This window comes from Pseudarthrobacter sp. NPDC055928 (assembly GCF_042270935.1).
In the GTDB taxonomy this organism is placed as follows: Bacteria; Actinomycetota; Actinomycetes; order Actinomycetales; family Micrococcaceae; genus Arthrobacter.
The window spans coordinates 111,398-168,513 of record NZ_JBHJZH010000003.1 but is presented as its reverse complement, the minus strand read 5'-3'; the positions used below and the strand labels follow the sequence as shown (position 1 = coordinate 168,513).

The following is a 57,116-nucleotide window of genomic DNA, read 5'->3' as shown; positions in this document are numbered from 1 at the left end:
CTGACCAGTTCGTCATGGCGCAGCGCATCAAGGAGATCATCCTCGACGCCGCAGACGCCGTGGGCGCCGGCCGCACCCTCCAGACCGAGGCCGGGGAAATCAACCTCGACGGCGACTGGGCCTGGGTCTCTGTCTACCCCGGGCTGTCCGACGCCGTTGGCCAGGAAGTCACCCCGGACACTTCGCTTGAGGTGCTGCGCGACATTGCGCAAAAGCATGAGGTGAAGGTAGACCCGAAGTGGGACGCCGAGAAGCTGGCCGTGGAGCTGTTTGGTGAAATCGTGGAGCCCACGCTCCTCAACCCGACCTTTGTGTACGACTACCCGCCGTCCGCGCAGCCGCTGGCCCGTCCGCACCGTGAGGACGGCCGCCTGATCGAGGCTTGGGACCTCATCATCGGCGGCATGGAACGCGGCACGGCCTTCTCTGAACTGATCGACCCCGTCATCCAGCGCGAGCGGCTCACCGAACAGTCCCGGCACGCTGCTGCGGGCGACGTCGAGGCCATGCAGTTGGACGAGGACTTCCTCAGGGCGCTCGAATACGGTGCGCCTCCCATGGGCGGCATCGGGCTGGGCATCGACCGACTGGTCATGCTGTTCACTGGTGCCGGTATCCGAGAAACCATTCTTTTCCCGCTCCTGAAGCCCGAGGGTCACTGACCGTGGAATACGTCGCCGTGCTTCTGCCCTCGCTTGTGGTGGGCTTGCTTTTCTGGTTTGCCATGAAGTCGATTTTCAATGCCGACAAAGCCGAGCGGCAGGCCGAGGCTAAAGCCCAGGCGGAGGCGGAAAGCCGTGCGTCGGGGCCATTGGACGCGCCTGATACCGACGCGAATAAATAAAACGACAGAACTTTCTGGGAATATCCCCAGGAACCATTTCACGCTTTGACGCGTTGCCATAATGAGGGTCATACTTTTATCAGGAACATCCTGCTTTTCTGAAAACCCGAACCTTTCCAAGAGGAAGACTATTAATGGCACAGAAAGTAAACATCATCCTCGTAGATGATCTGGATGGGGGATCCGCGGACGAGAATGTCCGTTTTGGCCTCGATGGGGTCAGCTACGAAATTGATCTGTCCTCGGCCAACGCGGCCGAGCTCCGTTCGTCCCTGGAGCGGTTTATTGCCGCAGGGCGCAAGACATCCGCCGGCCGTGCCACCCGCACGAAGGCAGTTTCTGGCGCCCGAAGCAATGACTCCGCCCAAATCCGGCAGTGGGCACGGGACAACGGCTACACGGTTAACAGCCGGGGTCGAATTCAGGCTGAAATCCAAGAAGCCTACCAAAAGGCAAATTCCTAGGACCTTGCCTCCTGGCGGCGTAATAGGCCCTGTCTTCACCCTTGGGTGGAGGCAGGGTTTTTTGTGCCAAATGACTATTAGCAAGCCCGCTTCAGCCGAGTGGAAACAGTTGGATGGAAAAGACGCCGACTTCACTTCAGGTCAATCGCGAAGGGCATTTCCGGCGAACGATCCGGCGCGCCCCAGCGGACCTCCGGAAGTGGCAGTGGGCCGGACGGCCGGGCGCTGTCATGTCCTGGCGGAAGCACCTGCGGGATATTCCCGCGCCGGCCCCGGTTTCCCCTGTGGCGAACACGCTCCACAAGTCTGGGTCGGCCACGTAGCATCAAAGTACGTCGTAGCTAGGAGTGTGGCGAAATGTTTGAGCGATTTACGGACCGTGCCCGTCGCGTAGTTGTGCTTGCCCAAGAAGAGGCACGCATGCTGAACCACAATTACATTGGTACCGAACACATCCTCTTGGGTCTGATCCATGAAGGTGAGGGCGTTGCCGCCAAGGCTCTTGAGTCCTTGAGCATTTCGCTCGACGGCGTGCGCGAGCAGGTGCAGGAGATTATCGGGCAGGGCCAGCAGGCCCCATCCGGCCACATCCCCTTCACCCCCCGCGCCAAGAAGGTGCTGGAACTCTCCCTGCGGGAGGCTTTGCAGCTGGGCCACAATTACATCGGCACGGAGCACATCCTGCTGGGACTCATCCGTGAGGGTGAGGGCGTGGCAGCCCAGGTGCTGGTGAAGCTCGGCGCAGACCTCAACCGGGTCCGCCAGCAGGTCATCCAGCTCCTCTCCGGCTACCAGGGCAAGGAAACCACCGGCGCCGGCGTTGGCGCGGGCCAGCCCGAAGGCACGCCGGCCGGTTCGGTGGTCCTGGACCAGTTCGGCCGCAACCTGACCCAGGCTGCCCGCGAGAACAAGCTGGACCCGGTCATCGGACGTGAATCCGAAATGGAACGCGTGATGCAGGTCCTTTCGCGCCGTACCAAGAACAACCCCGTTCTCATCGGCGAGCCCGGTGTTGGCAAGACCGCCGTCGTCGAAGGCCTTGCCCAGGCGATCGTCCGCGGCGACGTCCCGGAGACCATCAAGGACAAGCAGCTGTACACCCTGGACCTCGGGTCCCTGGTGGCAGGCTCCCGGTACCGCGGCGACTTCGAAGAGCGCCTGAAGAAGGTGCTCAAGGAAATCCGCACCCGCGGCGACATCATCCTTTTCATCGATGAGATCCACACCCTCGTGGGTGCCGGTGCCGCCGAAGGTGCCATCGATGCTGCGTCCATCCTCAAGCCCATGCTGGCCCGCGGTGAACTGCAGACCATTGGCGCCACCACGCTGGACGAGTACCGCAAGCACATCGAGAAGGACGCCGCCCTGGAGCGCCGCTTCCAGCCGATCCAGGTCAAGGAGCCCTCAGTTGCGCACGCAATCGAGATCCTCAAGGGCCTGCGTGACCGCTACGAGGCGCACCACCGCGTGACCATCACCGACGGCGCCCTGGCCTCCGCTGCCAGCCTCGCTGAACGCTACATCTCGGACCGCTTCCTGCCGGACAAGGCCATTGACCTGATCGACGAGGCCGGCGCCCGGCTGCGCATCCGGCGGATGACTGCCCCGCCGGAGCTGAAGGCCATGGACGAGCGGATTGCCAAGCTCAAGATGGAGAAGGAGTCCGCGATCGACGCGCAGGACTTCGAAGGTGCTGCTGCGCTCCGCGACAAGGAGCAGAAGCTTATTACGGAGCGCTCTGAGAAGGAACGCCACTGGAAGTCCGGCGGTATGGATGACATTTCCGAGGTGGATGAGGATCTCATTGCCGAGGTGTTGGCCAACTCCACGGGCATTCCGGTCTTCAAGCTGACCGAGGAAGAGTCCTCGCGCCTGCTGAAGATGGAAGAGGAACTGCACAAGCGCGTTGTGGGCCAGAACGAGGCCATCCGGTCCCTGTCCCAGGCGATCCGCCGCACACGTGCAGGCCTGAAGGACCCCAAGCGTCCGGGCGGCTCCTTCATCTTCGCCGGCCCTACGGGCGTCGGCAAGACCGAACTGGCCAAGGCTCTCGCCGAGTTCCTGTTCGGTGAAGAGGACGCCCTTATCACGCTGGACATGTCCGAGTACTCCGAGAAGCACACGGTTTCGCGCCTTTTCGGTGCACCTCCGGGCTACGTGGGCTACGAGGAAGGTGGCCAGCTGACCGAGAAGGTTCGCCGCCGTCCATTCTCCGTGGTCCTGTTCGACGAAGTGGAAAAGGCCCACGCGGACCTCTTCAACTCCCTCCTGCAAATCTTGGAAGACGGCCGCCTGACCGACTCCCAGGGCCGTGTAGTGGACTTCAAGAACACCGTGATCATCATGACCACAAACCTCGGAACGCGGGATATTTCGAAGAGCGTTGCCACCGGCTTCCAGTCGGGCACGGACACGCAGACCGGTTACAACCGGATGCGGGCCCGCGTCACGGAGGAGCTCAAGCAGCACTTCCGTCCCGAGTTCCTGAACCGTGTTGACGACGTCGTGGTCTTCCCGCAGCTGACCCAGGACGAGATCATCGAGATCGTGGACATGTTCGTGGCACGCTTGGAGAAGCGCCTCAAGGACAAGGACATGGGCATCGAGCTCACGCCGGCCGCCAAGGTGCTCCTCGCCACCCGTGGTTACGATCCAGCCATGGGTGCCCGGCCGCTGCGCCGTACCATCCAGCGCGAGATCGAGGACCAGCTCTCCGAGAAGATCCTGTTCGGCGAAATTCACGCCGGCGACATCGTGGTAGTGGATGTGGACGGCGAAGGAGACGACGCCAAGTTCACCTTCGCTGGCAACGCCAAGCCGCGCATCCCGGAAATCGCTCCAAGCGCCTAGCAACAAGCCAAGGCCCCGCCCGCTCCCTAAAAGGAGCAGGCGGGGCCTTTCGCTTTCCCTCTCCATCTACTCAGGGGGCCGCTGGCTTGAGTGAGCGACATCGAGCTGCGGCGTCGTGTGTCGACCATTGGGGTTTGTGATGCGGGGCACAGTCGGGTTGAATCGGGGCATGGAAACTGAAAACCCGGCGATCCCGGGCGAGCAACCTGAAACCCCATTCCACGACCTCGACCATTACCTGGCCATTCCGCGCGTCAGCGGTTTGTCCCTGAGCCCGGACGGCCGGAGGCTGGTCACCACCGTTTCCACGCTCAACGGCAAGGGCACCGAATTCGCTACGGCCCTGTGGGAGCTGGATCCCTCCGGGGAGAGGCATGCCCGGCGCATCACCCGCAGCGCCAAGGGCGAGGCCGGGGCCGCCTTCGCGGCCAACGGCGACGTCTACTTCACCTCCGCGCGCCCGGACCCGGACAGCCCCGACGCAGATCCCGTCAACGCACTGTGGCTTTTGCCGGCCGACGGCGGGGAAGCCCGCGTGGTTCTCTCGCGCCCCGGCGGGGTTGGTTCTGTCATGGCCGCACAGAACGCGGACGCCACCTTTGTCACGGCAGAGATCCTGGCCGGGTCAACGGACGAGGAGAACGACGCCGACCGGCGCAAATCCCGCAAGGACAACAAGGTCGCGGCCATCCTTCACAGCGAATACCCGGTCCGATACTGGGACGCCGACCTGGGGCCGGGGCAGCCGCGGATTTTCGCCGTGGAACCGGGCGAGGACAAGGAACCTGGCAGGCCGTCCACCGTTGATGCGACGGCGCCGCTGCAGCTCCGAAACCTGACCCCGGGCGCCGGTCCGCGGCTCCGCGAGGCCGAGACTGTGGTCAGTCCGGATGGCCGGACCATCTACACGAGCTACACCCGGCCGCTGGCCAAGGCGGACAGCCGCTCGGTCCTGGTCGCCGTGGACGTGGCCACCGCAAGCCAGAAGGTACTCCTGGACCAGGCGGGCATGAGCTACTTCCCCGGCCCGGTCAGCCCCGACGGGAACACACTGGTGGTGGTCAGCGAAAGCGACACCACCCCGCACGAGGCCCCACAGGTCAAGTTGCATCTGCTGGACGTTTCAGGCAACGCCCACGAGTCAAACGGCCACAACGCCGGCCTGACCCCGCTGGTCCCCGACTGGGACCGCTGGGCAAAACCGGCAGCGTGGCTCCCCGACGGTTCCGCCCTCCTGGTCACCGCGGACGACGACGGCGCGTCGCCGGTTTTCCGGATTAGCGTTCCGGCGTCTGCCGCGGAAGTGAGCGTCACCCGGGTGACGCAGGATGCGGCGGCGTACACCGACGTCGTGGTTTCTCCCGGCGGGCGCACCGCTTATGCCTTGCGAAGCTCCTATGAGTTCCCACCGGAGGCCGTACGGATCAACCTGGAAACGGGGGAGACTGCCAGGCTGCCAGCCCCGGCAGAACGGCCAAAGCGCGCCGGCCGGCTGGAGCGGCTGGCTGCCACAGCATGGGACGGTACGCGAGTGCCGGCGTACCTGGCGCTGCCCGACGGCGCGTCGGCTGAGTCGCCTGCGCCCATGCTGCTGTGGATTCACGGCGGGCCGCTGGGGTCCTGGAACGCCTGGACGTGGCGGTGGAACCCCTGGCTGCTCACAGCGAAGGGGTACGCGGTTCTGCTGCCCGATCCGGCCTTATCCACGGGCTATGGGCAGGCGCACATTCAGCGGGGCTGGGGCGAGTGGGGCAAGGCGCCGTTCACGGACCTGATGGCTGTCACCGACACTGCCGTGCAGCGCCCGGACATCGATGAAAGCCGCACCGCGGCCATGGGCGGGTCCTTCGGCGGCTACATGGCCAACTGGGTGGCAGGCCAGACGGATCGGTTCAAGGCGATCGTCACGCACGCGAGCCTGTGGGCCCTGGACCAGTTCGGCCCCACCACGGATGCCTCGCAATACTGGCTCAAGGAAATGACCGCGGAGATGGCGCTGGAGAATTCGCCGCACCTCCATGTCGAAAAAATCAGCACCCCCATGCTGGTGATCCATGGCGACAAGGACTACCGTGTGCCCATCGGCGAGGGCCTGCGGCTCTGGTATGAACTCCTCTCCAAGTCCAGGCTGGCCGCAGACGAGGACGGCCAGACCCCGCACCGTTTCCTCTACTTCCCGGACGAGAACCACTGGATCCTGCAGCCGCAGCATGCCAAGGTCTGGTACGGCGTCGTGGAGAGCTTCCTCGCCAAGAACGTGCTGGGCAAGGACGTTCCGGTGCCTGCGGAGCTTGGTCTCTAGCCTCCGGTTCTGGTTACCTCCGGCTCTGGTTACCTCCGGCTCGGAAGCTGGGACATTTCCCGCTTGCTGCTCCTTCGTCGCTCTGACGCAAGCTACAGAAATGTCCCAGCCTCCTTCACCTCGTGCCGAACGTCACGGCGCTGTCCCGCGGACCGTACACGCGCCTCGTAGGATTGAGCCTGTGACTGACTCCTTTTATATCCGTCCTGCCCGCACCGGCGATGTGGCCGCCATCAAGAGGCTGGTGGCGCCGCTGGCGGAGCAGCGGATCCTCATGGCCAAGGAGACGGTGGCCTACTACGAGAGCCTGCAGGAGTTCCGGATCGCAGAATCGGACGACGGCGACGTCATCGGCTGCGGCGCTCTGCACGTGATGTGGGAAGACCTGGCCGAGGTGCGCACTCTTGCCGCGTCCGATGCCTGGCGCGGCAAGGGTGTGGGCCACGTGTTGGTGGAGAGCCTCCTGGAGGAGGCCCGCGCGCTCGGTGTTGTCCGCGTTTTCTGCCTCACCTTCGAGGTGGACTTCTTCAAGCGCCACGGTTTCGAAGTGATGGAGGACCAGTCCGCGGTGGACCCTGTGGTCTACTCCGAACTACTCCGCTCCCATGACGAAGGTGTGGCCGAGTTCCTTGATCTGGCGCGGGTAAAGCCCAACACTTTGGGCAACACGCGGATGATCAAGTTCCTCTGACACTCGGCTGGCCAGGGCCGGAAATTATGGATGATTTTTGAAGTCTTTTCGTTGATCGATTCGATGGATAAACTAGGTGAACTTGCTGGGGAGCAAACCCCGACTATCGAAAGCACCTCATGCACATCCTCTCCTCCCACACGGAAAAAACCGAGCTTCAGCTTCTGGTCCGCGGGCTCGTATATGCCCCGGGCGACGCCCACTATGACGCGGAAGTCGCAGCCTTTAACCTCGCCACCCGCCACACTCCGGACTTGGTGCTGAGTGCGGTCAACGCCGACGACGTCGTTGCCGCAGTCAGGTGGGCCGCCGCCCGCGACATGTCCATCTCGGTCCAGTCCACTGGCCACGGCGCCGCGAATGCCATCACCGGCGGCCTGCTGATCAGCACCCGGCTCATGCTGGAACTATCCATAGATCCCGAAGAGCAGACCGCCCGGGTGGGCGCCGGCGTGCGCTGGCGGGACGTCCTCAGGGCTGCGGCCCCCTATGGGCTGATGGGCCTGCACGGCTCCACCACCGACGTCGGCGTTGTTGGCTATACCCTCGGTGGCGGCATTCCGCTGCTGGGACGGAAGTACGGCTTCGCGTCGGACCACGTGCTTGCGTTCGACCTTGTCACCCCCGACGGCGTGCTGCGCAGGGTGGACGCCCACAGCGATCCGCGGCTGTTCGGGCTGCTTCGTGGCGGCAAGGGCAACTTCGGCATCGTCACGGCGATGGAGTTTTCGCTGTTCCCGGCCGGCGAGCTGTTCGCAGGCGGCATCTTCTACGAGGGTAGCCACGCCCGTGAAGTGCTCGCGGCCTTCCGTCACTGGAGCGGGTCGCTGCCGGCGGAGGCCTCCGCGTCGCTGGCCTTCCTGCGGCTGCCGGACATGGAGGAAGTACCGGGCTTCCTGCGTGGCAAGTTTGTGATGCACCTGCGGTTTGCCTGGCAGGGCACTGCGGAGGAAGGAGCGCGGCTGCTCGCTCCGATGCGCGTGGCCGCTCCCGTCCTGGTAGACGGCGTCGGTCCCCTTCCCTACTTACGGGTGGATGAGATCCACGCCGATCCGGAGCATCCGGTGCCCGTCCACGAAGGTGGAATGCTACTTAGGGAACTCAGCGACGGTCTGGCGGAAGCATTGCTTCAGCTGGCCGGGCCGGACAGCACCGCTCCGCTCCTGCTGGCGGAGATCCGGCTGATGGGCGGCGCGCTGGCCGTTCCACTCAACGGAGCCGATCCCGACGGCGACTGCGTGGGCGGGCGCGATGCCGCACTCTCGTTCTTCGCGGTGGGGATCATGGCACCGCAGATTGCCCACCTGGTTCCGGCCGCCATCACCGCCGCACGTTTGGCGCTTGAGCCGTTCGGAACGGGAGGCACCGCCGTCAACCTCCACGGACACCTCGCTGCGCCCGAGTTGGCGGCCAGCGCTTGGCCGGAGGCTGCCCGGGTCCGGCTTCGCGAAGCGAAGGCGGAGCTGGATCCGAAGAACCTCTTCCGTCATGGCCACGCCATCCTGCCCGCGGCAAGGGTAGTCCACACCGCGGTGGCCTGACTCGTTGAGCCGCCAGCCCCGCCGTCCGTTCGGATGGCGGGGCTGCGTCATACCAGGACTTTTCCTTGCTTTAGTCGAATTGATGGATAAACTATGGATGGCCTGTGTTTGGGGGCACGTGCGCAAAGGGACAGTCATTGGGGGCTGTCCCTTTCGTCGTTTCCGGCCACGCGCGGCCAACGCGGGCAACCCGGGGGCAAGGCTAGCGGCAGAGGCTGACGGGCAGAGGCTAGCAGGCAGACGCTGGCCGCAAGGGCGGGAACTACCGGAGTGCGGGTGGCGGTAGTAGGGTCAAAGTGACATCCTCCAGGAAGACTGACCGCCCGGGAGCCCCGTGAAAAAACTCATCAACGATCCCCGCGCTTTTGTGGACGAGTCAGTGGACGGCTTCGGCATGGCCCATGCGGACCTTGTCACCGTCAGTGCAGAGCCCCGGTTCATTATCCGCAAGGACGCGCCGGTGGCCGGCAAAGTGGGGCTGGTGTCCGGCGGCGGAAGCGGCCACGAACCGCTTCACGCCGGCTTTGTGGGGCGGGGAATGCTCGACGCCGCCGTGCCTGGGGCGGTGTTCACCTCTCCGACGCCGGACCAGATCCTTCCGGCGACCCAGGCAGCGGACTCAGGTGCCGGCGTCGTCCATATCGTGAAGAACTACACCGGTGACTTGCTGAACTTCGAAATGGCCGCCGAATTGGCCGAGGCCGAAGGGGTGCAGGTCCGAACGGTCCTGGTCAATGATGACGTTGCCGTGGAGGACTCGCTGTATACGGCTGGGCGGCGGGGTGTGGGCGGAACGGTGCTCGTGGAGAAAATCGCCGGTGCCGCTGCTGAGCGGGGCGACAACCTGGACGCCGTGGCCGCCATCGGTGACCGCGTAAACAGCAACGTCCGCACTATGGGCGTAGCTCTGGCTGCATGCACGGTGCCGCATGCAGGCTCACCCAGTTTCGATCTCGGTGAGAACCAGATCGAGATCGGCATCGGGATCCACGGCGAACCCGGCCGGCACAAAATCCCCTTGGAAAGCGCGGACGCCATTACTGACAGGCTGCTGGAACCGGTGCTCAGCGACCTCGGCATCGCCGCTGGCGACAAAGTGCTCTTGTTCGTCAACGGAATGGGCGGGACGCCGCTGAGCGAGCTCTACATTGTGTTCCGGCGCGCCGCCCGGGTGATCGCGAACAAAGGCGCCACCGTGGAACGCTCGCTGGTGGGGAACTACGTCACCGCCCTGGACATGCAGGGCTGCTCCATTTCCGTCCTACGGCTCGACGATGAGTTGACCGGACTGTGGGACGCCCCGGTCCACACGGCCGCCTTGCGCTGGGGAGTGTAGCAATGGTTCTCGATGCGAATTGGGCCGTGAAGTGGCTGACACTCTGCGCCCAGGCCATGGCGGAACACCGGGCGTGGCTCATTGAACTGGACCGTGCTATCGGGGATTCGGACCACGGCGAAAACATGGACCGCGGCTTCCAGGCCGTGCTGGACAAACTCGCCGAGGTCCCCCCGGCAACGCCTGGGGCAGCACTGAAGTTGACGGCCATGACGTTGATGTCCAAGGTGGGAGGCGCCGCCGGTCCCCTGTATGGAACCGCCTTCCTCCGGGCCGCGGCATCCCTGGGCGATTCGCTGGAGGTGGAACCCGCCGCCTTCGCAGGGGCCCTGGTAGCGGCCAGGGACGGGATTGTGGCCAGGGGCAAGGCCGAGCCGGGCGACAAGACCATGGTTGATGCGTGGACGCCGGCTGCTGAAGCTGCCCTTCTCGCGGCAGCAGGCGGTGCCGGCACGGTCCTCGAGGTACTGGTGGCTGCCGCCGAGGCTGCTGAAGCGGGTGCCGTCGCCACGGATCCCATGGTTGCCCGCAAGGGACGCGCCAGTTACCTGGGGGAGCGGAGCGCCGGCCACCGTGACCCCGGGGCCGCCTCCAGTGCCCTGATCCTGCGCGCGGCAGTCGGGGCCGCGGCGTGAGCGTCGCCCTGGTTGTGGTCTCCCATAGTGAAAAAATAGCCGACGGCGCCGCGGAACTTGCCGCGCAGATGGCACCTGATGTTTCGATAGTGTCCGCCGGGGGCACCCCGGACGGCCGGATCGGCACCAGCCTGGATAGGGTCATGGCCGCCTTGGAGCAAGCTTCAGGCGGGGATGGTGTGGTGGTCCTGACCGATCTGGGATCGGCCGTCATGACAGCAGAATCCGCGCTGGAGTTTGCGGGGCACCCGGACGGTGTACTGCTGGCCGATGCCCCTTTGGTGGAAGGGCTGGTGGCCGCAGCCGTGGCAGCGCAGGGCGGGGCGGACGTACACGCCGTCAAGCGTGCGGCGGAAGGAGTGTACGGCTCCGCGCAGGGGGTGCCGCCGTCGTCCTCCTTCAGTGCTGTCGAAGAGGGCTCAGTGACAGGGGCAGGGCCGGAGTTTACTGGCGACTTTGAGCTCATCAACCAGGCGGGCATGCATGCGCGCCCGGCGGCCAAGATCGCCGGGGGGCTCTCGTCCCTGGATGCGCGCGTGACCGTCAATGGCCTGGACGGGACCTCGATGACTGCTCTGATGACGCTTGCCGCCGGCAAGGGTTCGGTGCTGCATGTGGAAGCCTGGGGCGTTGACGCCGAGCGGGCAGTCAACTACGTAGGCGGACTGGTCCAGGCTGGATTCGGGGAACCATAGGAGTCCCTGCCGTCCTGTTTGGGCTGTCCCCGGTGTGTTCGCTCCGTCCTGTCATAGCCTGCGAATATGCTCGATGCCATGGAACGGCTCGACTTGGATGACAATTGCCCGCTGGTGGTGCTGGACGGACAGACATCCATCGAGGAGCTCTTCGCGGAACTCGGCTTTGAGTGGCGGGCATCGGCGGACCTGGCCGGCCCGGACGCTGACGGCTCCACGGGCGGCTTGCTGGGCCAGGCCACCCTGTTCTGACGGGCGCTAAGGTGCCACTTCGCGTTCACGTGCCGTTAACGGTGGTGCCCTAGATTGTCCCTTCAGGCACTCTCTGCTCGAAGGGATCCATCATGGCCAATATTGCTGAAATTCTTGGCAGGCTAACCCCTGAAGAACTGGACGGGCTGCGCGGGCTTGGGCCCCAGGGCCATCTGACCAGGCCGCTCGTGGAAGCCCTTGACCGGGCCGCCGGTGGTGCCGGTGCCGGCCGCGGCTACTACGTTCCCACCGGCAGCGTGAGCGAAACCGGCGGTCCCCATCTTGTCCTGCGAAGCGACGTGTCGGCATGGCTGTTCGGGACAGCTCCGCAGGTTCCGCACGCGGGGGCAGCCGACCCCGCCCAGCCTTAAGCGGACCTACCTGGCGTCAGGGTGCCTGCCGCAGCCCCTTGGCGTCGAGCACTACTGATGCCGTTATGAACCGTCCGCACTGCTCGCCGTAGGGGAATTCGCCGCGGGGACGGAAGTCCAGTGTCCGCACGGGCAGCGCCGAGCCGTCCGGGGAGGTTCCGGTGGCCGTCACGGCCATGGGCGATTCGGTCAGGGAGTCCAGGAACAGCATGCCGATCATGGTCCCGTCGGGGGAAGCCGTTGCAGAGCAGACGCCGTCCGGACTGCAGCCTTGATCAATGGAAACGCTGCCCTGGTGCAGCTCGAGGGTATTCTCGGTGCACACACCGTCCTGGCACGCCTTCAGCCGCAGGGTGCCCATCTGGGGCACGTAGGGGGCAGCAACGGTAACCGACACAACAGACGCCTGTGCGATCGCCGGACACGGTGTTTCGTAAGGGAAGTAGTAGCAGCCAGAGGTGAGCGCCGTCGTCGTTATCAGTGCCAGAAGTACCCCGGACTTGCTCATACTTCAGGGTAGGACCGGCGGGCGGGTGCCCGCACGGCTACCAGGAAAGTGACGCAAACATCGTTATGGCCAGCACGCCGAAGGTCACCAGAATGAGACCTGTTGCCATTCGACCCTTGGCAATAACGAAGACCGGCAGGGTGGATTCGGCCGGGTTGGCCGGGTTGTAGGCCACCGGAATCGTGGTGCCGATGATCGCCTGGTCGCGGCTGTAGATGTCGGACTGCCCCAGCCACCGCTGGCCGCGTGTGTCCGCGAATTCGTAGGACGGGGCGAACCGGTCCCGGCCGTTGCTGGCCGGGCCGTCTGCGCCGTGGAGGTTGCCCGTGACGGTGGCGGACGTGTGCACCCACCCCGTCATGGAGCGTCGCCGGCGCAACGATGCTGAGAGGGACATGCCCGCCAGGATCAGGCCGAGCACCAGGAAGAGTCCCGGCAGGACAACAAAAAGCAGCTTCAGGAAATCCATGGGTCAGCCCACCGGAAAGATGCCGATAAACCAGAACGAGCCCAGGGCGAAGAGTGCGAAGAACGGCATCAGGCAGCCCATCACCTTTTTTGATTCGTACGCCACCTGGAACGACTGGTTGGGATTTGCCGGGTTGTACGCCACTTCGAGCAGCGATCCGGGCACCTGCTGGTTTACGTACGAAACCTCGGATTCGCCCGCATACAGCGTCCCGTTGGGGTCAGCGAACTGGTAGGTGGGGTAGAAGCGCCTGTTCCGCGTTGAGCCGCCTCCGCCATGTGTCCACCCCGCGACGTTACCGGTCACCGTTGCCTGCGCCTTGGGCCAGCTGGTGATCAGGTTCTCGTGGCGCTTGGCCTTGCGCAGCGTGTGGACAAAGGCAAAAACAACGGCCACCACAAACAGCGCCCAAATAATGTAAAGCACGATCTTCATGGACTTCCCCCGGTTCCGGTCACCAAGAAGTATGCCACCCCTGAAGGGACGGGCTGTTGTCAGTCGCTGGAATGGCTCAGGCAGGCAGCCGGTAGCCGCCCTGGTGCAGCTCGGCGAGGCCGTCGCCGAGGAGCCCCGCCAGCGCGCGTTCCAGCTGTTCCGGGGCCGAGTTGAGCCTGTGCAGCGCGGCCAGCGGCACGCCGATTCCGTCGGGCGCGAAACCGAGGTCCGCCGGTTCCTGCTGAAACATCTCTGGCGGGACGGGCCGGTCAGCGACGCGCAGCACGGCCATCACGGCTCCCCGGACCTGGCGGTCGGTGCCGTGCCACGCCTGGCCTTTCGGAACGTACGACGGCGGCGGCTCGCCTGCCGCCAGCCACGCACACGAGTCCCGCACGGGACACACGGCGCATTTCGGCGCACGAGCCGTGCACACCAGCGCCCCGAGTTCCATCACCGCAGCATTCCAGCGCACGGACGTGTCGGCGTCGTCCGGCAGCAGTTCCGCCGCGAGCCGCATCTCCGCGGACGTCAGGGATGGGGAGGGAAGCGCGACGCCGGACATAAGCCGGGCATGGACGCGGCGGATGTTGGTGTCCACCACGGTTTCCCGGCGGCCGAATGCGAACGCCGCCACCGCGGCAGCTGTGTAACTGCCCACGCCGGGGAGGTCCAGGAGCTCGGCGTAGGTGCCCGGGACCTGGCCGCCGTGATCGCGTCCGATGGCAACGGCCGCCGCGTGCAGTCGAAGGGCCCGGCGGGGATAACCCAGCCTGCCCCAGTGCCGGACTGCTTCCCCTGCCGGTTCGGAGGCCAGGTCTCCGGGGGTGGGCCAGCGTTCGAGCCATTCCCGCCACACCGGCAGCACGCGGACCACCGGCGTCTGCTGCAGCATGATTTCGCTGACCAGCACGCCCCACGGCGAGCAGGCAGGTTCCCGCCACGGGAGGTCGCGGGCAGTCTCGGCGAACCAGTTGTTGATCCCGCTGTGCAGGTGGACGAGGCTGGAGCCGCGGGCGGACGGCTGCTTCAAGTTTGCAGGCGAAGTTGCAGTCGAAGGTGCTGGGGCGAGGGTTGTGGCGTCGATCCCAACACTGTAGTGGATCCCCGGTTTGGGATGCCAAGCGGGGCGCCGAAACGGCCGGAAACCCAGCCCGGAACCAATCCGTGACCATAGCGTTGGCGGGGTGCGCGGCGTGGTGGGGCGGCGGAGCCCGGCCGGTTCTCTAGCCTAGAAGGATGGGTAGGCAAGGCACTTCAACATCACGCAGCAAGGCTTCCGCATCCGGTTCCCGCACCGGACGGAAGCCGAGCCCCGCCGTGTACCGGCGGCGTCGACTGTTCGTGGGAGCCGCCCTGCTGATGGTAGCTGCCATGGTGTTTGGAGGCTTCGCGGCGGCTGGGGCATTCAGCGGCAGTTCCAGCCAGGTTTCCTCCACTGGCGATCCCACCGCCGGCCCCACTGAGGCTGTGCCGTCGGTCAACCCCACGAGCACGCCTACCGCAACTCCCGGCTGCAACCAGAACCTGGTGACCGTTTCGGCGTCCACCGACAAGGCAGCCTACGGCCCGGACGAGAACCCGCTGCTCACCCTCAAGGTGACAAATGGCGGCACGATGCCCTGCGAAGTGAATATCGGCACGTCCCAGATGGAGTTCCTGGTGACAAGCGGTGCGGACAGAATCTTCTCGTCCCGGGACTGCCAGGCCAAGAGCGAGGACCTGGTGAAGACCATCGCGCCGGGTGCCAGCGAAACGGCGAACTTTCCGTGGGCACGGAACCGGACCTTGGAAGGCTGCCAACCCATCGAGGCCAAGCCGGGAGCCGGCGGGGCCTACTACATCTTCACGGCCAAACTCGGCTCCAGGGCAAGCCCGAAAGCAGTTTTTCAGCTCAGCTGACCGAGTCTTTCCTCTTCCGTTGCTCCGATAACGCCCTTTTCGTGGCTCGGAACGGCGCTTACGGAGCATTCGATGGGGCTTTAGAGGAAGCGGTCCAACAGGCTGGCTTCGGCCATCCGGCTCAGGCCTTCGCGAACGGTTCGGGCGCGCTGGTCGCCGATGCCGTCCACGGTCATCAGGTCATCGATCGTGGCTGCCATCAGGAATTGCAGGCCGCCGAAGTGGTCCACGAGGCGGTCGGCAACAGCCTTGGGGACAGCCTTGAGGCCGGAAAGCAGCCGGTAACCGCGCGGCTGAACTACGGCGTCCAGGTTGGCCTCGCCGCCGGCGAAACCGACGATTCCTGAGATCTTGCCGAGGTCGATCAGCTCGGTGGGCCCGAGGTTCACCAGGGCGCTGACAGCTTTTTCAATGTCGTCGGCTGATGCATCCGGGCTGGCGTAATCACGGATGATGACATCGCTGCCGGGACCGCGGCCTACCGTGAGCTCATCGAGCTGGAGGGACAGCAGCCGGCCGTCCTCGCCGAGCTCCAGGACGTACTGCGAGATTTCCTCGGAGATCCGGCGGACCATCTCCTGGCGCTGCAGGGTAACGGCGACATCGCGCACGGTCACCATGGCTTCGATTTCCAGGGCAGACAGCGAACTGGTGACCTGGTCCAACCGCGAACGGTAGCGTTCCAGGGTGGCGAGGGCCTGGTTGGCGCGGGCCAGGACTTTCTCGGATCCCTCCAGCACGTGGCGAAGGCCGTTCACGTACAGTGCGATGATCTGCATGGATTGGCTGACGGAGATGACGGGGACACCGGTCTGGATGGCCACACGTTCCGCGGTGCGGTGCCGGGTGCCCGATTCCTGCGTTTCAATGCTTGAATCCGGGACCAGCTGGACGGCGGCGCGCAGGATGTTCCCGGCGTCCTTGTCGCAGATGATGGCACCGTCCATTTTTGCCAGTTCGCGCAGGCGGGTGGGGGAGAAGTCGATGCCGATGTCGAACCCGCCGGAGCAGATGGAGTCGATGGTCCGGTCCGAGCCTAAAACAATGAGTGCGCCGGTGCGTCCGCGGAGGATGCGTTCGAGTCCATCACGCAGTGGCGTGCCTGGAGCCACTCTGCCCAGAGTCGCCTTGAGCGATTCTTCGGGGCTCCGAGCCATAGTGTTCCCTTCAAAGGTGCGGGCTGCCGCCCGCAGGTACGCCGGTTATGGACTCCGCCGGCGGAGCAAAAAGTACGCAGTTTCCCGCAAGCTCAATGATAGAGGTAAGAACGGGTAACAACCGCACGGGCAAGCCCTAAAGTGCCCCATTAGGGGGTGTCGGAAAATGCCCCAAAAGGCGTCCGACGGCGGCTGGCTGGGAGTGCACTTAGGGCCCGTTTGGGTGCATGGCGGATTCAGGGCCGCCGTTCACATCAGAATGATGCCACGAGGCTGGCGAGCGGTGGGGGAGCCTGCCCGGCTGGCAAAGCGTCGACGAGTAGTCCGGCGTAGCGGAGCTTGTTACCGCTGCGCCCTCCGAAGAACCGGCGCAACTGTGCCGATATCGGCCGATCCCGCTGTGCTGGCTGGCGTTGGAGGATCCGGAACGATGCGAGCTCGCCCTGGTCCGCGATGACGCCGAGCACGGCATCGACCCCAAGGCATCGGATGAGTTCGTCCTCCAGGTCGGCGTTGCAGACATGGAACCCAAGCTCGGCCAGCGAATCGGACCCGATACCCGCCCGGGCGAGCGCGCGGGCGACAATTCGCGACTCGCCCGCATCACACAGTCCGAGTAGCCGGTGGCCTGCACCAGCCGGGCCGTAACGGTCGAGGAAGTGGGCGATGCTGGTGGCGCCGCCCATGGGCACAACGGTTACACGCTCGGCCGACAGGTCATGGCCAGCGCGAACGGCCAGCGCCTCGACCGCCATCCGGTCACTCTCGCCCTCGACCAACACCGTCGTCGTCGCCTGCATAGATCCAGTATGGCAAACGCGAATAGCGATGCAGCCGCGCGCCATGCAGCACACATTCACGTCATCTCCAGCCCTCGCATACTATATGTATACATTTTTCACCAGCGGCCCAAAGGAGTTGCAGTGAATAAACCGGAACTGGAGTTCCACGAACCCTCGGTTGGCTGGCGGAAGGTCAACGGTGACGCCGAACGCGGAATTTGGGAGCAAATACTCGCCGCGGACCCACTCAGGGGAGATTCAACTTTGCTCCAACGCTATGATCCTGGCGCCGATACAACGGCCGGCGGCGTGATCGTCCATGACTACTGGGAAGAGGTCATGATTCTCTCGGGCGAACTCACTGATCTGACGCTCGGGAAAACCTTCACAGCCGGCATGTACGCATGCCGCCCACCGGGCATGGCCCACGGACCGTATGCAAGCGGCAGAGGCTGCAGGATGCTCGTTATTGTTCGTCCAGAGCCAGATCCCACTATGTGATTCAGTGTCCCCGCTGGCGCAGGAGATGCTCAAGGTCGCGGCTGACTTTGCGCAGCGATGCCGCCCGGAGGGCCCTTTCGTCGTCAACGTGCGGCGCCTGGCGACGGGACTTCCCGCCTGCGCCGCGTTTGCCGTTAACTGCCGGGCCGCCGGCCTGCATCCTCGCCGGCGGAGCAGCCGGACCGGCCAGCGGATCGAAGAACAGGCCGTTGCCGGGGAATGGTGAAACGGTCACGGCGGTTCAGCTCCGGCCGGCGGATGGCAGGGACGCGCTCCACGTTCTCATGCGGCCAAGCTAGCCTGACGGGATTTCGCCGTCTTGAACTGCTGGTTTCGGGGGCGTTAAGCGGCCACCTTCGGAGCCGGGCTGCTGCTGCGATAAACTTGGAACTTGGCGCTCAGCCATCCCCTTTCCCCGTCCAGCGAAGTCCCGTCAAGCGCCGAGGGCTATCCCCACCGCAGCGAAAGTAGCACCGTGTCCCAAGATGTCCTTAGCCCCGCCCGGGTCCACGAGATTCACAAACAGGCGGCCCGGCGTCGGACGTTTGCCGTCATTTCGCACCCTGACGCCGGAAAGTCAACGCTCACGGAAGCGCTTGCGCTGCATGCGAAGGTGATCGGCACCGCCGGTGCCTCCAGCGGCAAGGCCAACCGCAAGGAAACGGTCTCGGACTGGATGCAGATGGAAAAGGACCGCGGCATCTCCATCAGCTCCGCTGCGCTCCAGTTCTCCTACCGCGACACCGTCATCAACCTGCTCGACACACCCGGCCACGCGGACTTCTCCGAGGACACCTACCGCGTGCTGGCCGCCGTCGACTGCGCAGTGATGCTGGTGGATGCCGCCAAGGGCCTGGAAACGCAGACCATGAAGCTGTTCGAGGTCTGCAAGGCGCGTAACCTGCCCATCATCACCGTCATTAACAAATGGGACCGGCCAGGCCTTGACGCCCTGGCGCTGATGGACGAGATCACCGAGCGGACCGGCCTCCAGCCCATGCCGCTGACCTGGGCCGTGGGCATCTCCGGAGACTTCCGCGGCGTGTGGGACCTCCGCAACGACCGGTTCGCCCGCTTCCAGCGCAACAACGCAGGTGCCAACATCGCCCTGACGGAATACTTCACGCCGGAGGAAGCTGCCGAGAGCCAAGGAAGCAACTGGACGGACGCCGTGGACGAAGCCGGCCTGGTGATCGACTCCAACCTCGAGTTCGACGTCGACGCCTTCCACGCAGGCACCGCCACACCCATCCTGTTCAGCTCCGCCGCCCTGAACTTCGGCGTCAAGGAACTCCTGGATGCCCTGGTGGATTTCGCCCCGCCCGCGGCGCCCCGGCCGGACGTTGACGGCAGCCCGCGCGCTGTCGAGTCCCCGTTCTCCGGTTTTGTCTTCAAGGTCCAGGCCGGCATGAACAAGGCCCACCGCGACCACGTCGCTTTTATCCGTGTGTGCTCCGGCGTCTTTGAGCGCGGCATGGTGGTCACCCAGACCCGCACGGGGAAGTCGTTCGCCACAAAGTACGCCCAGCAGGTATTCGGCCGCGAACGCGAGGTCATCGACGAGGCTTACCCCGGCGACGTCGTGGGCCTGGTTAACGCATCCTCGCTGCGCGTCGGCGACAGCCTGTTCCTTGAGGACGCGGTGGAGTACCCGGCCATCCCGCTCTTCGCCCCGGAACACTTCCAGGTGGCCCGGTCGAAGGACCCCAGCAAGTTCAAGCAGTTCCGCCGCGGCATCGAGCAGCTTGAGCACGAGGGCGTTATCCAGCTGCTCCGCTCCGACCTCCGCGGCGACCAGGCGCCGGTGCTTGCCGCCGTCGGGCCCATGCAGTTCGAAGTGGTGGAGGACCGCATGGCGCACGACTTCAGTGCCCCCATGCGGCTGGAACGCCTGCCCTACTCCATAGCCAGAATTTCGACGGCGGATGCCATGCCGGCGCTGGCCAACGTGCCGGGCGCGGAGGTGCTTTTGCGGTCCGACGGCGAATACCTCGCCTTGTTCAACGACGTCTGGGCCCTGCGCCGGATCGAGAAGAACCACCCGGACCTGACGCTGATCCCGATCGGGACGCACAACCCCGCCAAGTAACTGTTCCCTCCAATCCGTCGACTGAACGGAGCCGAATACCCATCGGGACATCCGGGCTGCCCGGAACAACGGCAGCCGCTCCCGAACTAAGAAAGCCAGGTACCCAGATGTCTGCAGTCCAACCACGCGCGCTCATCACGGGCGCCGGCACCATCAACCCTTTGGGCTCCAACGTAGGGCAGACCTGGGAAGCGTTGCTTGCCGGCCGTTCCGGGATCGCCCCGCTGGATCAGGAGTGGGCCGGGCAGTTGCCCGTGCGGATCGCCGGCCAGGTCACCGCCGACCTGTCCGAGCACCTGACCACCCGCGAGCTCAAGCGGATGGACCGGTGCGGACAGCTTGCCCTGGTGGCCGCACGGGAAGCCTGGCAGCAGGCGGGAGCACCCGACGTCGACCCAGAGCGGTTCGCGGTAGTGATCGGCTCAGCCTATGGCGGCCTCGGTTCCACGATTGAGCAGGACAGGGCGCTGGCCAGCGGCGGCCCGCGCCGGGTATCGCCGCACACCCTGACCCGGCTGATGGTCAACGGCCCCGCCGCCTGGGTGTCCATCGACCTCGGTGCCCGCGGCGGAGCCCGCACACCTGTCAGTGCCTGCGCGTCCGGCGCCGAAGCCATTGTCCAGGGTGCCGAAATGATCCGTTCGGGAGCGGCCGACGTCGTCATTGCCGGGGGCGTGGACGCCTCGGTGAACGACCTCGTTATCACCGGGTTCTCGCAAATCCGCGCGCTCTCCACGCGCAACGGCGAACCCCAGCGGGCGTCGCGCCCGTTCGACGGCGGCCGTGACGGTTTTGTGCTTGCCGAGGGCGCGGGGATCGTGGTGCTGGAGAGCGAGGCCCACGCCCGGGCGCGTGGTGCCGCCGTCCTGGCAGAGGTCGCCGGCGGGGCGGTGACCTCTGACGCGAACGACATCGTGGCCGCCGACCCGGCGATGCAACGCAGGGTAATGCAGAAAGCCCTGGCCTCGGCCGGGATGGACGCCGCTGACATCGGCTTTGTCCATGCCCATGCCACCTCCACCCCTGTGGGAGACCGGCTGGAAGCGCAGGCGATCACGGCCATATTTGGTGCCGACGTGCCCGTGACCTCCACCAAGGGCCACACCGGCCACCTCCTGGGCGGGGCCGGGGCCTTGGCCGCCGTCGTAGTGGTCCAGGCCCTGCAGACCGGGCAACTTCCCGGAACGCTGAATGTAGAGGCACTGGATCCTGAAGTGGACCTCAATATCGTGACGAACAAGGCCCACACGCTGAAGCCAGGCTCCGCTCCGGCCGGGTTAGTGAACGCCTTCGGCTTCGGTGGACACAGTGTTGCGCTGGTAATCAAGGGGAACTGAACACCTCAGCCTCAGGGCCGGGGGCACTGGTCAGGCTGCACGGCAGGACAAACGTCGCCGTCGTTCCCGCGCCCGGGGCACTGGTGAGGCTCAGGGAACCGCCGTGGCCTTCGATGATGGTCTTGCTGATGGGGAGCCCCAGACCCGCCCCGGGGATGGCCGTTTCACGCGAACGCGAGGAACGGAAGAACTTGGTGAAAGCCTGCTCCTGGTCTTCGGCGCTCATGCCGATCCCTGGGTCCGTGATGGAGCAGATGATCTCCGGTCCGGCCCTGTAAGCGCGGGCGGTGATACGGCCGCCGTCGGGGGAGTATTTGATCGCGTTTGAGAGCAGGTTGCCCACCACCTGGCGGATGCGGGCGGTGTCCATTTTGGCTGTCAGTGGTTGCTCGGCGTCAAGCACCAACTCCAACCCCCTGTTGGCTGCCTGGGGGGCGGTGTACTCGACGACGTCGGCAAGGAGTTGGGCGAGATCGGCCTCCTGGAGGGAGAGGTCCACACTTTCAGACGCCACGGCAATCAGATCGTTCACAAGGCCCAGGAGGTGGGTCGCATTGCGGTAGACCACCTGAAGTTCCGCCTCAATCCCTTCGTGGCCGGGCTCATCCAGGACGAGTTCCAGGTAGCCGAGGATGGACGTGAGTGGCGTTCGCAGTTCATGGGAAACGGTGCCGACGAATTCGTCCTTGGCTGCCAAGGCGGTGATCAGGGCAGTCACGTCAAGGAGCGTAATGACGCCCCCGCCGCTGAGGCCGCCCTTGGCCCGGATGGCATGTGCGCTCACGGAATACGCGCGTTGTTCCTCTTCGTCGCCGGCCCACAGCAGTTCATCTGTGAACATTTCGCCCCGGGTAACCCGGGCGACCGGAAGCATCCCCGGCGCCACCGGGGTGGCCCGGTCGCCTTGCAGCACACGGGCCCGCGGATCAGACTCGGCCAGGCGGGCAAGTGCGGGATCAGCGCGGATAGCCCGGTTGGTCAGCACATTGTTTCCTTCTTGGTCAACCACCCAGACCCCCACTCCCACAGCGCCAAGGACGGCGTCCAGGAGCCGTTGTCGGTCCACGCTCTCAGCGAGTGTCTCCGCCAGGGCGAGGTCTTTCTTTAGCAAGGCTTTGCGCTGGCGATGGAGCGTCCCGGCGACGATATGCGCGGACACGGCGATTGCGGTCATCACGAGTGGCAGGAAAATGGTCCGGATCATTGATCCTTGCGTGGGCACTGAGCCCAGGACTGCGGCAGGGACGACAGTGCTTAGGGAGGCTCCCAAGACGGCCAGGACAACCCTTCCGCGTTGCCGGCCCACCGACAGCCAAATCACGGGGAAGACCAGCAGCAGGCTTAATACGCTAAAGCTGGGCCCTCCGGCTTCACGTGTAAAGCCGATCGCAAGGCAGTCCAGGACTGGAATGACCGTTGACGCACTGGCGGGCAGCCTGCCCCACGGAATTGCCACGCAGGCCGCGAAGATTGCCGCATGCGCCAGCAAGGCCAGCCTGAAGCGTTCGTCCATGAGAGTGGGCGGGCTGAAAAACCCGGCGGCAACAACAACGAGCACCACGGTGACAGTGAGTGGAAGCTGGCTCATCACCACCCGGCCCCGGACGCCAAGACCTCCGAAGATCTCGTCTATCCGCCCAGCGAGACGGCTGCCTTCCGCGGGTTCCTCGGGCGCGGGAATGCTTTTTTGTATTCGATTAGTCACTCCGACCCCCCAAGGCGCAGCGGTGAGACCTCCGGCTGCCTGAAGGTCGTTTCGTCAGCCTAGCGCCTTGCCCGCCCGGGGCGCAGTTATTACCGGTGCTTCTTATCCGATCAGCAGGCTCAGAGCCTCGGTCAGGTGCTCCACCTCCCGCACGGAGAAGCCAGCCGGCACTGGTCCCGGGCCGTTGTGGCTGGCCGGGACGACGGCGTGCGTGAAGCCCAGGCGGTGGGCCTCCTGGATGCGCTGGTTGATACCAGGGACGGGCCGGACCTCGCCCGCCAGGCCCACCTCGCCGAAGGCGATCAGCCGGATGGGCAGCGGTTTCCTGGCCTTGGCCGAGGCAACGGCCAAGGCTACGGCGAGGTCTGTGGCGGGTTCGCTGAGCTTCACGCCGCCCACAGTGGCTACGTAGGAGTCGTCCTTGTGCAGGAGGCACCCCGCGCGCTGCTGCAGCACGGCCAGGAGCATGGACACGCGCGAGCTGTCCAAGCCGCTGGTGGCCCGGCGGGGCTGCGAGTTGGGGCTTTCGGCAAGCAGCGACTGGACCTCGGCCAGCAACGGGCGCCTGCCCTCCATGGTCACCGTGATGCAGGTGCCGGACACGGGCTCCTTGGTGCGGCTGACAAAGAGTCCGCTGGGATCAGCCAGGCCCTGGATGCCGTCCTCGTTAAGGTCAAAGCAGCCGACGTCGTCGGTGGGACCGTACCGGTTCTTGACTGCCCGTAGCAGCCGGAGCCTTGAATGGCGCTCGCCTTCGAACTGGCACACCACGTCCACCAAGTGCTCCAGCAGCCGTGGTCCGGCGATGGAACCGTCCTTGGTCACGTGGCCCACGAGCAGCGTGGTCATGTTGCGCCGCTTGGCCGCGGCGATGATGGAGGCGGCGACCTCCCGCACTTGGGAAACTCCTCCGGCGCTGCCATCAACGTCCGCGCTGCTGAGGGTCTGCACCGAGTCCACAATCAGCAGCCGTGGCTCGATTTTCTCCACTTGGCCAAGTGCCTGCCCTAAGTCTGTCTCGGCGGACAGATAGAGGGAGTCCGCGACGGCGTCGATCCGCTCAGCGCGGAGCTTTACCTGGGCAGCGGATTCTTCACCGGTGACATAGAGGACGTCCTGGGCGGTTCGAGCAAATTTCGCGGCGACGTCCAGCAGCAGGGTTGACTTTCCCACGCCCGGCTCGCCAGCCAGCAGGATGACGGCGCCCGGGACCAGGCCGCCGCCCAGCACGCGGTCCAGTTCATCCACGCCGGTGGGCAGGAACGCTGCGGTGGTGGCGTCTACTTCCGCAATCCGGCGGGCGGGCTCGAGGACTGTTGTTGCCGCCGTCGTGCGCGCCACAGCCGCGCCCGTTTCCTCAACGGTGCCCCACGCCTGGCACTCGCCGCACCGGCCCACCCACTTGACCGTGGTCCAGCCGCATTCCGCGCACTTATAGGCAGGCGCTTTGGATGCCCGGGAAGTCTTTGTAGCCATGGGTTCCACCCTAACTGCGGGGGCAGACATCGCTGGGCAGCGGCACGTGACCGCTCCCGAAAATACGGGATCGAACACTCTCAGAGAGCGCTCTCTTGACAGTGATCCGCACCACCTTTAGAGTTATGGAACTTGCAAGAGAGCGCTCTCTCAGCCCCAAGGCAATTCCCCCACAAAGGAGTGACCGTGAAATTCTCACGACGAAATACCGCTGCCGCGATAGCGGGAGCAGCAGCCCTGGCCATGATCGCCACAGGCTGCGGAAGCAGTGCAGACCAGGCGGGCAGTTCGGAGAAGACTGTTGAACTGACGGTCACCACATTTGGAACCTTCGGCTACAACGACCTCTATGGCGAGTACGAGCAGGCGAATCCCGGAGTAAAGATCAAGGCCACGAACATTGACCGCGGGTCAAATGCCCGCACCGATGCCTTCACCAAACTGGCGGCAGGATCCGGGCTCAGCGACGTAGTGGCCATCGAGGAGGGCTGGCTGGGCTCCATCATGGAGGTCTCCGACCAATTCGTGGACCTCAACGAACACGGCGCCGCGGACATCAAGGCCAACTGGGTGGACTGGAAATACAAGCAGGGCACTGACCCCGAGGGCCGCGTTATTGGCTACGGCACTGACATCGGACCGCAGGGACTCTGCTACAACGGCAAGCTCTTTGAAGCAGCAGGCCTGCCCAGCGACCGCGAATCCGTGGCGAAGCTCTTCGGCGGACAGGACGCCACCTGGGAAAAGTACTTCGAACTCGGGAAGCAGTACAAGGAAGCCACCGGCAAGGCCTGGTATGACCAGTCCGGCTTCGTCTGGAACTCCATGGTGAACCAGATGGAGGAGGGCTACTACACCAAGGACGGCGAACTCAACATCGACGGCAACGCGGAAATGAAGGACAAATTCGAGATGCTGGCGGCCGGAACTGCGGCGGGACTCTCGGCCAACCAAACCCAGTGGGACTGGGGAAACGGGAAGGCCTTCGTTGACGGGTCCTTCGCCACCTTCGTCTGCCCCGGCTGGATGCTCGGTACCATCAAGGGCCAACTCGAATCCGCAGGCGGCGGCGCCGACAGCGGCTGGGATTTCGCAGATGTTTTCCCAGGTGGTGCCTCCAACTGGGGCGGTGCCTTCCTCTCCGTGCCCAAGACCTCGGAACACCCTGCAGAGGCCGCCAAGCTGGCCGCTTGGCTCACCGCCCCCGAGCAGCAGGTCAAGCAGTCCGCCGCCGCCAACAACTTCCCCAGCACGCTCAAGGCCCAGGAAAAGCTGGTCCAGGACGCCACACCCAACGTGCTCTTCAACAACGCCCCCACGGGCGCCATCCTGGCAAACCGGGCCAAGGGCGTCGTAGCCCAGTTCAAGGGCCCGGACGATTCGGTCATCCAGGAAAACGTGTTCGGTCCGGCGCTGAAGAGCCTCGACGCCGGAACCGCTGACGCGGACAAGGCCTGGACTGAAGCCCTGCGCCTCCTCAACGACCTGGTCGTCAACAACTAACCCGCTGTGGGGCCTCCCGGCTGGGAGGCCCCCCGATGAAGCGCGAGACCCCATGACAACCACCTTGAACCGATCCGCCAAGCCGGCCGCAGTCAAATCCAAACCCACCTTCAAACAGCGACTGAGTATCTTCGACGTCAAAGCCTCGCCCTACTTCTACGTTGCGCCGTTCTTTATCCTGTTCGCCCTCGTAGGACTCTTCCCGCTGGTCTACACGTTTTTTGTCAGCCTCTTCGACTGGCACCTGCTCAAAGGGCAGGGGCAGTTCGTGGGGCTGGAGAACTTCGCTGAGGTCCTGCAGGACCGCTTCTTCTGGAATTCCCTCGTCAACACGGTGAGCATCTTCCTGCTCTCCTCAGTCCCGCAACTGGCCGTGGCCCTTTTCCTGGCTGCGGTGCTGGACCAGAACCTCCGGGCCAAGACTTTTTGGCGCATGAGCATCCTGCTGCCCTACATCGTGACGCCAGTAGCGGTGGCCATGATCTTCACCAACATGTTCGGCGAGCAGTACGGCCTGATCAACAACATCCTGGGGAACTTCGGCCTTGACCCGGTGATGTGGAAAAACGAGACCATCCCCAGCCACATCGCCATCGCCACCATGGTCAACTGGCGCTGGACAGGCTACAACGCCCTGATCCTGCTGGCCGCGATGCAGGCCGTCCCGCGGGACCTGTACGAATCTGCCGCCCTCGATGGTGCAGGTGCCGTCCGCCGGTTCTTCAGCATCACACTGCCCAGCATCAGGCCCACCATGGTTTTCGTGGTCATTACGGCAACCATCGGAGGCCTCCAGATTTTCACGGAGCCCAGGTTGTTCGATCCGGCCACCGCCGGCGGGTCACAGCGCCAGTTCCAGACCACCGTCCTGTACCTGTGGGAGATGGCCTTCCAGCGCCAGAACTTTGGGAAAGCCTCAACCATCGCCTGGCTGCTCTTCCTGATCATCGTCCTGTTCGGCCTGGTCAACTACTTGATCTCACGCCGGATCGCCACAGCGGATGCCGCCCGGCCATCCCGAGCCGCCCGGAGGACAACCGCCGCCCGGAAGCGTGCTGAAAGGACTACCCAATGACCATCATGGACCACGCAAAACCCGGATCTGCGAGGCCCGCTTCCGGCAGCGCCTCTTCGCCCGGCTCCGCGCCGCCGAGGCCGGCCACCCTGCGCAAACGCATCTTCGGCACCGGCGAACGCCCCGGCTTCCTCAGCTACGGGCTGCTGCTGGCCTTCCTGCTCTCGTCCGCCTACCCGCTGTGGTGGTCCGTAGTGATCGGCAGCAGGTCCAACGAAGCCCTGGGAGAAGCCTGGCCGCCGCTGCTGCCCGGCGGGAACTTCTGGACAAACGTGGGCGAAGTCTTCGACACCGTTCCGTTCTGGCTGGCACTCGGAAACAGTGTCCTGATTTCCGGAATCATCACCATCTCTGTGGTCGGCTTTTCCACCCTCGCCGGCTACGCCTTCGCCAAGCTGCGGTTTCGGGGCCGGAACGGCCTCATGCTGATGGTCGTTGCCACCATGGCCATCCCCACGCAACTGGGCATCATCCCGCTCTTTATGGTCATGCGGACCCTTGGCTGGACCGGCGAGATCGGCGCCGTCGTTGTGCCCACCCTGGTTACTGCTTTTGGTGTCTTTTTCATGCGGCAATACCTGGTGGACGTCATCCCGGATGAGCTCATCGAATCGGCCCGCATGGACGGGGCCAACATGATCTCCACGTTTTGGCACGTGGCCATCCCGGCGGCCCGCCCGGCCATGGCCATCCTGGGCCTGTTCACCTTTATGACGGCCTGGACGGACTTCCTCTGGCCGCTCCTGGTGCTAGACGCCGGCAACCCCACGCTGCAGACCGCACTCAGCCAACTGCAATCTGCCCGTTACGTGGACTACTCCGTGGTCCTGGCAGGCGCGGTTCTGGCCACCCTGCCGCTGCTGGTGCTGTTTGTGCTGGCAGGAAAACAACTTATTTCAGGAATCATGCAAGGAGCAGTGAAGGGCTAATGCCACATTCGACGTACTCACGGCAGTGGCCGGAAGGATTCATCTGGGGATCCGCGACGGCGGCGGCTCAGATTGAGGGGGCCAGCCACCAAGGCGGCAAGGAGGACTCCGTGTGGGACCACTTTGCGCGGATCCCCGGTGCCATCGCCCAGGGCGACACCCTGGAACACGCCGTTGACCACTACCACCGGATGCCGCAGGACGTTCAGCTCATGAAGGAACTGGGGTTGGACTCCTACCGCTTTTCCACCAGTTGGGCGCGGGTGCGGCCAGGAGACAAGGCCGTCAACCAGGAGGGCCTGGATTTCTACTCCCGGCTGGTGGACGAACTGCTGGAGGCCGGGATCCTGCCATGGCTGACCCTGTACCACTGGGATCTGCCACAAGCCCTGGAGGAGACGGGTGGCTGGGCAAACAGGGACACGGCCTACCGGTTCGTCGACTACGCCAACGACGTCTACACGGCGCTCGGCGACCGCGTCCAGCACTGGACCACTTTCAACGAGCCCTTCTGCTCCTCGCTGCTGGGCTACGCTTCGGGGGTCCACGCCCCCGGGCGCCAGGAACCGCGCGCTGCAATATCGGCCGTGCACCACCAGCACCTTGCCCACGGCCTCGCCGTCAATGCCCTGCGGCAACGCGGCGCCCAGAACCTCGGGATCACGCTCAACCTAAGCAACTCCATTCCGCGGGACCCGCAGGACGCCATCGACTTGGACGCAGCCCGGCGCTTCGATTCGTTGCAGAACCGGATCTTCCTCGACCCCATCCTGCGCGGAAGCTACCCGGAAGACACCTTGAATGACCTCGCGCCGTTCGGCCTGCCGGACCTTATCCTTCCCGGGGACCTGGAAGCCATTAGTGCGCCGCTGGAGTTCCTCGGAGTCAACCATTACCACGATGACCTCATCAGCGGGCATGCTGATGAGGCGGGAAGCGACGGCCACTCCGGCGGGGCCGAACGCGTTGCTGCTTCGCCGTGGGTGGGGTCCGAGGACATCGCCTTTCCCAGCCGCGGCCTTCCGCGGACTGCGATGAACTGGGAAGTGAACCCGGATGGACTGCGGAAACTCCTGGTCCGCCTCGGTGAGGAATACCCCACCCTGCCGCCGCTGTACATCACCGAAAACGGTGCCGCCTACGAGGACACCGTAAGCCCGGACGGCGGCGTTCACGACGCGGAGCGAACCGGCTTCATCCTTGACCACATAGCCGCCGTAGGAGAGGCAATGGACCAGGGTGCCGACGTCCGCGGCTACTTCGTTTGGTCGCTGTTGGACAACTTCGAGTGGTCCTGGGGGTACGGCAAGCGCTTCGGGATAGTCCGTGTGGATTACGGAACCTTTGAGCGCACCGTCAAGGACAGCGGCCTGGCCTATGCCCGGTTGATCGCTGCCGCAAAACGGAACGTCGCACGGCTGCCCGCGTCATTGCCTGCCTAAACTGGAGTCCCGGGCGGAAGCCCGCTTAACCTCACGGAGCGAAGAAGTGAAGCAAGATCAACGCGGAAGCCGGCCGGCGCCCACCCTGGAAATGGTGGCTGCGCTGGCGGGCGTGTCCCGCGCTACGGTCTCGCGCGTGGTCAATGACGTGCCCAGCGTGGACGAGGACATTGCCGCGAAGGTCCGCCAAGCCATCCTCGCCGTGAACTACACGCCCAACCGCGCGGCCCGGTCCCTTGCCAGCCGGAAACCCAACTCAGTGACCCTGATCGTGCCGGAGTCCACGTCCAAGGTCTTCGCCGACCCGTTCTTCGCCTCCGTGGTCCAAGGCGTGGCGTTGTATCTCGCAGACACCGACTACACCCTCAACATGGTCATTGCCTCCGAAGCGAAGCCGGAAAAGACCCGGGCTTTCCTGCTCGGCGGCAATGTTGCGGGTGCGCTGGTGGTCTCCCACCATGCCGGGGACCGCTCCTGGGCACACGTCAGCGACCACATCCCCATGGTGTTCGCGGGCAGGCCGCTGGGCGAGGGCGGAAGCTACTACGTGGACGTGAACAATGAGGCAGCCGCCGAAGGTGCTACCCGCCTGCTGATCCAGGGCGGACGTACGCATATCGCTACGATCGCCGGACCGCAGGACATGCCGCCCGGCGTCGACCGGATCAACGGCTGGAGGAAGGCCCTGGAGGCGTCCGGCCTGGACGACTCCCTGGCGGAATATGGCGATTTCACCCTCGCTTCCGGCGCCAAGGCCATGCGCCGGCTCCTTGAACGCGGCAAACCCATCGACGGACTTTTCGTGGCCAACGACCAAATGGCCGCCGGGGCCTACACCGTCCTCCAGGAGCGCGGGATAAGGATTCCCGACGACGTTGCGGTAGTGGGGTTCGACGACGACTCGTTTGCCACATCCGTGAACCCCCAACTGACAACCGTGCATCACCCCATCATCGAAATGGGCAAGAAGATGGCCGAGATCCTGGTCGACCTGATCGAAGGAAAACCCACGGACCGGGTCACCCAGATCCCTACGTCCCTGGTGATTCGTGATTCGGCCTCTTAACTGGGGCGTGGTGGCCACCGGACGGATCGCCCACCGCGTCACCCGCGACCTCGCCCTCCTGGAAAACACTGTCCTGCATGCAGTGAGCTCGCGCAGCCCGGCCGCTGCGAAGGAGTTCGCCGGGCAGTACGGCTTCGCGGCTAGCTACCATGACGGGCCTGTCGGCAAAGGTTACGATCTGCTCTTCGGCGATCCTTTGGTGGATGTGGTCTACATCGCCACGCCGCACGCCCAACACTTTGAGGTTGCCAAAGCTGCGCTGGAAGCCGGAAAACACGTCCTGTGCGAGAAGCCCCTCACAGTCAATGCCAGGGAAGCCCGCGATCTGGCACAGCTGGCGGGGGAGCGGAAACTGTTCTTGATGGAGGCAGTGTGGACCCGGTTCCTTCCGGCGACCCTGCGGGCCCTGGAAGTGGTCCGAGGCAGGGAAATCGGCGCTGTCCGGTGGGTTCAGGCCGACCTGGGTTTCGCGGCCACCTATGACCCAAACAGCCGGCTTTTTGATCCGGCGGCCGGCGGCGGCGCCCTCCTGGACCTCACTGTCTATCCGCTGACGTGGGCCGTCAGCGTGCTCGGATTTCCCACGAAGGTCACCGCGGCGGGCTTGCTGAACCATGACGGGATAGACCTCCAGAACACGGTGACCCTTGAGTACCCGGACGGCGCCACTGCCCAGCTGGTTTCCTCGTTGCAGTCCAGCAGCCCCGGCACCGTCACCATCAGTGGCACGCAGGGCTGGCTACGCACCGGCTCACCCCTCTACCGCCCGCGCAGGGTCGAATACCAAGGCGCTGACGGCGTGGTCCACGTCGAGGAGTTCCCGGAGGAGGCCGAAGGCTTCATCCACGAGCTGAGGGAAGCTGCCCGGTGCATTCGAGCGGGTCTTCTGGAGAGTCCCCTGATGCCTTGGGACGAAAGCGTGCGGATCATGGGGCTTCTGGACAGTGTCAGGGACCAGTTGGGCGTGCACTACGCCAACGACCGCTAAAGCCCTGGCAGGACGTCCCGTGCTTCGCGTGAATCCATCCCCGTAGCCTCCAGCAGGTCCACCATCAGCGGCCGGAACAACATGACCACGGTCTCGCCCTCCAGCCGCTGCACTTCCAGAAGTTTCGGGTGCAGGCGCAGGGCGATCTCGCTCAGGTCCTGCCGGGCGGTGCGCAGGTGGGCGCGGCGGGCGCCGTCGTGCGTTTCCGCCAGGCCGAGCGACAGCTCATCAATAGCGGCAGCGGTGTCCTGCAGTACCCCGGCGATGTTGTCAGTAGCCTCATCCGAGAGTGCGGCGTGGTTGATGGCGCTGGTCAGCCGGCGCGCAAAAACGCGGCTGTTACGCAGGGCGAGGTCGATGAAGTCCAGTGACTGCTTCAGCCGGTCCAGCTCGTCGCGGTGGCGGCGGTAAGCGGGCGAAAGCGTGGCCACCTCCCCTGAAGCGCGCAGGGAATGGCGCATCGCGTCCACCAGCGGCTGGCAGTTCCGGCCGCGGATCAGCGCATGCCAGGCCTGGGTGGAGTCGCTGTTCGTCAGCGCGGTGGCGCATTCCCGCAGCACTTCCGCCAGTTCATGGAGCAGGTTCTGGACATCCTTGCGGGGCTCCCGGCGCGGATCCTTGGGCACGAGGATGGTCACCAGCAGCGCGAACAGACCGCCGATGATGGCGTCGATGCTGCGCGTGAACGGCCCGCCGGCCGGCGCCGGCAGCAGCACCACCAGCAGCGATTGCAGGCCCAGTTGCGTCGTGAAGATGTTGCCGCTGTCCAGGAAGCGTGCCAGCAGGATGGAGACAAGGAGTACGACGGCGGCAACCCAGATTTCGCCGCCCAGCCAGTGCAGGAGCAGATCACCCACCGCAATGCCGATGGTGCAGCCCAGCCCCACCTCCACCACCCTGCGCAGCCGTGGCTCCCGGGAGAAGCCCAACGCAATCAGCGAAGATGTCGCCGCGAACAGCGGACCAGAGTGCCCCAGCACGTACTCTGCGAACGCATAGGCCCCCACGGCACAGCCGGTCATCTGAATAGCGGGGAACAGTGAGTTGCGGCTACGGATCAGGCCGGTGCGGATGCGGCCGCGCAGGAATCGCCCGCTTGCTGAGAGTCCCGCAGAAATGGCCATGCGTTCAAGTCTATTCACCGGCGGTGCACTACGGCCGGACATGTGATCTGCGCAATGGTGACGCTGCACATGTAAGCCAATATCCCGCCGTCGTTAATTTCCCGTTCACTTTGGACAGCCCATCCCGTTACCTGCGGCCCATAACTTCAATGAAGGTACAGAACGTACGCATCGCGCTGCAGGGCGTCTCCGGCCCTGCCCGCAACTGAATAACCCTGGAAGGGGTACATCTAGTGAAGGCTCTCCGCTTCGGCCGCCACGCGGCTATCGCTGTTATTGCAGCCGGCGCACTCGCGCTCACCGCCTGCGGTTCAGACCAGGTCACGGGCGCAGCGCCCGCTGGCAGCCAGTCCGCCGGCCCCAAGGTCACCGGCACGCTCACCGGTATCGGCTCCTCGGCGCAAGGCGCAGCCATGGATGCCTGGAAGACCGCATTTGCTGCTGCCAACCAGGGCGCAACTGTGCAGTACTCCCCGGACGGTTCCGGCGCAGGCCGCAAGGCACTCCTGGACGGTTCGGCCCAGTTCGGCGGTTCGGACGCCTACCTGAAGGATGAGGAATACGCATCCTCCAAGACCATCTGCGGCCCGGACGGCGCGCTGAACATCCCGGTCTACATTTCTCCGATCGCCATTGCCTTCAACCTCCCGGGCATCACCGAACTCAAGCTCGACGCTGCCACGGTGGCCAAGATCTTCCGTGGCGAAATCGCCACTTGGAACGACCCCGCCATCGCGGCCCTGAACGAAGGCGTCAGCCTCCCGGACCTGAAGGTCACCCCGGTGAACCGCTCTGACGACTCCGGCACCACCACCAACTTCACGGACTACCTGGCAGCAGCTGCTCCCGAGGTCTGGACTGAAAAGGCCGCTGGCATCTGGCCGGCAACCCTGCAGGGCGAGAACGCCAAGGGCACCTCCGGCGTGGTCAAGACCGTTACCGACACCCCGGGCGCCGTGACCTACGCGGATGACTCTGCCGTCAGCGGCAAGCTCGGTGTTGCCCAGATCAAGGTTGGCGGGTCCTTCACTAAGATCTCCGCCGACGCCGCCGCCAAGGCAGTTGACGCTGGCAAGGCCGTCGAAGGCCGCTCGGCCAACGATCTGTCCATCAAGCTGGACCGCAAGACCAGCATCGAAGGCGCCTACCCGATCGTCCTGGTTTCCTTCCACGTTGTCTGCTCCACCTATGACAAGCAGGAAACCGTAGACCTGGTCAAGGCTTTCGAGAACTACGTTGTCTCTGAGGAGGGTCAGCAGGCTGCCGCCGATTCCGCCAAGTCCGCGCCGCTCTCTTCGGCCCTCGCCGAGAAGGCCACGAAGGCCATTGAAAGCATCAAGGTCAAGTCCTAGCACCTGCCCTGACTGAGTTCCCCGCCACGCCGAGAGGCGGGGCGGGGTACTCGGCTTTGTAACCCCATCGCTTCACGCTTCCCAAGCACCACCTCAACCGAAGGGTCGGGAATGACCGTCACCTCCCTGAAAAGCTCCCAGGGCGCAGGCCGCGCCGGGGACAAGATCTTTTCCGGAGCAACCCTGGCCGCAGGGTGCCTGATCCTTGCCGTCCTGTTCGGCGTTGCGCTGTTCCTTGTGGTGCAGGCAATCCCTGCGCTCACCGCACCGGCCGCCGAGATCCAGGGCGGAGAGGGATTCTTTTCCTACATCTGGCCCATCGTGATCGGCACCCTGATCGCCGCTGCCATCGCGCTGGTGATCGCCACTCCCATCTCCATCGGCGTGGCACTTTTCATCTCGCACTTCGCACCGCGCCGGCTGGCCTCCGGGCTGGGCTACGTCATCGACCTGCTGGCTGCCATCCCCTCCGTGGTCTACGGTGCCTGGGGCGCTGCCTTCCTGGCCAAGGAAATCTCACCGGCCTACAACTGGCTCGCGGACAACATGGGCTGGCTGCCCATCTTCCAGGGGCCGGCGTCCGCCACCGGCAAGACCATCCTCACCGCCGGCATCGTGCTGTCCGTCATGGTCCTGCCCATCATCACGTCCCTGAGCCGCGAGATCTTCCTGCAGACCCCCAAGCTCCACGAGGAAGCGGCATTGGCCCTGGGCGCGACGCGCTGGGAAATGATCAAGATGGCCGTGCTGCCCTTTGCCCGCCCCGGGATCATCAGTGCCATCATGCTGGGCCTGGGCCGCGCCCTCGGCGAAACCATGGCCGTTGCCCTGGTCCTTTCCTCCGGCGCCCTGACCGCGAGCCTGATCCAGTCCGGCAACCAGACCATCGCAGCCGAGATCGCCCTGAACTTCCCCGAAGCCAGCGGGCTCAAGGTCAGCACCCTCATCGCCGCAGGCCTGGTCCTGTTCGTGATCACCCTGGGCGTGAACATGATCGCCCGCTGGATCATCACCCGGCACAAAGAATTCTCGGGAGCCAACTAAATGACCTCCACCCTTACCCCGGTCCGTAAGCGCTCAGCGCTCACCAAAGGCCAGCTGCCGAAGTACGCACCCTACGTGGTGCTGGCCCTTGCCCTGGTGGCCGGTGCCGCCATCCTCGCCCTGATCGGCTTCAACGCCTTCGGCTGGGGCATCGTCTCAGCCATCCTGTTCGCCGCCGGCCTGGTGGGCTGGAGCGCTGCCGTCGAAGGATCCCGCAAGGCGAAGGACAAACTGGCCACGTGCCTGGTGGTGGGCTCGTTCCTGATCGCCCTGTTGCCCCTGATCTCCGTCATCTGGACCGTACTGGCCAACGGCATCCCCGGCATCATCACGCCCGGGTTCCTCGGCAGCTCCATGAACGGCGTCACCGGCGTCTATGACAACCGGGCCGTCGAAGAAGGCGCTCCAGTGCTGGGCGGCATCTACCACGCGCTGCTGGGCACCGTGCAGATCACCATTTTGGCCACCATCATCTCCGTGCCTGTTGGCCTGCTCACCGCCATCTACCTGGTGGAGTACGGCAACGACGGCCGGCTGGCCCGGGCCATCACTTTCTTCGTGGACGTGATGACCGGTATCCCGTCCATCGTTGCGGGCCTCTTCGCCGCGGCATTCTTCTTCGCCGTGGTGGGGCCGGGCACTAAGACCGGTGCCGTGGCCGCCGTCGCGCTTTCCGTCCTGATGATTCCCGTGGTGGTGCGATCCAGCGAGGAAATGCTGAAGATCGTGCCCAACGAGCTGCGCGAAGCGGCCTACGCCCTGGGCGTGCGCAAGTGGCGCACCATCCTCAAGGTGGTCATTCCGACGGCGATCTCCGGCATCGCGTCCGGCGTCACCCTTGCCATCGCCCGCGTCATCGGTGAGACGGCACCCATCCTGGTCACCGCCGGCTTCGCCACGAGCATCAATGGCAACGTGTTCGGCGGCTGGATGGCCTCGCTGCCCACGTTCATTTACACCCAGATCCTGAACCCCACCTCACCGGCCAACCCGGACCCGTCCTCGCAGCGGGCCTGGGGCGCGGCCCTGGTGCTGATCCTCCTGGTGATGCTGCTGAACCTCGGCGCCCGGCTCATCGCCAGGGTGTTCGCCCCCAAGACCGGCCGCTAGGCCGCATAAACTTATTCCGTACCCCAGCAAGTGAAGGAACACCATGTCTAAGCGCATCGACGTCAAGGACCTGAACGTCTACTACGGCAATTTTCTCGCCGTGGAAGACGTCAGCATCAACATCGAAGCCAAGTCCGTCACGGCGTTCATCGGCCCCTCGGGCTGCGGAAAGTCTACGTTCCTGCGGACCCTGAACCGCATGCACGAGGTCCTCCCGGGCGCCCGGGTGGAAGGCGAAGTCCTTCTCGATGGGGACAACCTCTACGGCCCCGGTGTCGACCCCGTGACCGTGCGCTCCCAGATCGGCATGGTGTTCCAGCGGCCCAACCCGTTCCCCACCATGTCCATCCGCGACAACGTGCTGGCCGGCGTGAAGCTGAACAACCAGAAGATCTCCAAGGGCGAGGCCGATGCCCTGGTGGAGCGCTCACTGCAGGGAGCCAACCTCTGGAACGAGGTCAAGGACCGGCTGGAGAAGCCGGGCTCCGGCCTCTCCGGCGGCCAGCAGCAGCGCCTGTGCATCGCCCGCGCCATTGCCGTGGAGCCGCAGGTGATCCTCATGGATGAGCCGTGCTCCGCCCTGGACCCGATCTCCACCCTGGCCATTGAGGACCTCATCAACGAGCTCAAGGACCAGTACACCGTGGTGATCGTGACCCACAACATGCAGCAGGCCGCACGCGTCTCGGACAAGACGGCGTTCTTCAACATTGCAGGGACGGGCAAGCCGGGCAAGCTGATCGAATTCGGCAACACCCACACGATCTTCAGCAACCCCACGGTGAAGGCCACGGAAGACTACGTCTCCGGCCGCTTCGGGTAGTCCCCAGCCGCTCCCCAGGTTCGCAAGGCCGCCCGGGGACCCCTGCGGCTGTGGGCCCACCATCGATTGCTCCACTGGCCGCCCTTTTGACGCCCCAAAAGGGCGGCCACGGAGCAATCGATGCCATATGCAGGAAGCCCCGGACCACAACTGGTCCGGGGCTTCTTTGCAATCGGGGCGGCGTCTAAGGGCCTAGGAGTCAGCCAGCGGTGACAGCGCCAGCGCCAGGATAAAGGCACCGGCCGCCGTCGCAGCCGGCGTCAGCACCCACAGCGCGAGGATCCGGATCACCAGTTTCCGGTTGGTGACGGAGAAGTGCTGGTTCTCGCCGGCGCCCAGCACACCAGCAGTCACGGTGTGCGTGGTGGACACAGGCCAGTGCAGCCCGATGGCCCCCACAAACAGGATCGCTGCACTGAAGATCTGCGCCACGGAACCCCGCAGCGGGTCAATCCGCGTGATTTTGTAGCCGATGGTGTGGGAGATGCGCCAGCCGCCGAAGAGTGTTCCCGCTGAGATCATCACGGCGGAAAGGAGTGCCACCCACACGGGGATGGTGCCGCCGTCGGCATAGCCGCTGGCCAGCAGGGCGAGCAGGAGGACTGCGCTGACGCGTTGCCCGTCCTGCAGGCCGTGGCCAAAGGCGACGGCGCCGGCCGCGATGGCTTGGCTGCGGCGGAAGCGGGTGTTGATGACGTTGGGCTGGGCGTAGCGTGCCGCCCAGGTGGCCGGGTAGACCAGGAGGAAGGCTCCACTGTAGGCAACCAGCGGGGAGAGCAGCAGTGGCAGGACCACTTGGAAAAGGAGCGACTGGTCCACGCCGCCCACCGCGCCGCCGCCCACTGCAAGGCTGGCAAGGCCGGCACCGGCGAGTCCGCCCACGAGCGCATGCGTGGAGGAGGACGGTATTCCACGCCACCACATCAGGATGCCCCAGCCGCAGGCGCTCGCCAGCCCGGCAACCAGGATGCTGAGCCCGTTGGCGCCGCCGGGGAGCGTGATCCAGTGCTGGCTCACGGCCACTGCCAGGCTTGCACTGAGCAAGGCGCCGAGGAAGTTGAAGAAGGCCGCCAGCAGGACGGCGACGCTGGGAGTGAGTGCCCGTGTGCGGACAGTGAGTGCCACGGAGTTGGAGACGTCGCGGAAGCCGTTGAGGAAAGCAAACGCCGCAGTCAGCAGCACCACCGCGGCGAAGATGGCTGCGGTCACCTCAGGATTCCTTGACGATGATGCTGCCCACCTGGGTGGCGATGCGCCGCATGTCCTTGGTGACTTCAACGAGCTGGTTGGCGATGTCCCGGTTGCGGGAATACTGAGCCCACTTCATGTCTGAAATCATGTCCGCCACCCAGACGCGGTGAGTGCGTTCGGCACGCTTGGCCAGCCGCAGTATTTCGATCCAGTAGTCCTCTAGGTCATCAAGGTTGTTCAGCCGGCGCATGGCGTCCACCGTCAGCTCGGCCTGGCGGCTGATGATTTCCAACTGGTCCGCAGCCCGCTTGGGGAGGCGCTCCAGCTTGTACAGGGCCACCAGTTCCGCGGCGGCGTCGAGCTTCTCGATGGCCTCGTTGAGGTAGCGGGACAGCGCGTACATGTCCTCCCGGGGGAGGGGGTTCACAAAGCTGGTGCGCATGTGGGTGAGCAGGGCGAAATGCAGTTCGGCGGACTTGGCCTCGTGGTTGTGCATGTCCTCCACGAGTTTGCCGTGCTCGGCTGCGGGGACGCCCAGGATCTCGGCGAGCGTGGCGGTGGCCAGTACGATCTGGCGTGCCATCTCTGAAAGGAGGTTCAGCCCGGCGGGCTCCTGGGGAAAAAGGCGCAGCTTCACGTGGGTACCGTCTCCGGGAAATGTACTGGGATGGGGAAGCCGGCTTTGTGACTTGACCGCAGCCCGCAACTGACCATTACTCTACCGGGCGGTTACGGGGCGCTGAAAAAATGGCATAAAAATGGTGCCGAACCGGATACGCCTCTCGGCGGTAGGCCGCTCTAGGCGGCTAAATGTTGAAGCCCGGGGGTTTCGCGGTTCGACACCAGTTTCAGTGAACTACGTTGGATCGCCCAAGTCAACATTGACAGATCCGGCCTTCTGGGGTCAGTCCAGCTCGCCCAGGCGCCAGGCGTTCGCCGCATGTTCGAGGTCCTCTGCTGTCTTCACCAATTGGTGGGAGTTGCGCGTGAGCTTGCTAGCGTGGGCCTCGTTGCCGTGCTCGGCGCCGTCGGCGATGGTCGCCTGGCCGAGCGCCACTACACGACAGAACGCGGCCGAGCGTTCCAGCGCGACGTCGAACTCGCCGTCGAACGCCCCTGAGAGGATGGCATCAGCCATGGTCCGCATTTCATCCGCACCAGGCGGCTCGGCGGCGCCGGCCACCACGTTGGACACCTGCGCGGTGTCCTTGCCGGCACGGAAGTAGACCGAAATCCTCTCCGGGTCCTGGACGGTGGCGGCGCGCAGGGCGTACAGCCGCCAGAGGGCGCCGGGCAGGGACCGGGCCGGGCTTTCGGCCCACATCTCCGCGATGGCTTCCAATCCTTGTTCGTCGGTCAGCTTGACCAGCCGTTCGGTGATCACGGGGTCGTCGCTGTCGCGTCCGTGGCGCACCAGAGCCTGCGCGGCGAGGTGTGCAGCCTCGGAGACGCGTGCCGGATCTGGCCCCCCGGCAAACGGCTCAAAGTCGATGGGGGCGAAAGGCTTGGGCTTGTGATGCCGGTTGGCTCCGCCGTAGTGACTGGGTCCTGTTTGCTCGCTCATGCCCCCACGCTACTCCTGTGCCCAAAGGGAATCGAGTGCGTCCCGGAAGGGATGCGGGCCCCGTCGGGGAGCTGGAAACCAGTGCCGGAAAAGCACGGCGGGTAACGGCAGTGTCGGCGTACGACGGCGGCGCTCACCTGCGTGCCGGATCAGCCCCCGGTCTGGGGTACAGTATTAACGTCCAGAAATGGACTGGGCTGATCGGCTCTTTTGACGGTCAGTTGGGGCCTTTAGCTCAGTTGGTAGAGCATCGGACTTTTAATCCGTGGGTCGTGGGTTCGAGCCCCACAGGGCCCACTCTTTCACCGAAGAGTGGCAAGTCCCCGGCATCCTGGAAACAGGCTGCCGGGGACTTTTTCTTTGCCGTGAATCCCGGCTTTCCTACCCTGTTGCCGTTCCCCTTTCAAGGACCGGATCTGCGGACAAGCTTAGGACGGGGCGGCAAGGCCGGACATCCAGTACTCGATCAGGCATCGACCGCTGGCGCATGGCAACGGGCACAATGGGTACATGTCAAAAAGCAGCAACGGGCGACTGCCGCGCCTTGAAGACGTGGCCGAGCTCGCGGGTGTCTCCCACCAGACGGTCTCACGCGTCATCAACAACCACCCGAACGTCAGCAAGGCCACCCGGGAAAAAGTGGAAGCTGCCATTGCGGAGCTGGGCTACCGCCGGAACACCGCGGCCCGCAGCCTGGTGACCCGGCGCTCGCAGACCATCGGCGTGCTGGGCAGCGAACTCTCCCAGTACGGGCCGGCCAACACGCTGCTGGGAGTGGAACAGGCCGCGCGGGATGCCGGGTACTTCGTCAGCATCGCCGCACTCCGCTCCGTCAGCCGCGACGCCATTTTCGACGCCTTGCGGCACTTCACGGACCAATCGGTTGACGGTATCGCAGTGCTGGTGCCGCACTCCGAAACCCTGCAGATCCTTGAGGAATTCAACCCCGGAGTGCCCGTGGTTGCCGTCGGATCCCTGGGCAACGACGCGGTGAGTGGCGCCATGGTGGACCAGAGACGCGGCGCCGAACTCGCCGTCGGGCATCTCATCGAGCTGGGGCACCGCAGGATTGGTCATGTGGCGGGTCCTGGGGACTGGATCGACGGCGCCCTCCGCGCCGAGGGCTGGCGGGCAGCCCTCGAGGAGGCCGGGCTCCCGCATGATCTGCTGGTCGAAGGAGACTGGAGCGCTGGCAGTGGTTACGAGATCGGCCGCCGGCTCGCAGCGAAGCGCACCGCCACGGCGCTCTTTGTGGGCAACGACCAGATGGCGCTGGGACTGCTTCGGGCGTTCAACGAGGCCGGGGTCCGCGTTCCCGACGACGTCTCCGTGGTTGGGTTCGACGACCAGCCGGAGTCGGGGTACTTCACTCCGCCGCTCACCACCGTGCGCCAGGACTTTGAGGAGCTCGGCAGGCGCTGCATGGACATCATGCTGAAGGAGATCGAGGCTGGTGCCGCCGTGAGTTCCACCGTTGTCACCCCCCAACTGGTCCTTCGGGCCAGCACGTCAGGACCCGCCGCGGCCCCGTAGTCCTGCTGCCGTAGTCGTTGAGCTATTTCGGACTCTTGACTTCAATGTTGTTAGCGCTCACAATTGACAGCAGGCCGCGAGGTGGCGGCAGCTCATTGGAGGAACTTTTTATGGACGTCACAGTAGACGGCACAGACAACTACGTCATTGGCGTGGACTACGGGACGCTCTCCGGACGCGCGGTGGTGGTCCGGGTCAGGGATGGCAAGGAACTCGGCAGCGGGGTTTTTGACTACCCGCACGCGGTAGTCACCGATGCGTTGCCGGCGGATGTGGCAGGTGCAGCCGCCGCACGGCTGCCTGGCGAATGGGCTCTCCAGGTTCCCAACGACTACCGCGACGTCCTCCGCAACGCAGTTCCAGCAGCGATCGCTGCCGCAGGGATCGACCCGGCGGCCGTCGTCGGCATTGCCACTGACTTCACTGCCTGCACCATGGTGCCCGTGAAGGCGGACGGAACCCCGTTGAACGAGCTGGAAGGCTTCGCCAACCGGCCCCACGCCTACGTGAAGCTGTGGCGCCACCACGCCGCGCAGCCGCAGGCGGACCGGATCAACGACCTAGCCGCGGAACGCGGCGAATCGTGGCTTCCCCGCTACGGCGGGCTCATCTCCTCCGAGTGGGAATTCGCCAAAGGCCTGCAGCTGCTGGAAGAGGACCCGGAAGCCTACGCCGCCATGGACCACTGGGTCGAAGCAGCCGACTGGATCGTCTGGCAGCTTTGCGGGCAGTACGTACGCAACGCCTGCACTGCCGGCTACAAAGGCATCTACCAGGACGGACGCTACCCGTCCGAGGACTTCCTGGCCGCGCTGAACCCGGAGTTCAAGGACTTCGTCAGCGCCAAACTCGAACACACGATCGGCCGTCTCGGCGATGCCGCGGGCTACCTCACGGCAGAGGCAGCCGAGTGGACGGGCCTGCCAGAGGGCATCGCCGTCGCGGTGGGCAACGTGGACGCGCACGTCACCGCCCCGGCTGCCCGGGCGGTGGATCCGGGCCAGCTGGTGGCCATCATGGGCACTTCCACCTGCCATGTCATGAACGGCACCGAACTGCACGAGGTGCCCGGCATGTGCGGCGTGGTGGACGGCGGAATCGTCGACGGGCTGTGGGGCTACGAGGCCGGACAGTCCGGTGTAGGCGACATCTTCGGCTGGTTCACCAAGAACGGCGTCCCGCCGGAATACCACCAGGCCGCAGCCGAAAAGAACCTGGGCATCCACGAATACCTCACCGAACTCGCCTCCCGCCAGGAAATCGGCGAGCACGGCCTGATCGCCCTGGACTGGCACTCCGGCAACCGCTCGGTGCTGGTGGACCACGAGCTCTCCGGCGTGGTGGTGGGCCAGACCCTGGCCACGAAACCAGAAGATACCTACCGTGCCCTGCTCGAAGCAACGGCCTTCGGTACGCGCACCATTGTGGACGCCTTCCGTGATTCCGGGGTGCCGGTGAAGGAATTCATCGTGGCCGGCGGCCTCCTGAAGAACAAGCTCCTGATGCAGATCTACGCGGACATCACCGGGCTGCAGCTCTCCACCATCGGCTCAACCCAGGGTCCGGCACTGGGCTCGGCCATCCACGCAGCCGTCGCGGCCGGAAAGTTCGCCGACATCCGCGAGGCTGCGGCGGCCATGGGCTCCGAGCCCGGGGAGGTTTACACTCCGATCCTGGAAAACGTTGCCGCCTACGAGGAACTGTTCGTCGAATACCGCGCCCTCCACGACTACTTCGGCCGCGGCGCCAACGACGTGATGCACCGGCTCAAGGCCATCGCGCGCCGGTCCGCCAAAGCGTCCAGTGCTGGCACAGCAGCCGCCACCCCCGCCACCGTTGGAGCCACCGCATGAGCACCGCAAGCGCTAACACGCTGGAAACCATTGCCCGGATCCGGGCGGAAGTTTGCGCCCTGCACGCCGAGCTCACCCGCTACGAACTGGTGGTGTGGACCGCCGGCAACGTCTCGGCCCGAGTTCCCGGCCGAGATCTGCTGGTCATCAAACCTTCCGGCGTTTCCTACGATGACCTGACGCCCGAGCAGATGGTGGTCACCGACCTTCATGGGGTGCCAGTGGATGGCGATGCGGACGGTGAGTGGGGCAACCCGCCGCTGTCGCCGTCGTCGGACACCGCGGCGCACGCCTACGTCTACCGGAACATGCCCGACGTCGGCGGCGTGGTGCACACGCACTCCACGTACGCCACGGCCTGGGCCGCCCGGGGCGAATCGATCCCGTGCGTGCTGACCATGATGGGCGACGAATTCGGCGGCTCCATCCCGGTGGGCCCGTTCGCACTGATCGGCGACGACTCGATTGGCCAAGGCATCGTGGAGACGCTGAAGAACTCCAATTCGCCCGCCGTGCTGATGCAGAACCACGGCCCCTTCACCATCGGCAAGGATGCCCGCTCCGCAGTGAAGGCTGCCGTGATGTGTGAGGAAGTAGCGCGCACCGTGCACATTTCGCGCCAGCTGGGCGAGCCGATCCCGATCGACCAGGGCCATATCGACTCCCTTTACGCCCGCTACCAGAACGTCTACGGCCAGTAACGCTGCCCGTCAGCCCACCGAACTTACTTCGCAGGAGAACCCATGAGCACCGCAGCAGACACTTCCCTTGACGGCTTCGAGGTCTGGTTCCTCACCGGCAGCCAGCACCTCTACGGCGAGGATGTCCTCAAGCAGGTGGCCGCGCAGTCCCAGGAGATCGCCAACCAGCTCAACGCCTCCTCTGCTGTCCCGGTCAAGATCGTCTGGAAGCCGGTCCTGACCGACTCGGATGCGATCCGCCGCACCGCGCTGGAAGCCAACTCGGACGATGCCGTCATCGGCGTCACCGCCTGGATGCACACCTTTTCCCCGGCCAAGATGTGGATCCAGGGCCTGGACCTGCTGCGCAAGCCGCTCCTGCACCTGCATACCCAGGCCAACCGGGACCTGCCCTGGGCGGACATCGACTTCGACTTCATGAACCTCAACCAGGCCGCCCACGGCGACCGCGAGTTCGGCTACATCCAGTCCCGCCTGGGCATCGCCCGCAAGACCGTAGTGGGGCACGTCTCCAACCCGGAGGTGGCCCGCCAGGTGGGCGTCTGGCAGCGCGCCGCCGCCGGCTGGGCCGCCGTCCGCACCCTGAAACTCACCCGCTTCGGCGACAACATGCGCAACGTCGCCGTCACCGAGGGTGACAAGACCGAGGCCGAGCTGCGCTTCGGCGTCTCGGTCAACACCTGGTCCGTCAATGAACTCGCCGAGGCCGTGCACGGCGCCGCGGAGGCCGACGTCGACACCTTGGTAGCCGAGTACGAGGACCTCTACGACGTGGTTCCGGAGCTCCGCGCAGGCGCGGCCCGCCACGACTCCCTCCGCTACGGCGCCCGCATCGAACTGGGCCTGCGCAGCTTCCTCGAAGCCAATGGATCCGCCGCCTTCACCACTTCCTTCGAGGACCTCGGCGCGCTCCGCCAGCTCCCGGGCCTTGCCGTGCAGCGGCTCATGGCCGATGGCTACGGCTTCGGTGCCGAGGGCGACTGGAAGACCGCCATCCTGGTCCGGGCGGCCAAAGTGATGGGCGCCGGCCTGCCCGGTGGGGCTTCCCTGATGGAGGACTACACCTACCACCTTGAGCCCGGTTCGGAGAAGATCCTGGGCGCGCACATGCTGGAGGTCTGCCCGTCCCTGACGGCTGGAAAGCCGACCCTGGAGATCCACCCGCTGGGTATCGGCGGCCGCGAAGACCCGGTCCGCCTGGTGTTCGACGCCGACGCCTCCCCAGGCGTGGTGGTTGCCCTTTCGGACATGCGGGACCGCTTCCGCCTCGTGGCCAACGCCGTGGATGTCGTCCCCCTGGACCAGCCGCTGCCCAACCTCCCCGTCGCCCGCGCCCTGTGGCAGCCGAAGCCCGACTTCGCCACGAGTGCCGCCGCGTGGCTCACCGCCGGCGCCGCGCACCACACCGTGCTCAGCACCGCCGTCGGCATGGATGTGTTTGAGGACTTCGCCGAGATCGCCAAAACCGAACTCCTCACCATCGACGAGGACACCACCATCCGCCAGTTCAAGAAGGACCTGAACTGGAATGCTGCCTATTACAAGTTGGCTGGCGGAATCTAAGCCCCTGTAGTTCGCAGGGTTGATTGAGGTCAGGGCGCGAACACCGCGCCCTGACTTTAGTAAATGCGCCTTACAACATCGCCAACACCCAGCGCCCACCTACTGGTCGAAGTGGGTTCGGGGCGCGCCGTCGGGGAGTTTGTCCAGAATGTCCTCGGCCACCTTGCGGAGTTTGATGTTCCGGTGGCTTGAAGCATTGGAGATGATGCCGAAAGCCTCACGATAGGAACATCGGTTCTGCGCCATGATGACGCCGCAGGCGATGTCAATGGAGGTCCGGCTCTCCAGGGCTGAGCGGAGATCGGCTGCGGATGACCGGGCTTCCCTGAGCTCCGTGACCAGCCTGAGGCTCCGGGATGCGAGGTCCGCAAAGCCGAGGGCGGCGGCAGCAACCACAGCCTGTGGAAATGCGGCCGTTCTGGCGGCAAAAAACACCAGGGCGGACTGCGCGCCGTCGTCCAGTTGCAGCCGCACCGCCATCATGCTCTTATAGCCGGCGGACCTCAGGTAGCGCCTGTATTGTGGCCAGCGGAAATCAGCTGACATGTGGTTTGCGGCTACAGGAAGCCCTGTAGCCAGCGCATCCGTCAGCGGCCCCTCTCCGAGTTCCAGTTCTAGCGAAGCCAGCTCCCGGGCATGGTCGACTGTGCCCGCAAGGGTGGTGTGCTTGCCGTGGTGCAGCACAACAGCGCATTCCACAGCGCCACCCGTGGCCTGGCTGAGAGTTGCGCCGGCCATCCTGGCCAGCGTGTCCAGCGATTCCGTGAGGCTTTGGGCACCCGTCACGAGATCGAGCAAGAGACCTTCACGCAGGCCGTCAATTTCCGGGACGTCGAAGGCACCGCGGGATGATTGCCCTCCATCGCTGGGGGACGGAGAAGGCGGAGACGGATTCGTCATGGCTGTGTCAGCGGGTCCCCGGCGCGGTGGCGCTGGCAGGGGCAGATTGCGCGAACAGAGGGCCGGCGACGGCTGGGGGAGAGGCCTTGGTCTCAAAGACCTCCTCGTCGCCGGCCCCGCTTGGTGCCCCGGTCATGAGGGCCGGGAAGTCGCAGCATTCGGGTCCTGCCCGCATCCTTTCTCACACCCCCAAGTGAGCAATTCACGTTCCTTCTCTCAGTCGAAAGTAGTTCTCGACGACAGCTGAGAGAACGGTAATCGGTACTCGTTTTTCAGATTAGGTACTACTTGGTTTTGCGACTGAGTACTCACATTTGGTCTCTGCCTGCGTTGTTGCCCAGCCTCGGGTTTTTTGCGCCTTTGGCCGGAACCAATCTCCGAACAGACCTTGACTCACCCCGCTGTCAACGCTAACAATTGATTTCTATAACGTTGTAGAAGAATCAGAAACGAGGAAGTTTTCGTGGGCACATCAGAGTCAGCCGCAGCTAAGGTCACCATCGACCCGTCCTTCACCGTAGGGCCCGTCCGCCGCCGTACCTTCGGTGCGTTCGTGGAGCACCTGGGCCGCTGCGTCTATACCGGGATCTTTGAGCCGGAGCACCCCAAAGCGGATGAAGACGGTTTCCGGACGGACGTCCTGGACCTGACCCGCGAGCTGGGCGTCTCCACCGTCCGTTACCCCGGCGGAAACTTCGTGTCCGGTTACCGGTGGGAAGACGGGGTGGGCCCGGTGGAACAGCGCCCTGCACGGCTTGACCTCGCCTGGCACTCCACGGACCCCAACCTCGTGGGCGTGGACGAGTTCGCCAGGTGGTCCGCCAAAGCCGGCGTCGAAACCATGATGGCCGTTAACCTTGGCACCCGTGGCACGCAGGAAGCGTTGGACCTGCTCGAATACTGCAATATCGACGGCGGCACTGCGTTCTCGGACCAGCGCAAAGCCAACGGCGCTGAGGACGGCTACGGCATCAAGATGTGGTGCCTCGGCAACGAGATGGACGGACCGTGGCAGATCGGCCACAAGAACGCCCTCGAATACGGCCGGCTCGCGGCAGACACTGCCCGCGGCATGCGCATGATCGATCCGGACCTGGAACTGGTGGCCTGCGGCAGCTCCGGACCCACCATGCCCACCTTCGGCGAGTGGGAGCAGGTGGTCCTGACCGAGACCTACGAACTCGTTGACCTGATCTCCGCGCACCAGTACTTCGAGGACTTCGGCGACTTGCAGGAACACCTCGCCGCCGGACACAAGATGGACTCCTTCATCCGCGACATCGTGGCCCACATCGACCACGTGAAGTCGGTCAAGAAGTCCGACAAGGAGGTCAATATCTCCTTCGACGAATGGAACGTGTGGCACATGAGCCGCGGCGAGTCCAAGTCCCCGAGCGGCCAGGACTGGCCGGTGGCTCCCGTCCTGCTGGAGGACGTCTACACGGTGGCGGACGCCGTCGTCGTCGGGGACCTGCTGATTACGCTGCTGCGCAATACGGACCGTGTGCACTCAGCGAGCCTGGCGCAGCTGGTCAACGTCATCGCGCCCATCATGACCGAACCGGGCGGCCGGGCGTGGAAGCAGACCACCTTCCACCCGTTCGCACTGACCTCCCGCCACGCCGTGGGCACTGTGCTGCAGCTCGCCGTCGAATCTCCGCTGGTCAGCGGCGGCAAGACAACGGGCTTCACGGCGTTGTCCGCCGTGGCAACGCTCGATGCCGATAAGGGTGAGGCAGTGGTCTTCGCCGTGAACCGCTCGGCAACGGACGCACTCACCCTGGACGCCGCCGTCGCCGGACTGGGCAACGTCAAGGTCATTGAAGCGGTCACTTACGCCAACAAGGACCCGTACTGGCAGGCCACCGCAGATGACTCGACGTCGGTCCTGCCCGTCGAGAACGTCAGCGTCAAGGCCGACGGCGGGCGGCTTACAGCGGAACTGCCCGCAGTGTCCTGGTCCATGATCCGCGTGGCGCTGGAGCCCTAGAGCCGGAAGCCTTCTCCCGGCCATGACGGGGGCGGTGGGTTGGTGGAAAGATAAGGGCCATGGAACTTCACATCACCGGTGACCCGGCTGCCGACAAACTCCTGAGCGACGACGCGTTTGCGCTCCTGACCGGCATGCTGCTGGACCAGCAGGTGACCATGGAATCCGCCTTTGCGGGCCCGGAAAAGATCCGGGCCCGCATCGGTTCGATCGCACCGGCCGCCGTTGCGGCCTATGAACCGCAGGCCTTTGTGGAGGTGTTCAAAGAGCGGCCGGCAGTGCACCGGTTCCCCGGCTCCATGGCGGGGCGCGTCCAGGCCCTCGCGGAGACCGTGCAGCGCGACTGGGACGGTGATGCCACGCTGATCTGGACCAAGGGTGAGCCCGATGGCAAGGAAGTCCTGCGCCGGCTTCAGGAATTACCGGGCTTCGGGGAGCAGAAGGCAAAAATCTTCCTGGCGCTCCTGGGCAAGCAACGCGGACTGCAAGCTCCCGGCTGGCGTGAAGCCGCCGGCCACTACGGCCAGGAGGACGCGTTCCTCTCCGTCGCGGACATCGTGGACCCTGACTCGCTCGCCAAGGTGCGGGCTTCGAAGCAGGCGGCAAAAGCTGCCGCCAAGGCTGCCAAGGGCTGATCCCTCCCCCTGGCCGGTCAAACGGCGGATGCCCTGACGACGGCGGGTTGTTCCGGTTGCGGCAATATCTGCAACGATGTACGGAAACAGATCGCAAGGAGAATGAAGCACCGATGGCAGTCACCATGAACGACGTTGCGCGCGCCGCGGGTGTATCGCTGAAAACGGTATCGAATGTGCTCAACGACTATGAGTTCATCCGGCCGGCCACTAAGCAACGGGTCCACGATGCCATCGCGGAACTCGGCTATGAGGCAAACTTGACCGCGCGGAGCCTCCGCTCGGGCAAGACGCGCATGCTGGGCCTGGTCGTGTCTGACTTGTCCGCGCCGTACTACGCGGAACTGGCGTCCCGGCTGATGACCGTGGCCTCCCGTCGAGGCTACCGGGTACTGATAGAGCAGTCCGGAGCCGCGGCCGAAAACGAGCGGACGGCCCTGCAGGGGGCTTTCCGCCAACTGACCGACGGCCTGCTCTTTACGCCGCTGGCGATGGATGCCGACGCCGTTGCCTCCTTCCGCGGCAAGAAACCGGTGGTGCTGCTGGGGGAGCACATCATGGATCCCCGCCTGGACCTTGTCACGATGAAGAACGCGGAAGCTGCGCAGGCGGTCACGGCCCACCTGCTGGCGGCAGGCCGCCGTCGGATTGCGGTGATGGGTGCACATCCGGAGGAATCGGCCGGGGGCGCGGGCCTGCGCCTGCGTGGTTACCGCAAAGCTTTGGAAGCTGCCGGCGTGGGCTTTGACCCTGCGCTGGTGGCGCCCGGCGAGTGGCGGCGCGATGCAGGGGCGGCGGCCGTTGCCGGTTTGCTGGATCGCGGTGTTTCCTTTGACGCGGTGTTCGGGCTTAACGATGCCATGGCGCTCGGCGCCATGCATGAACTGCTGGTCCGCGGTGTGAAGGTCCCGGAGGATGTTGCCGTTGCGGGCTTTGATGACATCGACGAGGCACGCTTCGCGTCGCCGTCGCTCACTACGGTGTCGCCGGGCATGGATGAGATTGCCGAGCGGTCCATCGGACTTCTGATTGACCGGATCGAAGGGCTGGAAATGGCGGATGCCGGAGTGCATATCGAAGCCGGCTTTGTGCTGAAAGTCCGGGAATCCGCACCGTAACTGACCGGCGCCGTAGCCTGACCGGCGCGAAAGGGAAAACCATGATTGACGTCCGGACTGAAACAGTGATCAACAGGCCGCGCGCGGAGGTGGCCGGGTACGCGGCGGATCCGACGAATGCGCCGGAGTGGTACAGCAACATCAAGTCCGTGCACTGGGAAACGGCGCCGCCCCTGGGTGTAGGCTCCCGGCTGGCCTTCGTGGCCGAATTCCTGGGACGCACTCTCGAGTACACGTACGAATTCACGGAGCTGAACCCTGGAGCCTCGCTGACGATGCGCACAGCCCAGGGTCCGTTCCCCATGCAGACCACCTATACCTGGCAGGACACCGGCCCGGGTGCCACCCGCATGACGCTGCGCAACACGGGCAGCCCGGCTGGCTTCTCCCGGCTGGCTGGCCTGGTCATGGCACCCATGATGCGCCGCGCCATGCGCAAGGATCTGGCCCGGCTGAAGGCGCTGCTGGAAGCCCGCTGAGGGTTCGTTCTCTCAGGTAACCTTGGCAGCACCTCTTCCGGAGCCGAAAGGGTGGATCGATGATTGCTCTGCTGGTAATCGATATGCAGAACGCCTACTTTGAAGACCCGGCGCTCGCCGCCCAACAAAAAGACCTGGTGGCAGCATGCAACGAACTCGTGGACGCCTTCGCATCCAACGGACACAAGGCCCTGCTGGTCGGCACCGAACACGAGCAGGACAAATCCACATGGTCACTGAACATGCTCGACGACGACCAGGGGTTCATCTTCCGCGGCAGTGAACAGGCCCGGTTCGTGCCCGGGCTGGCGATTGACGGCCTGCCGCAGCTGGTGAAGACCCGCGACAGCGCGTTTATCGGCACGGACCTCCTCTCCCGGCTCCGGAACTGGGGCGTGGACGAGGTGGTTCTGGCCGGAGTGTCAACCCACAACTGCATCGCGCAGACGGGGGCGGACGCCTTCGCCCGGAATATCCGCGTCACGTACGCCGAAGATGCCACGGGGTCAGAGAACACCCGGGCCGCCACTGACATGCTGCGCATCCTCTCTGATGAGTACCGCCAACGGGTGCAGTCCAATGCGGAGATCCTGAAGCGTCTCGGTGCCCCTTAGACTTTCGTCAGCGCCTTCAAGTGTCCATCCGTCGCTGTTGGACCTTGCGCCCGCCCTTGCCACACCCCTCAGCGGATCAAGGATGATCCGTTGAGCCCATCCAGGATCTGAATCGAGGTTCCCCATGCAACGAAGCCTTCCTCTCGTCGCCGTGCAGGCTCCGCCGCAGCTCATCGGAGCTCCGCCGGAGGCTTTTGCCGAGGAGGCCGCCAAAGCCTTGGAGAGCCATCCCGGCGCCAAGCTCCTGGTCTTCCCCGAACTCCACCTCTTCGGCGACGGTTCTCCCGACCGGCATCGGACCGAGGCCCTTCGCGCCGCGGCCGAACCACTGAGCGGACCCCGCATGCAAGGACTGGCGGAGCTGGCGCGCAGCCTCGGCGTCTGGCTCGTTCCGGGAAGCCTGTGCGAGGCTGGCCCGAACGGTGAGCTGTTCAACACCCAGGTGGTGCTGTCACCCACAGGCGAACTCGCGGGAAGCTACCGGAAGATCTTCCCGTGGCGCCCGCACGAGCCCTACGACCCCGGCGACCATTTCGTCGTCGTCGATCTCGGCGGTGTCGGCAGGGTGGGACTGAACATCTGCTACGACGCCTGGTTCCCGGAAGCCGCCCGCCAACTCGCCTGGATGGGCGCCGACGTCATCCTCAACGTCGTCAAGACCACCACGCCGGACCGAGCACTCGAGCTCGTCCTTGCGCGGGCGAACGCCATTGTGAACCAGGTCTTTGTGGTAAGCGTCAACTGCGGCGGACCCACTGGGGAAGGCCGCAGCATCATTGTGGACCCCGAGGGTGCCGTCATCGTTGAGGCCCCCGATGCGGCCGCAACCACGCTGGCCGCAAACCTTGACCTGGGGGCGGTCGACCGCGTGCGGGCCTACGGCACAGCCGGAGTGACCCGCATGTGGTCCCAGTTCCGGCCCGGTGAGCCGGACATCCAACTGCCGGTCTACGGTGGACGGATTAGTCCCGCAACGTGGCAGCCCGCGCAGCGTACCTGAGCCGGGCGGCCAGCGCGGGAATACTGCTTCCGTGACAGTGTGCCTCTTGTCACATCCCCTTCAGATCATTACTGTATACGTATGCACCTCACTTATGCAGATAAATCACGCCTCTCTGGCGCAGTGACCGTCGTCCGCGAACCAAACCGTCCCGATGTGGCCGCGCAGTCCGATCCCAAGGTGATCTCCACGGTCTCCGAGATGCTCTCGACAATCGAGGCAAAGGGTATCGAGGCAGTGCGCGACTACGCCGAGCGGCTCGATGGCTGGAAGGGCGGTACCGCCTTTGAAATTTCGCCCGCCGACGCCGACAGGCTCACCGCCGACCTTCCCGCCGACCTGCGGGAAGCGCTCGACGCCGGCGCGGAGCGCACGCAGCGCTTCGCCCGGATGCAGCGGGCGAGGCTGACTGACTTCGAGGATGAAGTCATTCCGGGCGTCGTCTGCGGCCAGAAGTATGTCCCGGTCGGCACGGTGGGCGCCTACCTGCCCGCGGGCAGGTTCCCCCTGCTCGCAAGCGCCTTTATGACTGTTGGTGTGGCCCGGGCGGCCGGCGTGCCAAACATCGTCTCCTGCACGCCACCTTCCAAAAACGGCCAGGTCCACCCGGCAGTCCTCTACTCGGCACGCGTGTCCGGAGCTGAGCGAATCTTCGCTTTGGGCGGCGTGCAGGCACTTGCCGCAATGGCCTTCGGACTCCTCGACGCCAGCCCGGCGGATATGATCGTCGGCGCCGGCAACGCCTTTGTGGCCGAAGCCAAACGCCAGTTGTACGGCACCGTAGGGATTGATGTCCTGGCAGGTCCTTCGGAGGTGGCGGTCATCGCCGATGACACGGCCAGCGCGGCGATGGTTGCTGCGGACCTGCTGGCGCAGGCCGAGCACGGGCCCACCTCCCCGGCATGCCTGGTGACGACATCGCACCGGCTGGCGGCGGAGGTTGAGCTTGAGATTGAACGGCAGCTCCGGGGACTCGCTACCGGCGAGATCGCGGGTGCCGCGTGGCGCGACTGGGGCTCGATCTACGTTGCAGACTCGCCCCGGACCGCCGTCGAAATCATGGATACCCTTGCCCCTGAACACCTGGAAATCCTGACGGGGGACCCCGACTACTACCTTGAAAACCTGAGGAACTATGGGTCCTTGTTCCTTGGTGAGTGGTCCACCGTTGCCTACGCTGACAAGGGCATGTCCGGCACCAACCATGTCCTGCCTACTGGCCGCGGCGCACGCTATACCGAAGGCCTTTCGGTGGCGCGGTTCCTCAAACAGCTCACGTACCAGCGGGCAACCCGCGAGTCCACTGCGGCACAAGCCGGACCCGTGGTGACCATCGCCGATTTTGAGCAGATGCCAGCCCATCGTGACAGTGCCCAGCTTCGCTTGGACCTGATCCGCGCGCTTGACTCGGGCGGCCTCGTGACAGCACCTTGAGAGTACATACGTATAAATATTGGGTGGACCAAAGTTGCCCCACCACCGCCAAAACAGCATTAGGAGAGGAAACATCATGCGATTCCACAAACACCTCCGGACGGGCCTAGCGGCGCTGGCCGTAACGGCAAGCCTCGCCGGAGTCACTGCCTGTGGTGCGGGTTCGCGCACCGGAGACCAGGCCGCGACGGCCGTAGAATGCGACTACACGATGCCCGCTGCGGAAACGACGGTGAACGTCCTCGCCTACAACTCGTCGGCGATCGATCCATTCACGAACACGATGGTCAAGAGTTGCACTCGCGAGAAGGTCACGCTCAAGCACGATCCCATCGACTTCGGCGGCCAGGTCACCAAGACGACGGCCACCCTCGCGGGGGAGACGGGCAGCTACGACATTCTTGAGACCTACGGCTTTGTTGTTCCCGGCTTCGCAGCCAAAGGCGACATCCTCCCACTCGATGACTACGTCGCCAAATACTCCGACAAGTACAAGCTCGACGCAATCAGCGAAGAAATGCGTTCGGCGATGTCCTACAACGGCAAGCTCTATGGGCTGCCCATGCAGGCCCAGATGTACGTGATGGCCTACCGGAAGGATGTCTTCGACTCCCTGGGACTCAAGCCGCCCACTTCCTTCGCAGAGATGATTGATGCCGCCAAGGCCATCCAGGCCAAGGGAGAGATCAAATTCCCCATTGCCCTGCCCTTGAATGCAACCGCCGATATCTCCACGAACTACCAGGCAGCGATGAACTCCAACGGAAAGGACTTCCTGGATTCGTCCGGGAAGCCGCAGTTCACCTCCGGTGAGTCGCGGAAGGCGCTCGAGGCAATGAAGTCGCTCCTGCCCTACATGGATCCGCAGGTCACCACGTTCGACCAGCCGAAGGTCCAGCAGCAGATGTTCAACGGTACGGCCGCAATGGCCATCATGTTCTCCGGCCGCATGAACGACCTCACGCTTCCAGCCAATACCAAGCTCGCGGACCAGTTCGCCTTCGCGGCCCCGCCTGCCCTTGAAGCGAGCTCGCCGCATCTTTACAGCCGGCTTTCAGTGGATGGCTGGTCCATTCCGAAGAACACCAAGCTGGACAAGGACATGCTCTTCCAGATGATGGCGGCTTCGGTCAGCGAGGACGCCTCCAAGGCGTCCGTTCCGGCGGCCTACCCTGCGCGGGAAGGCATGGTGAGCGAGGACAGCTCGAAGTACGCGGCGGCCGCGAACGCAACCATCGGCAAGACCATGCCGACGCCGGGTCACCCGTCCGGAGCTCCGGTCACCAACGCCATCCGGCCCGTCCTGGTCCAGGTCATTACTGGCCAGCTGGACATCGAAGCGGGCATGCAGCAAATGCAGAGCCTTGCGGAAAAAGCAATAGCGGGCAGTTGACGGCGTGCCGTGGCCGGTGGAGTGCTGAGACACTCCACCGGCTACGGCCTGACACCGCGACATACTCGACACAATCGAGAGGAAATGAGCGATGCGAAGACGCGAGTTCTCGCTACTGATAGGCCCCAGCCTGCTCGTGATGTTGGGCCTCCTGGTGGTCCCGTTGGTCCGCACCATCCAGTGGAGCTTCCAAAAGGTGGAGTACGGATCCCCTGGAGATTTCATCGGGCTTTCCAACTACACCCAAGCGCTGATCGATGCGCGTTTCGGCCGGGCAGTGCTTTTCACCCTGCTCCTGACTGTCATCGTGACTGCAACCATCCTCGTGCTGGGATACCTGATTGCCACCGGGATGAACGGCCTCGGAAAGCTCCGGCCCTACATCCTCGGTGCAATGCTCGTTGCCTATGTGCTGCCGAACATCGTCGGTGCTGTCTCGTTCTCGTGGCTCTTCGACCAGAACTTCGGCGGCGTCGTGAACTACATCATCCAGGCACTCACCGGCCAGAACATCCTCTGGTTCACCGACACCTGGCCCAACCGCGTCATGGTCATGGCACACACTGTCTGGCACCTGCTGCCATTTTCCATGCTCATGATCCTGGCCGGCCTGCAGGGCGTGCCCAAGGAGTTGCGCGAGGCGGCCACGATCGACGGCGCGTCAACGGGAAAGACACACTTCTATGTCATCATCCCCACTATCCGGGGCATCCTGGGCTTCGTTTGCCTCATCACGATCATGGATGTGCTGCGCACCTTTGACAATCTCATCCCGCTCTCTCCGCAGGCGGACGCCATCGGCAATGAGTCGATCATGCTCTACGTCTTTGACACGGCGTTCCGCGACGGGTCGGCGCAGCTCGGCCTCGGCAGCGCGATCAATGTGCTCTCCATCCTCCTCATCCTGATTTGCCTGTTCCCGTTCATCCGGGGACTCCTCAAGGAAGCGAAAGCCAAAGCATGATCGCCGACACCATCAAGGCCCCCACCGGAAACGTCATCAAGGCGCCCCCTACGGCACGACGACGGCGTCCGGCGGCCAGCCGCATTTCTGCTGTCCTGCTCATCCTGACGGCCGTCATCATGCTTGCACCGTTCATCTGGACGGCGCTCTCGGTCACCAAGCCAACAGACGTCGCTTTCGCCAACCCTCCAGTCCTCACCGGCTACACGCCAACGTTGGAGGCCTTCCAAAATCTCTGGGAAACCACCTATTTCGCCCAGTACCTCATTAACACCATCGTTGTGGCAGTGATCTCCACCATCGTGGCACTGGTGCTGGGCATCCCTGCGGCGTACGCACTCTCGCGCTTCCCGGGATATGTTTCGGCCATCCTGCTGCTGCTGGCGCTGATCTTCCGGTCGCTTCCGCGCTTCTCCGTCGTATTGCCCATGTACGAGATCAGCAGGTCGCTGGGAATCTATGACACGACGTTCGCCTTGGCTGCTGCCCTCGTGGCGATCAACCAGCCCTTCAGCATCTGGCTCCTGCGAAACTTTTTCGCCGAGATCCCGAAGGAACTCGACGAAGCGGCCATGATCGATGGCTGCACCCGGCTGGGCACGCTCCGCCGGGTCATGATTCCGCTCATGCGGCCCGGCATCCTGACGGCGGGGATTTTTGTCTTCCTCTTCGCCTTCCAGGAGTACCTCACGGCGCTCGTACTCACCGACACGTCCTCAAAGACTGTGCCCGTGTTCATCACCACGCAGCTTGGGCAAACCTTGCCCATGCTCCAACAGGCAGGGGCGGCGGCCATGCTGCTCACGCTGCCAGTCATCGCCATCTCCTTCGTCGCCCAGAAATACCTGGTGGCCGGCCTGAGCGACGGCTCCGTCAAGGGCTGAGCGGGGTCGAAGAAAAACGATGGAGTCTTCCACCGCGGGTCCGCCGTCAACGACGGCGGACTTCCGCGTCCCCCTTGTCCTGCTCGCCGGCATGAACTGCACCGACGATTTGTGGTCCGGCTGCGGGCTCGAGCGATCCATCACGCCGACCCTTGATGAACCGGGCATGGATGCCCAGGTCGAGGCCCTGCTGGACATACTCCCCGAGCGCTTCGCGCTGGCCGGGCTCTCCCTCGGCGGGATCGTTGGCATGGCGCTGTGCCGCCAAGCCCCGGAACGGGTGGTCCGTCTTTGCCTCATGTCCACCAACGCGCAGGCTCCAACGCAGCGTCAACGCGACGGCTGGCGCACCTGGCGCGACCGCCTCGCGGACGGCGAAACCCCGCGAGACCTTCAAGGCGACATCCTAAACGCGCTCCTGAGCGCTCCGGCGCGGGACCGGGACCCGGGACTCGCAGAGCGTGTCCTGCAAATGGGCGAGGACACCGGCGCCGCCCGGTTG

55 protein-coding genes and 1 tRNA gene (2 of these 56 running past the window's edge) are annotated in these 57,116 nt (G+C 64.8%); 42 read left to right on the top strand and 14 right to left on the bottom strand.

The genetic code is table 11. The features are described from left to right. The 12 genes from lysS to ACFC25_RS05965 all read left to right on the top strand — a co-directional run. Positions 1-662: the final stretch of a lysine--tRNA ligase gene (lysS, locus tag ACFC25_RS06020; protein ID WP_337345464.1), read on the top strand. It extends 865 nt beyond the left edge of the window; 662 of the gene's 1,527 nt are visible here — the last part of the coding sequence; its start codon lies off the left edge, out of view; its stop codon occupies positions 660-662. Positions 663-664: 2 nt separating this feature from the next. Further along, the gene (locus tag ACFC25_RS06015) at positions 665-844 is read left to right on the top strand and encodes a hypothetical protein (protein ID WP_337345465.1); all 180 of its coding nucleotides are present in this window, start codon (positions 665-667) and stop codon (positions 842-844) included. 134 nt (positions 845-978) lie between these two features. Further along, entirely contained in the window at positions 979-1,308 is a 330-nt protein-coding gene (locus tag ACFC25_RS06010) for an Lsr2 family protein (RefSeq protein ID WP_337345466.1), read from the top strand. A 357-nt stretch (positions 1,309-1,665) separates the two neighbouring features. Then, the gene (locus ACFC25_RS06005) at positions 1,666-4,158 is read left to right on the top strand and encodes an ATP-dependent Clp protease ATP-binding subunit (RefSeq protein WP_337345467.1); all 2,493 of its coding nucleotides are present in this window, start codon (positions 1,666-1,668) and stop codon (positions 4,156-4,158) included. Positions 4,159-4,327: 169 nt separating this feature from the next. Further along, on the top strand, positions 4,328-6,460 hold the full coding sequence (locus ACFC25_RS06000) for a prolyl oligopeptidase family serine peptidase (protein WP_376044464.1): 2,133 nt from the start codon (positions 4,328-4,330) through the stop codon (positions 6,458-6,460). 181 nt (positions 6,461-6,641) lie between these two features. After that, entirely contained in the window at positions 6,642-7,151 is a 510-nt protein-coding gene (locus ACFC25_RS05995) for an amino-acid N-acetyltransferase (protein ID WP_376044463.1), read from the top strand. A 119-nt stretch (positions 7,152-7,270) separates the two neighbouring features. Further along, entirely contained in the window at positions 7,271-8,692 is a 1,422-nt protein-coding gene (locus ACFC25_RS05990; protein ID WP_376044462.1) for an FAD-binding oxidoreductase, read from the top strand. Between the two features lie 334 nt (positions 8,693-9,026). After that, positions 9,027-10,028 (top strand): dihydroxyacetone kinase subunit DhaK, encoded by a 1,002-nt coding sequence (gene dhaK, locus ACFC25_RS05985; RefSeq protein ID WP_376044461.1) that lies wholly within the window; start codon positions 9,027-9,029, stop codon positions 10,026-10,028. Between the two features lie 2 nt (positions 10,029-10,030). Next, the gene (gene dhaL / locus ACFC25_RS05980) at positions 10,031-10,663 is read left to right on the top strand and encodes a dihydroxyacetone kinase subunit DhaL (RefSeq protein WP_337345472.1); all 633 of its coding nucleotides are present in this window, start codon (positions 10,031-10,033) and stop codon (positions 10,661-10,663) included. Next, positions 10,660-11,358, top strand: coding sequence for a dihydroxyacetone kinase phosphoryl donor subunit DhaM (gene dhaM, locus ACFC25_RS05975; protein ID WP_376044460.1), 699 nt, complete (start codon positions 10,660-10,662; stop codon positions 11,356-11,358). Before dhaL ends, dhaM begins: the two co-directional genes overlap by 4 nt. 66 nt (positions 11,359-11,424) lie before the next feature. Continuing rightward, positions 11,425-11,610, top strand: a complete 186-nt coding sequence (locus tag ACFC25_RS05970) for a hypothetical protein (RefSeq protein WP_337350673.1) — start codon at positions 11,425-11,427, stop codon at positions 11,608-11,610. A 92-nt stretch (positions 11,611-11,702) separates the two neighbouring features. Beyond that, a complete protein-coding gene (locus ACFC25_RS05965) occupies positions 11,703-11,981 on the top strand; it encodes a hypothetical protein (protein WP_337345475.1) in 279 nt (92 codons plus the stop codon). 16 nt (positions 11,982-11,997) lie between these two features. Here the strand turns inward: ACFC25_RS05965 and ACFC25_RS05960 are convergent, their stop codons facing one another. The 4 genes from ACFC25_RS05960 to ACFC25_RS05945 form a co-directional block, all read right to left on the bottom strand. Further along, a complete protein-coding gene (locus ACFC25_RS05960; protein WP_376044459.1) occupies positions 11,998-12,489 on the bottom strand; it encodes a hypothetical protein in 492 nt (163 codons plus the stop codon). Positions 12,490-12,526: 37 nt separating this feature from the next. Then, the gene (locus tag ACFC25_RS05955; RefSeq protein WP_376044458.1) at positions 12,527-12,958 is read right to left on the bottom strand and encodes a DUF3592 domain-containing protein; all 432 of its coding nucleotides are present in this window, start codon (positions 12,956-12,958) and stop codon (positions 12,527-12,529) included. A gap of 3 nt (positions 12,959-12,961) precedes the next feature. Beyond that, complete coding sequence (locus ACFC25_RS05950; protein ID WP_376044457.1) at positions 12,962-13,393, bottom strand: DUF3592 domain-containing protein; 432 nt, start codon at positions 13,391-13,393, stop codon at positions 12,962-12,964. A 76-nt stretch (positions 13,394-13,469) separates the two neighbouring features. Continuing rightward, positions 13,470-14,426: an A/G-specific adenine glycosylase gene (locus ACFC25_RS05945; protein ID WP_376044456.1), complete on the bottom strand. Its 957-nt coding sequence runs from the start codon at positions 14,424-14,426 to the stop codon at positions 13,470-13,472. 206 nt (positions 14,427-14,632) lie between these two features. Between ACFC25_RS05945 and ACFC25_RS05940 the strand changes: the two genes are divergently transcribed. Further along, positions 14,633-15,295 (top strand): hypothetical protein, encoded by a 663-nt coding sequence (locus ACFC25_RS05940; protein WP_376044455.1) that lies wholly within the window; start codon positions 14,633-14,635, stop codon positions 15,293-15,295. An 80-nt stretch (positions 15,296-15,375) separates the two neighbouring features. Here the strand turns inward: ACFC25_RS05940 and disA are convergent, their stop codons facing one another. Both disA and ACFC25_RS05930 read right to left on the bottom strand, forming a co-directional pair. Further along, positions 15,376-16,452 carry a DNA integrity scanning diadenylate cyclase DisA gene (gene disA / locus ACFC25_RS05935; protein ID WP_337345480.1) on the bottom strand — a complete coding sequence of 359 codons (1,077 nt, stop codon included), beginning with the start codon at positions 16,450-16,452 and terminating at the stop codon, positions 15,376-15,378. Positions 16,453-16,706: 254 nt separating this feature from the next. Next, positions 16,707-17,252 (bottom strand): TOPRIM nucleotidyl transferase/hydrolase domain-containing protein, encoded by a 546-nt coding sequence (locus ACFC25_RS05930; RefSeq protein ID WP_376044454.1) that lies wholly within the window; start codon positions 17,250-17,252, stop codon positions 16,707-16,709. A gap of 123 nt (positions 17,253-17,375) precedes the next feature. Between ACFC25_RS05930 and ACFC25_RS05925 the strand changes: the two genes are divergently transcribed. After that, on the top strand, positions 17,376-17,735 hold the full coding sequence (locus tag ACFC25_RS05925) for a cupin domain-containing protein (RefSeq protein WP_337345482.1): 360 nt from the start codon (positions 17,376-17,378) through the stop codon (positions 17,733-17,735). 1 nt (position 17,736) lies between these two features. Here ACFC25_RS05925 and ACFC25_RS05920 read toward each other — a convergent pair whose 3' ends face one another. Further along, positions 17,737-17,970, bottom strand: a complete 234-nt coding sequence (locus ACFC25_RS05920; RefSeq protein WP_376044453.1) for a hypothetical protein — start codon at positions 17,968-17,970, stop codon at positions 17,737-17,739. Positions 17,971-18,210: 240 nt separating this feature from the next. Here ACFC25_RS05920 and ACFC25_RS05915 point away from each other — a divergent pair, with 240 nt between their 5' ends. Next, positions 18,211-19,824, top strand: a complete 1,614-nt coding sequence (locus ACFC25_RS05915; RefSeq protein ID WP_337345484.1) for a peptide chain release factor 3 — start codon at positions 18,211-18,213, stop codon at positions 19,822-19,824. Between the two features lie 107 nt (positions 19,825-19,931). After that, on the top strand, positions 19,932-21,161 hold the full coding sequence (locus ACFC25_RS05910; RefSeq protein WP_376044452.1) for a beta-ketoacyl-[acyl-carrier-protein] synthase family protein: 1,230 nt from the start codon (positions 19,932-19,934) through the stop codon (positions 21,159-21,161). Here ACFC25_RS05910 and ACFC25_RS05905 read toward each other — a convergent pair. Both ACFC25_RS05905 and radA read right to left on the bottom strand, forming a co-directional pair. Further along, on the bottom strand, positions 21,148-22,866 hold the full coding sequence (locus ACFC25_RS05905; protein WP_376044451.1) for a sensor histidine kinase: 1,719 nt from the start codon (positions 22,864-22,866) through the stop codon (positions 21,148-21,150). The genes ACFC25_RS05910 and ACFC25_RS05905 overlap by 14 nt on opposite strands. A 102-nt stretch (positions 22,867-22,968) precedes the next feature. Continuing rightward, the gene (gene radA / locus ACFC25_RS05900) at positions 22,969-24,342 is read right to left on the bottom strand and encodes a DNA repair protein RadA (protein ID WP_337345487.1); all 1,374 of its coding nucleotides are present in this window, start codon (positions 24,340-24,342) and stop codon (positions 22,969-22,971) included. Positions 24,343-24,585: 243 nt separating this feature from the next. On the opposite strand from radA, the gene ACFC25_RS05895 reads away from it, so the two are divergent. From ACFC25_RS05895 to ACFC25_RS05870, 6 genes are read left to right on the top strand one after another with little or no spacing between them, the layout of a single operon-like run. Next, positions 24,586-25,845 carry an ABC transporter substrate-binding protein gene (locus ACFC25_RS05895; protein ID WP_376044548.1) on the top strand — a complete coding sequence of 420 codons (1,260 nt, stop codon included), beginning with the start codon at positions 24,586-24,588 and terminating at the stop codon, positions 25,843-25,845. 52 nt (positions 25,846-25,897) lie between these two features. Continuing rightward, complete coding sequence (locus tag ACFC25_RS05890) at positions 25,898-26,920, top strand: carbohydrate ABC transporter permease (RefSeq protein WP_376044450.1); 1,023 nt, start codon at positions 25,898-25,900, stop codon at positions 26,918-26,920. Positions 26,921-26,925: 5 nt separating this feature from the next. Continuing rightward, on the top strand, positions 26,926-27,849 hold the full coding sequence (locus ACFC25_RS05885; protein ID WP_376044547.1) for a carbohydrate ABC transporter permease: 924 nt from the start codon (positions 26,926-26,928) through the stop codon (positions 27,847-27,849). Further along, positions 27,849-29,291: a GH1 family beta-glucosidase gene (locus ACFC25_RS05880; protein WP_376044449.1), complete on the top strand. Its 1,443-nt coding sequence runs from the start codon at positions 27,849-27,851 to the stop codon at positions 29,289-29,291. Before ACFC25_RS05885 ends, ACFC25_RS05880 begins: the two co-directional genes overlap by 1 nt. 46 nt (positions 29,292-29,337) lie before the next feature. Then, a complete protein-coding gene (locus ACFC25_RS05875) occupies positions 29,338-30,357 on the top strand; it encodes a LacI family DNA-binding transcriptional regulator (RefSeq protein WP_376044448.1) in 1,020 nt (339 codons plus the stop codon). Next, positions 30,341-31,345: a Gfo/Idh/MocA family protein gene (locus ACFC25_RS05870; protein ID WP_376044447.1), complete on the top strand. Its 1,005-nt coding sequence runs from the start codon at positions 30,341-30,343 to the stop codon at positions 31,343-31,345. The genes ACFC25_RS05875 and ACFC25_RS05870 overlap by 17 nt, the downstream gene beginning before the upstream one ends. Here ACFC25_RS05870 and ACFC25_RS05865 read toward each other — a convergent pair. Next, the gene (locus ACFC25_RS05865; protein WP_337345494.1) at positions 31,342-32,469 is read right to left on the bottom strand and encodes an FUSC family protein; all 1,128 of its coding nucleotides are present in this window, start codon (positions 32,467-32,469) and stop codon (positions 31,342-31,344) included. The genes ACFC25_RS05870 and ACFC25_RS05865 overlap by 4 nt on opposite strands. A 233-nt stretch (positions 32,470-32,702) precedes the next feature. Between ACFC25_RS05865 and pstS the strand changes: the two genes are divergently transcribed. The 4 genes from pstS to pstB all read left to right on the top strand — a co-directional run bounded on the left by pstS (position 32,703) and on the right by pstB (position 36,798). Further along, entirely contained in the window at positions 32,703-33,821 is a 1,119-nt protein-coding gene (gene pstS, locus ACFC25_RS05860; protein WP_376044446.1) for a phosphate ABC transporter substrate-binding protein PstS, read from the top strand. A gap of 111 nt (positions 33,822-33,932) precedes the next feature. Next, positions 33,933-34,865 (top strand): phosphate ABC transporter permease subunit PstC, encoded by a 933-nt coding sequence (gene pstC, locus ACFC25_RS05855; RefSeq protein WP_376044445.1) that lies wholly within the window; start codon positions 33,933-33,935, stop codon positions 34,863-34,865. Then, the gene (gene pstA / locus ACFC25_RS05850; protein ID WP_337345497.1) at positions 34,866-35,975 is read left to right on the top strand and encodes a phosphate ABC transporter permease PstA; all 1,110 of its coding nucleotides are present in this window, start codon (positions 34,866-34,868) and stop codon (positions 35,973-35,975) included. It abuts the gene before it with no gap. A 43-nt stretch (positions 35,976-36,018) separates the two neighbouring features. Then, positions 36,019-36,798, top strand: a complete 780-nt coding sequence (gene pstB / locus ACFC25_RS05845; RefSeq protein ID WP_337345498.1) for a phosphate ABC transporter ATP-binding protein PstB — start codon at positions 36,019-36,021, stop codon at positions 36,796-36,798. A gap of 192 nt (positions 36,799-36,990) precedes the next feature. Here the strand turns inward: pstB and ACFC25_RS05840 are convergent, their stop codons facing one another. The 3 genes from ACFC25_RS05840 to ACFC25_RS05830 form a co-directional block, all read right to left on the bottom strand. After that, complete coding sequence (locus ACFC25_RS05840; RefSeq protein ID WP_337350691.1) at positions 36,991-38,007, bottom strand: inorganic phosphate transporter; 1,017 nt, start codon at positions 38,005-38,007, stop codon at positions 36,991-36,993. Between the two features lies 1 nt (position 38,008). After that, a complete protein-coding gene (locus ACFC25_RS05835; RefSeq protein WP_337345500.1) occupies positions 38,009-38,626 on the bottom strand; it encodes a nuclease PIN in 618 nt (205 codons plus the stop codon). 267 nt (positions 38,627-38,893) lie between these two features. Further along, positions 38,894-39,553, bottom strand: coding sequence for a hypothetical protein (locus tag ACFC25_RS05830; RefSeq protein ID WP_337345501.1), 660 nt, complete (start codon positions 39,551-39,553; stop codon positions 38,894-38,896). 224 nt (positions 39,554-39,777) lie between these two features. Here ACFC25_RS05830 and ACFC25_RS05825 point away from each other — a divergent pair. From ACFC25_RS05825 to araA, 5 genes are all read left to right on the top strand, one after another. Continuing rightward, positions 39,778-39,850: transfer RNA gene (locus ACFC25_RS05825), tRNA-Lys, on the top strand. Between the two features lie 213 nt (positions 39,851-40,063). After that, positions 40,064-41,086: a LacI family DNA-binding transcriptional regulator gene (locus ACFC25_RS05820; RefSeq protein WP_337345502.1), complete on the top strand. Its 1,023-nt coding sequence runs from the start codon at positions 40,064-40,066 to the stop codon at positions 41,084-41,086. 110 nt (positions 41,087-41,196) lie between these two features. Continuing rightward, complete coding sequence (araB, locus tag ACFC25_RS05815) at positions 41,197-42,939, top strand: ribulokinase (protein WP_376044444.1); 1,743 nt, start codon at positions 41,197-41,199, stop codon at positions 42,937-42,939. Then, complete coding sequence (locus ACFC25_RS05810; protein WP_376044443.1) at positions 42,936-43,640, top strand: L-ribulose-5-phosphate 4-epimerase; 705 nt, start codon at positions 42,936-42,938, stop codon at positions 43,638-43,640. The genes araB and ACFC25_RS05810 overlap by 4 nt, the downstream gene beginning before the upstream one ends. A gap of 42 nt (positions 43,641-43,682) precedes the next feature. Continuing rightward, positions 43,683-45,203: an L-arabinose isomerase gene (araA, locus tag ACFC25_RS05805; protein WP_376044442.1), complete on the top strand. Its 1,521-nt coding sequence runs from the start codon at positions 43,683-43,685 to the stop codon at positions 45,201-45,203. Positions 45,204-45,302: 99 nt separating this feature from the next. On the opposite strand, the gene ACFC25_RS05800 is transcribed toward araA, so the two are convergent. After that, the gene (locus tag ACFC25_RS05800) at positions 45,303-46,103 is read right to left on the bottom strand and encodes a GAF and ANTAR domain-containing protein (RefSeq protein ID WP_376044441.1); all 801 of its coding nucleotides are present in this window, start codon (positions 46,101-46,103) and stop codon (positions 45,303-45,305) included. A gap of 463 nt (positions 46,104-46,566) precedes the next feature. Here ACFC25_RS05800 and ACFC25_RS05795 point away from each other — a divergent pair, with 463 nt between their 5' ends. From ACFC25_RS05795 to ACFC25_RS05745, 11 genes are all read left to right on the top strand, one after another. Beyond that, the gene (locus ACFC25_RS05795) at positions 46,567-48,093 is read left to right on the top strand and encodes an alpha-N-arabinofuranosidase (protein WP_376044440.1); all 1,527 of its coding nucleotides are present in this window, start codon (positions 46,567-46,569) and stop codon (positions 48,091-48,093) included. Positions 48,094-48,152: 59 nt separating this feature from the next. Next, the gene (locus ACFC25_RS05790; protein WP_337350698.1) at positions 48,153-48,728 is read left to right on the top strand and encodes an HhH-GPD-type base excision DNA repair protein; all 576 of its coding nucleotides are present in this window, start codon (positions 48,153-48,155) and stop codon (positions 48,726-48,728) included. 113 nt (positions 48,729-48,841) lie between these two features. Then, positions 48,842-49,846, top strand: coding sequence for a LacI family DNA-binding transcriptional regulator (locus ACFC25_RS05785; protein ID WP_376044439.1), 1,005 nt, complete (start codon positions 48,842-48,844; stop codon positions 49,844-49,846). A 41-nt stretch (positions 49,847-49,887) separates the two neighbouring features. Continuing rightward, the gene (locus ACFC25_RS05780; protein WP_337350700.1) at positions 49,888-50,325 is read left to right on the top strand and encodes an SRPBCC family protein; all 438 of its coding nucleotides are present in this window, start codon (positions 49,888-49,890) and stop codon (positions 50,323-50,325) included. Between the two features lie 59 nt (positions 50,326-50,384). Continuing rightward, the gene (locus ACFC25_RS05775) at positions 50,385-50,939 is read left to right on the top strand and encodes a cysteine hydrolase family protein (RefSeq protein WP_376044438.1); all 555 of its coding nucleotides are present in this window, start codon (positions 50,385-50,387) and stop codon (positions 50,937-50,939) included. Positions 50,940-51,063: 124 nt separating this feature from the next. Continuing rightward, positions 51,064-51,939 (top strand): carbon-nitrogen hydrolase family protein, encoded by an 876-nt coding sequence (locus ACFC25_RS05770; protein ID WP_376044437.1) that lies wholly within the window; start codon positions 51,064-51,066, stop codon positions 51,937-51,939. A gap of 81 nt (positions 51,940-52,020) precedes the next feature. Further along, positions 52,021-53,373: a histidinol dehydrogenase gene (gene hisD / locus ACFC25_RS05765; RefSeq protein WP_376044436.1), complete on the top strand. Its 1,353-nt coding sequence runs from the start codon at positions 52,021-52,023 to the stop codon at positions 53,371-53,373. 76 nt (positions 53,374-53,449) lie between these two features. Then, complete coding sequence (locus ACFC25_RS05760) at positions 53,450-54,766, top strand: ABC transporter substrate-binding protein (RefSeq protein ID WP_376044435.1); 1,317 nt, start codon at positions 53,450-53,452, stop codon at positions 54,764-54,766. Positions 54,767-54,857: 91 nt separating this feature from the next. After that, positions 54,858-55,730: a carbohydrate ABC transporter permease gene (locus ACFC25_RS05755; RefSeq protein ID WP_376044434.1), complete on the top strand. Its 873-nt coding sequence runs from the start codon at positions 54,858-54,860 to the stop codon at positions 55,728-55,730. After that, a complete protein-coding gene (locus tag ACFC25_RS05750; protein ID WP_376044433.1) occupies positions 55,727-56,614 on the top strand; it encodes a carbohydrate ABC transporter permease in 888 nt (295 codons plus the stop codon). Before ACFC25_RS05755 ends, ACFC25_RS05750 begins: the two co-directional genes overlap by 4 nt. Positions 56,615-56,633: 19 nt before the next feature. After that, positions 56,634-57,116, top strand: partial view of an alpha/beta fold hydrolase gene (locus ACFC25_RS05745; RefSeq protein WP_376044432.1) — the 5' portion only. It continues 240 nt past the right edge of the window; the window shows 483 of its 723 coding nt (coding positions 1-483); the start codon lies at positions 56,634-56,636; its stop codon lies off the right edge, out of view.

Excerpts from the sequence above, each read along its gene's own strand:
- ACFC25_RS06010 (WP_337345466.1), top strand. The coding sequence starts at position 979 with ATGGCACAGAAAGTAAACATCATCCTCGTAGATGATCTGGATGGGGGA.
- ACFC25_RS06005 (WP_337345467.1), top strand. The coding sequence starts at position 1,666 with ATGTTTGAGCGATTTACGGACCGTGCCCGTCGCGTAGTTGTGCTTGCC.
- ACFC25_RS06000 (WP_376044464.1), top strand. The coding sequence starts at position 4,328 with ATGGAAACTGAAAACCCGGCGATCCCGGGCGAGCAACCTGAAACCCCA.
- ACFC25_RS05990 (WP_376044462.1), top strand. The coding sequence starts at position 7,271 with ATGCACATCCTCTCCTCCCACACGGAAAAAACCGAGCTTCAGCTTCTG.
- dhaL (WP_337345472.1), top strand. The coding sequence starts at position 10,031 with ATGGTTCTCGATGCGAATTGGGCCGTGAAGTGGCTGACACTCTGCGCC.
- ACFC25_RS05970 (WP_337350673.1), top strand. The coding sequence starts at position 11,425 with ATGCTCGATGCCATGGAACGGCTCGACTTGGATGACAATTGCCCGCTG.
- ACFC25_RS05965 (WP_337345475.1), top strand. The coding sequence starts at position 11,703 with ATGGCCAATATTGCTGAAATTCTTGGCAGGCTAACCCCTGAAGAACTG.
- ACFC25_RS05960 (WP_376044459.1), bottom strand. The coding sequence starts at position 12,489 with ATGAGCAAGTCCGGGGTACTTCTGGCACTGATAACGACGACGGCGCTC.
- ACFC25_RS05955 (WP_376044458.1), bottom strand. The coding sequence starts at position 12,958 with ATGGATTTCCTGAAGCTGCTTTTTGTTGTCCTGCCGGGACTCTTCCTG.
- ACFC25_RS05950 (WP_376044457.1), bottom strand. The coding sequence starts at position 13,393 with ATGAAGATCGTGCTTTACATTATTTGGGCGCTGTTTGTGGTGGCCGTT.
- ACFC25_RS05940 (WP_376044455.1), top strand. The coding sequence starts at position 14,633 with ATGGGTAGGCAAGGCACTTCAACATCACGCAGCAAGGCTTCCGCATCC.
- disA (WP_337345480.1), bottom strand. The coding sequence starts at position 16,452 with ATGGCTCGGAGCCCCGAAGAATCGCTCAAGGCGACTCTGGGCAGAGTG.
- ACFC25_RS05930 (WP_376044454.1), bottom strand. The coding sequence starts at position 17,252 with ATGCAGGCGACGACGACGGTGTTGGTCGAGGGCGAGAGTGACCGGATG.
- ACFC25_RS05910 (WP_376044452.1), top strand. The coding sequence starts at position 19,932 with ATGTCTGCAGTCCAACCACGCGCGCTCATCACGGGCGCCGGCACCATC.
- radA (WP_337345487.1), bottom strand. The coding sequence starts at position 24,342 with ATGGCTACAAAGACTTCCCGGGCATCCAAAGCGCCTGCCTATAAGTGC.
- ACFC25_RS05895 (WP_376044548.1), top strand. The coding sequence starts at position 24,586 with ATGATCGCCACAGGCTGCGGAAGCAGTGCAGACCAGGCGGGCAGTTCG.
- ACFC25_RS05890 (WP_376044450.1), top strand. The coding sequence starts at position 25,898 with ATGACAACCACCTTGAACCGATCCGCCAAGCCGGCCGCAGTCAAATCC.
- ACFC25_RS05885 (WP_376044547.1), top strand. The coding sequence starts at position 26,926 with ATGGACCACGCAAAACCCGGATCTGCGAGGCCCGCTTCCGGCAGCGCC.
- ACFC25_RS05880 (WP_376044449.1), top strand. The coding sequence starts at position 27,849 with ATGCCACATTCGACGTACTCACGGCAGTGGCCGGAAGGATTCATCTGG.
- ACFC25_RS05865 (WP_337345494.1), bottom strand. The coding sequence starts at position 32,469 with ATGGCCATTTCTGCGGGACTCTCAGCAAGCGGGCGATTCCTGCGCGGC.
- pstC (WP_376044445.1), top strand. The coding sequence starts at position 33,933 with ATGACCGTCACCTCCCTGAAAAGCTCCCAGGGCGCAGGCCGCGCCGGG.
- pstA (WP_337345497.1), top strand. The coding sequence starts at position 34,866 with ATGACCTCCACCCTTACCCCGGTCCGTAAGCGCTCAGCGCTCACCAAA.
- pstB (WP_337345498.1), top strand. The coding sequence starts at position 36,019 with ATGTCTAAGCGCATCGACGTCAAGGACCTGAACGTCTACTACGGCAAT.
- ACFC25_RS05830 (WP_337345501.1), bottom strand. The coding sequence starts at position 39,553 with ATGAGCGAGCAAACAGGACCCAGTCACTACGGCGGAGCCAACCGGCAT.
- ACFC25_RS05820 (WP_337345502.1), top strand. The coding sequence starts at position 40,064 with ATGTCAAAAAGCAGCAACGGGCGACTGCCGCGCCTTGAAGACGTGGCC.
- araB (WP_376044444.1), top strand. The coding sequence starts at position 41,197 with ATGGACGTCACAGTAGACGGCACAGACAACTACGTCATTGGCGTGGAC.
- ACFC25_RS05810 (WP_376044443.1), top strand. The coding sequence starts at position 42,936 with ATGAGCACCGCAAGCGCTAACACGCTGGAAACCATTGCCCGGATCCGG.
- araA (WP_376044442.1), top strand. The coding sequence starts at position 43,683 with ATGAGCACCGCAGCAGACACTTCCCTTGACGGCTTCGAGGTCTGGTTC.
- ACFC25_RS05800 (WP_376044441.1), bottom strand. The coding sequence starts at position 46,103 with ATGACGAATCCGTCTCCGCCTTCTCCGTCCCCCAGCGATGGAGGGCAA.
- ACFC25_RS05790 (WP_337350698.1), top strand. The coding sequence starts at position 48,153 with ATGGAACTTCACATCACCGGTGACCCGGCTGCCGACAAACTCCTGAGC.
- ACFC25_RS05785 (WP_376044439.1), top strand. The coding sequence starts at position 48,842 with ATGGCAGTCACCATGAACGACGTTGCGCGCGCCGCGGGTGTATCGCTG.
- ACFC25_RS05780 (WP_337350700.1), top strand. The coding sequence starts at position 49,888 with ATGATTGACGTCCGGACTGAAACAGTGATCAACAGGCCGCGCGCGGAG.
- ACFC25_RS05775 (WP_376044438.1), top strand. The coding sequence starts at position 50,385 with ATGATTGCTCTGCTGGTAATCGATATGCAGAACGCCTACTTTGAAGAC.
- ACFC25_RS05770 (WP_376044437.1), top strand. The coding sequence starts at position 51,064 with ATGCAACGAAGCCTTCCTCTCGTCGCCGTGCAGGCTCCGCCGCAGCTC.
- hisD (WP_376044436.1), top strand. The coding sequence starts at position 52,021 with ATGCACCTCACTTATGCAGATAAATCACGCCTCTCTGGCGCAGTGACC.
- ACFC25_RS05760 (WP_376044435.1), top strand. The coding sequence starts at position 53,450 with ATGCGATTCCACAAACACCTCCGGACGGGCCTAGCGGCGCTGGCCGTA.
- ACFC25_RS05755 (WP_376044434.1), top strand. The coding sequence starts at position 54,858 with ATGCGAAGACGCGAGTTCTCGCTACTGATAGGCCCCAGCCTGCTCGTG.
- ACFC25_RS05750 (WP_376044433.1), top strand. The coding sequence starts at position 55,727 with ATGATCGCCGACACCATCAAGGCCCCCACCGGAAACGTCATCAAGGCG.